The sequence below is a fragment of the Streptomyces sp. 5K101 genome (assembly GCF_046506645.1).
In the GTDB taxonomy this organism is placed as follows: domain Bacteria; phylum Actinomycetota; class Actinomycetes; order Streptomycetales; family Streptomycetaceae; genus Streptomyces.
The window spans coordinates 1-44,391 of record NZ_JBKFFO010000031.1 but is presented as its reverse complement, the minus strand read 5'-3'; the positions used below and the strand labels follow the sequence as shown (position 1 = coordinate 44,391).

Annotated in this window: 39 protein-coding genes and 1 riboswitch; of the genes, 12 read left to right on the top strand and 27 right to left on the bottom strand. The window is 71.8% G+C overall.

The window, feature by feature from the left end; translation table 11 throughout:
• Nucleotides 1–61: 61 nt before the first annotated feature.
• From ACLB9X_RS32175 to ACLB9X_RS32140, 8 genes are all read right to left on the bottom strand, one after another.
• Nucleotides 62–817, bottom strand: a complete 756-nt coding sequence (locus tag ACLB9X_RS32175; protein ID WP_410363967.1) for a DUF3159 domain-containing protein — start codon at nucleotides 815–817, stop codon at nucleotides 62–64.
• A 3-nt stretch (nucleotides 818–820) separates the two neighbouring features.
• Complete coding sequence (locus tag ACLB9X_RS32170) at nucleotides 821–1,246, bottom strand: OB-fold nucleic acid binding domain-containing protein (RefSeq protein ID WP_410363966.1); 426 nt, start codon at nucleotides 1,244–1,246, stop codon at nucleotides 821–823.
• Between the two features lie 33 nt (nucleotides 1,247–1,279).
• Nucleotides 1,280–1,963: a response regulator gene (locus tag ACLB9X_RS32165; RefSeq protein ID WP_410363965.1), complete on the bottom strand. Its 684-nt coding sequence runs from the start codon at nucleotides 1,961–1,963 to the stop codon at nucleotides 1,280–1,282.
• A gap of 83 nt (nucleotides 1,964–2,046) precedes the next feature.
• On the bottom strand, nucleotides 2,047–4,593 hold the full coding sequence (locus tag ACLB9X_RS32160) for an ATP-binding protein (RefSeq protein ID WP_410363964.1): 2,547 nt from the start codon (nucleotides 4,591–4,593) through the stop codon (nucleotides 2,047–2,049).
• A 162-nt stretch (nucleotides 4,594–4,755) separates the two neighbouring features.
• Nucleotides 4,756–5,487 carry an ABC transporter ATP-binding protein gene (locus tag ACLB9X_RS32155; protein WP_410363963.1) on the bottom strand — a complete coding sequence of 244 codons (732 nt, stop codon included), beginning with the start codon at nucleotides 5,485–5,487 and terminating at the stop codon, nucleotides 4,756–4,758.
• 133 nt (nucleotides 5,488–5,620) lie between these two features.
• Nucleotides 5,621–6,400: a DUF3710 domain-containing protein gene (locus ACLB9X_RS32150; protein ID WP_410363962.1), complete on the bottom strand. Its 780-nt coding sequence runs from the start codon at nucleotides 6,398–6,400 to the stop codon at nucleotides 5,621–5,623.
• Between the two features lies 1 nt (nucleotide 6,401).
• A complete protein-coding gene (gene dut / locus ACLB9X_RS32145; RefSeq protein ID WP_410363961.1) occupies nucleotides 6,402–6,914 on the bottom strand; it encodes a dUTP diphosphatase in 513 nt (170 codons plus the stop codon).
• Entirely contained in the window at nucleotides 6,914–7,534 is a 621-nt protein-coding gene (locus tag ACLB9X_RS32140; protein WP_410363960.1) for a PaaI family thioesterase, read from the bottom strand. Before ACLB9X_RS32140 ends, dut begins: the two co-directional genes overlap by 1 nt.
• Before the next feature lie 58 nt (nucleotides 7,535–7,592).
• Here ACLB9X_RS32140 and ACLB9X_RS32135 point away from each other — a divergent pair, with 58 nt between their 5' ends.
• On the top strand, nucleotides 7,593–8,051 hold the full coding sequence (locus ACLB9X_RS32135) for a DUF3093 domain-containing protein (protein WP_410363959.1): 459 nt from the start codon (nucleotides 7,593–7,595) through the stop codon (nucleotides 8,049–8,051).
• Between the two features lie 267 nt (nucleotides 8,052–8,318).
• Here ACLB9X_RS32135 and ACLB9X_RS32130 read toward each other — a convergent pair whose 3' ends face one another.
• From ACLB9X_RS32130 to ACLB9X_RS32115, 4 genes are all read right to left on the bottom strand, one after another.
• Nucleotides 8,319–9,287, bottom strand: coding sequence for a hypothetical protein (locus ACLB9X_RS32130; protein ID WP_410363958.1), 969 nt, complete (start codon nucleotides 9,285–9,287; stop codon nucleotides 8,319–8,321).
• Nucleotides 9,288–9,300: 13 nt separating this feature from the next.
• Nucleotides 9,301–9,597 carry a DUF4193 domain-containing protein gene (locus ACLB9X_RS32125; protein WP_018848140.1) on the bottom strand — a complete coding sequence of 99 codons (297 nt, stop codon included), beginning with the start codon at nucleotides 9,595–9,597 and terminating at the stop codon, nucleotides 9,301–9,303.
• Nucleotides 9,598–9,979: 382 nt separating this feature from the next.
• Nucleotides 9,980–11,218 carry a sensor histidine kinase gene (locus tag ACLB9X_RS32120; protein WP_410363957.1) on the bottom strand — a complete coding sequence of 413 codons (1,239 nt, stop codon included), beginning with the start codon at nucleotides 11,216–11,218 and terminating at the stop codon, nucleotides 9,980–9,982.
• Nucleotides 11,219–11,223: 5 nt separating this feature from the next.
• On the bottom strand, nucleotides 11,224–11,877 hold the full coding sequence (locus ACLB9X_RS32115; protein WP_177151625.1) for a response regulator transcription factor: 654 nt from the start codon (nucleotides 11,875–11,877) through the stop codon (nucleotides 11,224–11,226).
• A gap of 338 nt (nucleotides 11,878–12,215) precedes the next feature.
• On the opposite strand from ACLB9X_RS32115, the gene ACLB9X_RS32110 reads away from it, so the two are divergent.
• Nucleotides 12,216–12,383, top strand: a complete 168-nt coding sequence (locus ACLB9X_RS32110) for a hypothetical protein (RefSeq protein ID WP_365992128.1) — start codon at nucleotides 12,216–12,218, stop codon at nucleotides 12,381–12,383.
• A 108-nt stretch (nucleotides 12,384–12,491) separates the two neighbouring features.
• Here ACLB9X_RS32110 and ACLB9X_RS32105 read toward each other — a convergent pair whose 3' ends face one another.
• Nucleotides 12,492–13,292 carry an inositol monophosphatase family protein gene (locus tag ACLB9X_RS32105; protein WP_410363956.1) on the bottom strand — a complete coding sequence of 267 codons (801 nt, stop codon included), beginning with the start codon at nucleotides 13,290–13,292 and terminating at the stop codon, nucleotides 12,492–12,494.
• Nucleotides 13,293–13,302: 10 nt separating this feature from the next.
• Nucleotides 13,303–14,430, bottom strand: coding sequence for a ferrochelatase (locus ACLB9X_RS32100; protein WP_410363955.1), 1,128 nt, complete (start codon nucleotides 14,428–14,430; stop codon nucleotides 13,303–13,305).
• A 137-nt stretch (nucleotides 14,431–14,567) separates the two neighbouring features.
• Between ACLB9X_RS32100 and ACLB9X_RS32095 the strand changes: the two genes are divergently transcribed.
• From ACLB9X_RS32095 to sepH, 3 genes are all read left to right on the top strand, one after another.
• On the top strand, nucleotides 14,568–15,818 hold the full coding sequence (locus ACLB9X_RS32095; protein ID WP_410363954.1) for an MFS transporter: 1,251 nt from the start codon (nucleotides 14,568–14,570) through the stop codon (nucleotides 15,816–15,818).
• Nucleotides 15,799–17,097, top strand: coding sequence for a D-arabinono-1,4-lactone oxidase (locus ACLB9X_RS32090; protein ID WP_410363953.1), 1,299 nt, complete (start codon nucleotides 15,799–15,801; stop codon nucleotides 17,095–17,097). The genes ACLB9X_RS32095 and ACLB9X_RS32090 overlap by 20 nt, the downstream gene beginning before the upstream one ends.
• A 679-nt stretch (nucleotides 17,098–17,776) precedes the next feature.
• Complete coding sequence (gene sepH / locus ACLB9X_RS32085; RefSeq protein ID WP_410363952.1) at nucleotides 17,777–18,823, top strand: septation protein SepH; 1,047 nt, start codon at nucleotides 17,777–17,779, stop codon at nucleotides 18,821–18,823.
• 80 nt (nucleotides 18,824–18,903) lie between these two features.
• Here the strand turns inward: sepH and ACLB9X_RS32080 are convergent, their stop codons facing one another.
• Nucleotides 18,904–19,734: a sulfurtransferase gene (locus ACLB9X_RS32080; protein ID WP_410363951.1), complete on the bottom strand. Its 831-nt coding sequence runs from the start codon at nucleotides 19,732–19,734 to the stop codon at nucleotides 18,904–18,906.
• 223 nt (nucleotides 19,735–19,957) lie between these two features.
• Here ACLB9X_RS32080 and ACLB9X_RS32075 point away from each other — a divergent pair, with 223 nt between their 5' ends.
• Nucleotides 19,958–20,746, top strand: a complete 789-nt coding sequence (locus ACLB9X_RS32075) for a VOC family protein (protein ID WP_410363950.1) — start codon at nucleotides 19,958–19,960, stop codon at nucleotides 20,744–20,746.
• Between the two features lie 68 nt (nucleotides 20,747–20,814).
• On the opposite strand, the gene ACLB9X_RS32070 is transcribed toward ACLB9X_RS32075, so the two are convergent.
• Genes ACLB9X_RS32070 through ACLB9X_RS32055 form a run of 4 tightly spaced genes read right to left on the bottom strand, consistent with a single transcriptional unit; the run spans nucleotide 20,815 to nucleotide 26,866 of the window.
• On the bottom strand, nucleotides 20,815–21,465 hold the full coding sequence (locus tag ACLB9X_RS32070) for a thymidine kinase (RefSeq protein WP_410363949.1): 651 nt from the start codon (nucleotides 21,463–21,465) through the stop codon (nucleotides 20,815–20,817).
• Nucleotides 21,466–21,518: 53 nt separating this feature from the next.
• The gene (locus ACLB9X_RS32065) at nucleotides 21,519–22,721 is read right to left on the bottom strand and encodes an alkaline phosphatase family protein (RefSeq protein ID WP_410363948.1); all 1,203 of its coding nucleotides are present in this window, start codon (nucleotides 22,719–22,721) and stop codon (nucleotides 21,519–21,521) included.
• Nucleotides 22,721–23,305, bottom strand: coding sequence for a DUF5998 family protein (locus ACLB9X_RS32060; RefSeq protein WP_177151636.1), 585 nt, complete (start codon nucleotides 23,303–23,305; stop codon nucleotides 22,721–22,723). The genes ACLB9X_RS32065 and ACLB9X_RS32060 overlap by 1 nt, the downstream gene beginning before the upstream one ends.
• 36 nt (nucleotides 23,306–23,341) lie before the next feature.
• The gene (locus ACLB9X_RS32055; RefSeq protein ID WP_410363947.1) at nucleotides 23,342–26,866 is read right to left on the bottom strand and encodes a GNAT family N-acetyltransferase; all 3,525 of its coding nucleotides are present in this window, start codon (nucleotides 26,864–26,866) and stop codon (nucleotides 23,342–23,344) included.
• A gap of 164 nt (nucleotides 26,867–27,030) precedes the next feature.
• On the opposite strand from ACLB9X_RS32055, the gene ACLB9X_RS32050 reads away from it, so the two are divergent.
• Complete coding sequence (locus ACLB9X_RS32050) at nucleotides 27,031–27,312, top strand: HPr family phosphocarrier protein (protein ID WP_410363946.1); 282 nt, start codon at nucleotides 27,031–27,033, stop codon at nucleotides 27,310–27,312.
• 193 nt (nucleotides 27,313–27,505) lie between these two features.
• On the opposite strand, the gene ACLB9X_RS32045 is transcribed toward ACLB9X_RS32050, so the two are convergent.
• From ACLB9X_RS32045 to ACLB9X_RS32030, 4 genes are all read right to left on the bottom strand, one after another.
• The gene (locus ACLB9X_RS32045; protein WP_410363945.1) at nucleotides 27,506–28,183 is read right to left on the bottom strand and encodes a GntR family transcriptional regulator; all 678 of its coding nucleotides are present in this window, start codon (nucleotides 28,181–28,183) and stop codon (nucleotides 27,506–27,508) included.
• Between the two features lie 254 nt (nucleotides 28,184–28,437).
• A complete protein-coding gene (locus tag ACLB9X_RS32040) occupies nucleotides 28,438–29,205 on the bottom strand; it encodes a M23 family metallopeptidase (RefSeq protein ID WP_410363944.1) in 768 nt (255 codons plus the stop codon).
• A gap of 13 nt (nucleotides 29,206–29,218) precedes the next feature.
• Nucleotides 29,219–29,377, bottom strand: a riboswitch (cyclic di-AMP (ydaO/yuaA leader).
• A 233-nt stretch (nucleotides 29,378–29,610) separates the two neighbouring features.
• Nucleotides 29,611–30,999: a M16 family metallopeptidase gene (locus tag ACLB9X_RS32035; RefSeq protein ID WP_410363943.1), complete on the bottom strand. Its 1,389-nt coding sequence runs from the start codon at nucleotides 30,997–30,999 to the stop codon at nucleotides 29,611–29,613.
• The gene (locus tag ACLB9X_RS32030) at nucleotides 30,996–32,372 is read right to left on the bottom strand and encodes a M16 family metallopeptidase (RefSeq protein ID WP_410363942.1); all 1,377 of its coding nucleotides are present in this window, start codon (nucleotides 32,370–32,372) and stop codon (nucleotides 30,996–30,998) included. Before ACLB9X_RS32030 ends, ACLB9X_RS32035 begins: the two co-directional genes overlap by 4 nt.
• A 236-nt stretch (nucleotides 32,373–32,608) precedes the next feature.
• Between ACLB9X_RS32030 and ACLB9X_RS32025 the strand changes: the two genes are divergently transcribed.
• Nucleotides 32,609–35,059 (top strand): DNA topoisomerase (ATP-hydrolyzing) subunit A, encoded by a 2,451-nt coding sequence (locus ACLB9X_RS32025; protein WP_410363941.1) that lies wholly within the window; start codon nucleotides 32,609–32,611, stop codon nucleotides 35,057–35,059.
• Here the strand turns inward: ACLB9X_RS32025 and ACLB9X_RS32020 are convergent.
• The gene (locus ACLB9X_RS32020; protein ID WP_410363940.1) at nucleotides 35,056–36,189 is read right to left on the bottom strand and encodes a CobW family GTP-binding protein; all 1,134 of its coding nucleotides are present in this window, start codon (nucleotides 36,187–36,189) and stop codon (nucleotides 35,056–35,058) included. The two genes, ACLB9X_RS32025 and ACLB9X_RS32020, sit on opposite strands and share 4 nt — an antisense overlap.
• Nucleotides 36,190–36,338: 149 nt before the next feature.
• Between ACLB9X_RS32020 and ACLB9X_RS32015 the strand changes: the two genes are divergently transcribed.
• The 3 genes from ACLB9X_RS32015 (at nucleotide 36,339) to ACLB9X_RS32005 (ending at nucleotide 39,133) form a co-directional block, all read left to right on the top strand.
• The gene (locus ACLB9X_RS32015) at nucleotides 36,339–36,575 is read left to right on the top strand and encodes a hypothetical protein (protein WP_410363939.1); all 237 of its coding nucleotides are present in this window, start codon (nucleotides 36,339–36,341) and stop codon (nucleotides 36,573–36,575) included.
• A 195-nt stretch (nucleotides 36,576–36,770) separates the two neighbouring features.
• Complete coding sequence (locus ACLB9X_RS32010; protein ID WP_410363938.1) at nucleotides 36,771–38,456, top strand: ATP-binding protein; 1,686 nt, start codon at nucleotides 36,771–36,773, stop codon at nucleotides 38,454–38,456.
• Nucleotides 38,453–39,133: a response regulator gene (locus ACLB9X_RS32005; RefSeq protein ID WP_410363937.1), complete on the top strand. Its 681-nt coding sequence runs from the start codon at nucleotides 38,453–38,455 to the stop codon at nucleotides 39,131–39,133. The genes ACLB9X_RS32010 and ACLB9X_RS32005 overlap by 4 nt, the downstream gene beginning before the upstream one ends.
• 72 nt (nucleotides 39,134–39,205) lie before the next feature.
• On the opposite strand, the gene ACLB9X_RS32000 is transcribed toward ACLB9X_RS32005, so the two are convergent.
• The 3 genes from ACLB9X_RS32000 to ACLB9X_RS31990 all read right to left on the bottom strand — a co-directional run bounded on the left by ACLB9X_RS32000 (nucleotide 39,206) and on the right by ACLB9X_RS31990 (nucleotide 43,645).
• Nucleotides 39,206–40,807: a cation acetate symporter gene (locus ACLB9X_RS32000; protein WP_410363936.1), complete on the bottom strand. Its 1,602-nt coding sequence runs from the start codon at nucleotides 40,805–40,807 to the stop codon at nucleotides 39,206–39,208.
• The gene (locus ACLB9X_RS31995) at nucleotides 40,804–41,280 is read right to left on the bottom strand and encodes a DUF485 domain-containing protein (RefSeq protein ID WP_410363935.1); all 477 of its coding nucleotides are present in this window, start codon (nucleotides 41,278–41,280) and stop codon (nucleotides 40,804–40,806) included. The genes ACLB9X_RS32000 and ACLB9X_RS31995 overlap by 4 nt, the downstream gene beginning before the upstream one ends.
• 238 nt (nucleotides 41,281–41,518) lie before the next feature.
• Complete coding sequence (locus tag ACLB9X_RS31990) at nucleotides 41,519–43,645, bottom strand: type IIA DNA topoisomerase subunit B (RefSeq protein ID WP_410363934.1); 2,127 nt, start codon at nucleotides 43,643–43,645, stop codon at nucleotides 41,519–41,521.
• A 433-nt stretch (nucleotides 43,646–44,078) separates the two neighbouring features.
• Here ACLB9X_RS31990 and ACLB9X_RS31985 point away from each other — a divergent pair, with 433 nt between their 5' ends.
• Nucleotides 44,079–44,309: a hypothetical protein gene (locus ACLB9X_RS31985; protein WP_410363933.1), complete on the top strand. Its 231-nt coding sequence runs from the start codon at nucleotides 44,079–44,081 to the stop codon at nucleotides 44,307–44,309.
• Nucleotides 44,310–44,391: the final 82 nt, after the last annotated feature.

Genomic DNA, 44,391 nt, shown 5'->3' with positions numbered 1-44,391 from the left:
GTGGGTGCGGGGCCGTCCGCTGCTCAGGGGTGCCGGGCCACGCCTCTGTGCTGAAGGAGCGCTACGCCTCGCCCCCGTGGGTCTGCGATGCGGCCTTGCGGGCCTTCTCCGCCCGTTCCTCCGCCTCCATCTCCGCGAAGACGTCGATCGGCGGCGGGGCCTTCGCCAGGAACAGCCAGGTCAGATACACGGCCAGCAGGAACGGCGGGATCTTGAGAGTCACCAGGACCCAGCCGAGCTGCGTCGTGTCCGCCCACCAGTACAGCGGAAACAGGATCGCGCACTTGGCGAGCAGGATCAGGCCCCAGGCCCAGCTGGCCTTGGCGTACGCCTTCTTGCGGCCGGGGTTGCGGGTGCGCCAGGAGAGGTTCTCCTTGAACACCGGGCCGAGGATCAGGCCGATCAGCGGCACGCCCGCCAGGGTCGTGATGATGTACGCCAGCGCGAGCCCGAGCGTGTAGAGCATGCCCGGGAGGTAGAAGTCCTTCGCGTTGCCGGTCATCATCGCGAAGATGACGCCGAAGGCCACGCCGAAGACGCCGCTGAAGGCGTGCTTGACGGTGTCCTTGCGCACCAGCCGGACGGCCACGAGCACCAGCGAGACCGCGAGCGCGGCGATCGCCGAGAGGTGCAGGTCCTTGTTGACCGTGTAGATCGTGACGAAGAGCAGGCCCGGCAGGACCGTCTCCACCATGCCGCGCACGCCGCCGAACGCCTCGAACAGCGCCGCCTCGGTGACCGCCTTCGTGTCGGCGGGACCCTGTGCGCTGTCCTGCTGGTCGTTCGTCGTGGGGGTCGGCTTGTCGACAGACGTCACCGGCTACTCCTGTCCGAGCGGTCGGAGTTCGTATTTGGGATTGAACAGCACCCGGCGGCCGTGGCTCATCGATATGCGGCCGGAGGCGATCAGCCTGCGGCCCGGCTCGATGCCCACGATGGACCGGCGGCCGAGCCAGACCACGTCGAGCGGGGCCGTGCCGTCGAAGAGCTCAGCCTCCAGCGCGGGCACACCGGCCCGCGGACGAAGGGTGACCGTGCGCAAGGTACCAGTGACCCGGACGATCTGACGGTCGCCGCAGTCGCCGATGGGGGTGCACCCCGACGCCTGGGCGTCCTCCTGGAGCTCCTCCGACTCGAGATCCAGCTGTGAGCTGGAGAGCCGGTCGAGCATGCGGCGGAAGCGACCGGCCGGTTTCGACTCCCTGTCGTCCTTCGCCGCCTTCTCGGGACGGGGTACAGCACTCATACAGAAAGCCTACCGGCCCCCCGAGGGGCCGGATCAACGTTCGAAGCGGTACCCCATGCCGGGCTCGGTGACGAAGTGCTTCGGGTGCGAGGGGTCGGCCTCCAGCTTGCGGCGCAGCTGCGCCATGTAGACCCGCAGATAGTTGGTCTCCGTCCCGTAGGAGGGGCCCCAGACCTCCTGGAGCAGCTGCTTCTGGCTGACCAGGCGGCCGGTGTTGCGTACGAGGACCTCCAGCAGATGCCACTCGGTGGGAGTGAGACGTACGTCGCGTCCGTCGCGGTTCACCTTCTTCGCGGCGAGGTCGACGGCGAAGGTCTCGGTCTCGACGGTGACCACGTCCCCCTCGCCGGCGACGGGTTCGGCCCTGCGGACGGCGGCGCGCAGCCGGGCCAGCAGTTCGTCCATGCCGAAGGGCTTGGTGACGTAGTCGTCGGCGCCGGCGTCGAGGGCCTCGACCTTCTCGTCCGAGGAGTGGCGGGCGGAGAGCACCAGGATCGGCACCCTGGTCCAGCCGCGCAGCCCCTTGATGACCTCGACGCCGTCCATGTCGGGCAGGCCGAGGTCGAGCACGACGACGTCGGGGTGACGCGCGGCGGCGAGTTCGAGCGCGGTCGCGCCGTCGCCGGCCGAGTCCACCTCGTACGTGCGCGCCTTCAGGTTGATCACGAGGGCGCGGACGATCTGCGGCTCGTCGTCGACCACGAGCACCCGGGTCATGCCGGTCCGCCTTTCTGCTGGGTTGGCTGGGTGGGCTGCGACTGCGGTGCGGGGCGGGCCGGCGCCGGGAGCGCCGCGCGGGGTCATGCCGTCACCCGCGCGGGCGGTCGGGCGGTGCCCTCGCGGCCGGGTCCCGGCGCGGCACACAGGGTGAGCACCATGGTCATGCCGCCTCCGGGGGTGTCCTCGGCACTGAGCGTGCCGCCCATGGACTCGACGAAGCCGCGGGCGACGGCGAGGCCGAGGCCGACTCCGGTGCCGCGCGGGGCGTCGCCGGAGCGCTGGAACGGCTCGAAGATGCGTTCCTTCTCCTCGTCGGGCACTCCGCTGCCGCGGTCGACGACGCGCAGTTCGACCCGTTCCGCGAGGGCGCTGGCCGCGACGGTGACGCGGACGCCGGCGGGGCCGTACTTGACGGCGTTCTCGACGATGTTGGCGACCGCCCGCTCCAGCAGCCCGCGGTCGACGGCCACCATGGGCAGCGACTCGGGGATGTCGAGGACCACGCTCTGCGGCGGCACGCCGGCCAGCGCGAGCGGGATCACCTCGTCGAGGCTCGTCTCACGGATCAGCGGGGCGATGGTGCCGGTCTGCAGGCGGGACATGTCGAGGAGGTTGCCGACCAGGTGGTGTAGCCGGTCCGCGCCGTCCTCGATGCCGGCGAGCAGCTCGGCCTCGTCCTCCTCGGACCAGGCGACGTCGTCGGACCGGAGCGAGGAGACCGCGGCCTTGATCCCCGCGAGCGGGGTGCGCAGGTCGTGGCTGACGGCGGCGAGCAGGGCGGTGCGGATGCGGTTGCCCTCGGCGAGCGCCCGGGCCGCCTCCGCCTCCCCCACCAGGCGCCGGCGGTCCAGAACGACCGCCGCCTGGGTGGCGAACGCGGCGAGCACCCTACGGTCCTCGGCGGGCAGTACGCGGCCGGAGAGGGCCAGCGCCATGTGGTCGCCGACGGGCATGTCCACGTCGGCGTCGTCGGGGCGGGCCGCGGGAGCGGGTCCGACGCTCGCCGTGCACGTCCACGGTGCGCTGCCGTCGGCGCGCTCCAGGAGCGCCACGGACTCCATCGCGAAGGTCTCCCGGACCCGTTCCAGGAGCGCGTCGAGCGCGGTCTCGCCGCGCAGCACGCTGCCGGCGAGGAAGGAGAGTATCTCCGACTCGGCCCGCAGCCGGGCCGCCTGGTGGGTGCGGCGGGCGGCGACGTCCACGACGGAGGCGACCGCCACGGCCACCGCGAAGAAGATCACGATGGCGACGAGGTTGTGCGGCTCGGCGATGTCGAGGGTGTGGGTGGGCGGCGTGAAGTAGTAGTTCAGCAGCAGTGATCCGACGGCGGCGGAGGCGAGCGCGGGCAGCAGCCCGCCCATCAGGGCCGCCGCGACCGTGAGGAAGAGGAACAGCATGACGTCGTTGGCGAGGCCGGGGCCGTTCTCCATGCCCGTCAGCATCAGCGTCAGCAGCACGGGCGCGACGACGCCGACGGCCCAGCCCGCCGCGATCCGGGAGCGGCCGAGCCGGGCGCCGCGGGTCCCGGGCAGGCCGCGCCCCTTGCCGGCCTCGTCGTGGGTGACGATGTGGACGTCGAGATCGGGCCCGGCATGGCGGGCCACGGTCGCCCCGACGCCGGGGCCGAAGAGGTACTGCCAGGACGTGCGGCGGCTGGAGCCGAGGACGATCTGGGTGGCGTTGACCCCGCGTGCGAACTCCAGCAGCGCGGCGGGCACGTCGTCGCCGATCACGTGGTGGAAGGTGCCGCCGAGGTCCTCGACGAGGGTGCGCTGGACGGCGAGTTCCTTGGGGGACGCGGAGGTCAGCCCGTCGCTGCGGGCAATGTAGACGGCCAGGATCCCGCCGCCCGAGCCCTTGGCCGCCATCCGGGACGCGCGCCGGATCAGGGTGCGGCCCTCGGGGCCGCCGGTGAGACCGACGACGATGCGTTCGCGGGCCTGCCAGGTGGAGCGGATGTTGTGCTCGCCCCGGTACTGCTGGAGGTACTCGTCGACCCGGTCGGCCAGCCACAGCAGCGCCAGTTCGCGCAGTGCGGTGAGGTTGCCGGGGCGGAAGTACTTGGCCAGGGCCGCGTCCACCCGGTCCGGCTGGTAGATGTTGCCGTGCGCCATCCTGCGGCGCAGCGCCTGAGGTGCCATGTCGACGAGTTCGATCTGGTCGGCTCTGCGGACCACCTCGTCGGGCACCGTCTCCCGCTGCCGTACGCCGGTGATCGAGTCGACGACGTCCCCGAGTGACTCGAGGTGCTGGATGTTGACGGTCGATATGACGTCCGTGCCGGCGGCGAGCAGTTCCTCGACGTCCTGCCAGCGCTTGCCGTTGCGGGAGCCCGGCGCGTTGGTGTGGGCGAGGTCGTCGACGAGGGCGACCGCGGGGCGGCGCTCCAGCACGGCGTCGACGTCCATCTCCGCGAAGGCGGCGCCGCAGTGGACGGTCTCGCGGCGCGGCACCTGCTCCAGCCCGTCGAGCAGCGCCTCGGTGCGCGGCCGGTCGTGGTGCTCGACGAACGCGACGACGCAGTCCGTGCCGCGTTCCACACGGCGGTGCGCCTCGGAGAGCATCGCGTAGGTCTTGCCGACTCCCGGCGCCGCACCCAGGTAGATCCGAAGCTTGCCGCGTCCCATGGCCCCATTGTCGTCTCTGTGCCGCGTCGCGCAGCGGCGTCGGCCGCTGCCGCGCAGCGTCGACCTTACGTCGAACCGACGGGGTGAAACCGACGCCGGAGGACTCCGCGGTGCGTATTGACGCGATTCTGACGCACCCCGGACCGTGGCCGCGACGGCCCGTCAGTGCTCGACGATCTCGCCGTCGCGCAGTTCCAGGACGCGGTCCGCGAGGTCGAGCAGCTGGGCGTCGTGCGTGGCGACCAGGGCGGTGACGCCCTCGCTGCGCACGACGGCACGCAGGAGCTCCATCACCGCGAGCCCGGTCTCGGCGTCCAGCTGGCCCGTCGGTTCATCGGCGATGAGGAGCGCCGGGCGGTTGGCGAGGGCTCGCGCGATGGCGACGCGCTGCTGCTGGCCGCCGGAGAGCTCGCCGGGACGCTGCGCCGCGTGGTCGGCGAGGCCGACGAGGGCGAGCATCAGCCGCACCCGCTCCTCCCGCTCAAGCGGGTCCGCCTTGCGCAGGCGCAGGGGCACGCCCACGTTCTCGGCCGCGCTCAGGATCGGGATCAGGCCGAAGGACTGGAAGATGAAGCCGATCCGGTCCCGGCGCAGCTCCAGAAGGCCGTTCTCGCCGAGCCCCGACAAATCGATGCCGTCGACGGTGATCCGGCCCTCGTCCGGGGAGTCGAGACCGCCGACGAGGTTGAGGAGCGTGGTCTTGCCCGAGCCGGAGCGCCCTTTGAGGGCGACGAGTTCGCCGCGGGGGATCTCGAAGAAGACGCCGCGCAGCGCGTGCACGGCCCCGGCCCCGGTGCCGTACGACCGGCGCAGGTTCTCCACCCGCACCATCGGTGCGCTGCCCCGGTCGCCGATGACGGCGGTGCGGCCGTGCGCGCCGCTGCTCTCGGTCATGCGTCCCCCCGTACGTGCTGATCGTCCGGCCACAGTATGTGCAGGGGCCATGCTCCCGGGCAACGGCCGTGCGCGGAAAGACGGGTGGGCCGCGGCTCCCTCGGAGGGAATCGCGGCCCACCCGCCCTCCGTGTCAGCGGACCTCGGTGATCTCCGGTCCGCGCTGGAGCCGGCCCATGCCTCCGGAGAAGCGGGATCCCTCCTGCTCCTCCTGCTGGACGCCCTCGGGCACCATCTGGGCGTCGTCGGGCAGCTTGAGCACGATCGGGTCGCGGGGCGCCATCGGGCCCTCGCCGCGCACGACGACGGTGTCCCGGAAGATCTGCTCCAGCAGACCGGCGGCCTGCGGCTGCACCGCGCCCTGCCCGGAGATCACGCCGCGCAGGAACCAGCGGGGACCGTCGACGCCGACGAAGCGGACGAGCTGCACGCCGCCCGTGCCGTCGGGAAGCTGCACGGGCACCTGCGCCCGCAGCTCCCAGCCGAGCGGGCCCTCGACCTCGTCGACGACCCCGCCCTGCTGCGTGATGCCGGAGGCGATCTCCTCGCGGACCTCGCCCCAGATGCCTTCCTTCTTGGGCGCCGCGAAGGCCTGCAGCTGGATGGCGCTGTCGCGCAGCACGACCGTGGCGGCGACGATCGCGTCACCGGCGACCTCGACGCGCAGCTCCATTCCCTCGACGCCGGGCACGAAAAGTCCGCCCAGGTCGACGCGGCCGTCGCCGGGCCTGGAGACCTCGGAGACGTCCCAGGGGCCGTCGGGCCGGGGCGCCGGCGGGAGGTTCACCCTGCGGGGCGCGCCCTCGTCGGCGTCGGTGCCGAGCTCGTCGGACTGGTCGGCGACTCGCTCGGCCTCGCCCGTTGCGTCCGCCACGTCCCCGGCGGAACCACTCTTCTTGCGACGTCCGAACACGTCACTGTCCTTCCCGGTCGGATACGACCGAAGCGTATCGATTCCCACCCGTAGAGCCGTCCACGGCGGCGTGACCGCCGGTGGACCCGAAGCCCCCCTCGGCCCGCGCGGAGCCGGGAAGCTCCGCCACCTCGTGGAAGCGCACCTTCTCGACCTGCTGGACGACCAGTTGGGCAATCCGGTCGAACCGTTCGAACCGCACACTCTCGCGCGGATCCAGATTGACCACGATCACCTTGATCTCCCCACGGTACCCGGCATCCACCGTCCCTGGGGCATTCACGAGAGCCACTCCGCAGCGCGCTGCGAGTCCCGAGCGCGGATGCACGAAGGCCGCGTACCCGTCGGGCAGGGCGATCGACACTCCCGTGGGCAGGACGGCGCGTTCGCCGGGGGCCAGTTCGATCGCCTCGCAGGTCACGAGATCGGCGCCGGCGTCGCCGGGGTGTCCGTACGCGGGGAGCGGGACGTCGGGGTCCACACGTCGGATCAGTACGTCGACGGGTTCACGCATCAGGGGTTCACCTCGAAGGCGCGGGCGCGCCTGATCTGGTCGGGGTCGGCCATGGCGGCCCGGATCTCCTCGGCACGGCCGTGGTCGATGAAGTGGTCGACCTTGACCTCGATGAACAGCGCACCCGCGCGGAGGGCCACCGGTCCGTCCGGGCCGCCGATCCTGCCGGTGGCACGGGAGTAGATCTTGCGCCCGGCGACGGCGGTGACCTCGGCGTCGAGGTGCAGCACGGTGCCGACGGGCACGGGGCGCACGAAGTCGGTCTCCAGCTTGCCGGTCACGGCGATCACGCGCAGCAGCCAGTTCAGCGAGCCCAGCGTCTCGTCCAGCGCGGTGGCGAGGACGCCGCCGTGGGCGAGGCCCGGTGCGCCCTGGTGGGCGGGCTTGACGGTGAACTCTGCGGTGACGCGTACGCCCTCCTCGGCACGGGCGGCCAGGTGCAGCCCGTGGGGCTGGGCGCCGCCGCAGCCGAAGCACTGGTCGTAGTGGGCGCCGAGGAGCTCGCCGGGGGCCGGGGCGTCGGGGTGCCGGACCGGTGCGGTGGCGCCGGCGGGCGGGGTCAGCGCCGTGGAGCCGGCCGGGGGGCCGGGCGTCGCCGCCTGGGGGTTCGCGTTACTCACAGGCGCAGACCTTACCCGCGCGGCTGTTCGCCGGTCGCGCCGTGCCAAGCTTGGATTCATGCAGCCTTCCGCCCCGCAGTACTCAGAACGTCTGACCGCGCCCCGTTCCTGGTGGGCCGTCACCGCTCTCGCCGCCGTCAGCGGCGGTCTGGTCGCGCTGCCGCTGGGGACGCTGCCGATGCTCGGCGGCTTGATCGGGGCGGCGGCACTGGCGGGGGCACTGGTCAGTTCCTACGGCACGGCCCGCATCCGCGTGGTGGCCGGCTCGCTGGTCGCCGGTGACGCCCGTATCCCGGTGTCGGCGCTGGGCACGCCGGAGGTGCTCGACCCGCAGGAGGCACGTGCCTGGCGGTCGCACAAGGCGGATCCGCGGGCGTTCATGCTGCTGCGCAGCTACGTGCCGACGGCGGTCCGCATCGAGGTCACCGACCCGGCGGACCCGACGCCGTACGTCTACCTGTCGACGCGACACCCGCAGGAACTGGCGGCGGCGGTGACGGCCGTCCGTGCGTCCTGAAGGGAGCGTCGGACGAGCGCGCCGACGGTGGCGGTGGCGGCCGGCGGTGCGTCTGAGCGCGGCTCTGCCGAGCGGGGCGGCGGCGGCCCTGGTGCCGGTCCTGCACCCTGAGCGGGCGCAGCGGCCCCGGTGGCCGTACGCGCATCCTGAGCGGCGCTGTGCCGAGCCGGCCGGTGACGGCCTCCGCGCTATGAGCGCGGCTGTGCCGAGCGAGGTGGCGGCGGCCTGGGCCGTCCTTGCGTCCTGGACTCTGCCGAGCGCGGGCGGTCAGTGCTCCGGCGTGGGCGGGGGCTGCCGGGTCTCGCCCAGTAGCTTGCCGGGCAGCGCGTCCTTCGGCCGCTCGAGCGGCGGGAGCTGCGGCAGGGCGTCCCAGGGGACCTGCCGCCTGCGCAGGTCCGCGCGGATGTGGTCGGCGAGCTTGCGGGTGTCGCGGCGGTTCATCACCGCGCCGACGGCCGCCCCGACCATGAACGGCGCGAGGCTGGGCAGATTGCGCACCATGCGCTTCATGATCTGCTGGCGCAGCTGGCGCTTGAGCTGCCCGCCCATCGCCGCGTTGTACGTCGACGGCTTGGTCACGTCGATACCGCGCTCGGACGACCACGAGTTCAGATACGCGGTGCTGCGTGCCGTGAGCCCGCCCGGCGGGCGCAGCCCGTAGACCTCGTGGAGCTCGGCGACGAGCTTGAGCTCGATCGCCCCGACGGCCAGGACCTCCGCGGCCAGCTCGGTCGGCATGGCGGGCGGCACGGGCATCATCGCGGCGGCGCCGACACCGGCGCCGACGGCGGACGTCGCGTTGGCCGCGCCCGAGACGAGCTTGTCGGCGAGCTGCTCGGGACCGAGCCCGGGAAACTGCCTGCGCAGCGTGTCGAGGTCACGGACCGGGACGCGCGGCGCGTTCTCGATGAGGCGGTCGGCGAGGTAGCCCAGGGTCGCTTTGGCGCCCTGCCGGGTCTTCACCAGCGAGGCCCTGGCGCTCGCACTGCCCCTGGCGACGCCGTGCCGCACCGCGGCCAGGCGTCGGCCCCTGGTCGGCGGCCCGGCCCGGCCCGCTGCTTCGAGCGAGGCCGAGCGGCCTCGCTCCACGTCATGACCTGCGCCGTGCGGCAGCAGGGCGGCATCGCGCTCGGTGGACGCCGTGGCGTCCGGTGTCGGGCCCGAACCGCCCTGGTGCGCCTCCGACGGCTTCAGACGCCGGAAGCGCCGCTTCCTGGACGGTGTCTCGCCTGCCACTGGCGACCTGTCCTCAGTCGCAGTCGCGGCAGATCGGCTGGCCGTTCTTCTCGCGCGCCAGCTGGCTGCGGTGGTGCACGAGGAAGCAGCTCATGCAGGTGAACTCGTCGGCCTGCTTCGGCAGGACCCGGACGGCCAGCTCCTCGTTGGACAGGTCGGCTCCGGGGAGCTCCATGCCCTCCGCGGCGTCGAACTCGTCGACGTCGACGGTGGAGGTGGACTTGTCGTTCCGCCGGGCCTTCAGCTCTTCAAGGCTGTCCGAATCGACGTCGTCGTCGGTCTTGCGTGGGGTGTCGTAATCCGTTGCCATGTCGCTCTCCCCCTCTGGGTGTCTGCGGTGTCTCCAGCGCACGTAACGCGTGAGAGGCCGGACTTGTGCCCGACCTGAGGCGGAGATTTTGCCTCACATCAAGGTCTGTTACTCAATCGACACCCAACCGGACCCCTCAAGAGTGATCGGGTTGGACGGCGATGGGGACCGTACACGGTCCGCGGGGCGCGCTATACGGGCACCACCCCGTGTACTTCCCGTGATGCCACCCCCCGGAAACTCGGACTTTTTCCGGCTTTCCGGCGCGATATGCGTTCACGGAGAGTAGACGGCCTGAATTCCACCTCTGTGACCGATCGCACACGATACCTCCGGGAGCGGGTCCCGAAAATTCCGCTTAAAGCGAACGTCCTTCAGCATGTCAAACCGGCAGGGTGACACGCATCACAAGCCCGCCACCCTCGCGGGGCTCCGCGATGATACGGCCCCCGTGGGCACGCGCGACGGACCGGGCGATGGAAAGTCCCAGGCCGACGCCCTTGTCGCTGCCCGTCCGCTCCTGCCGCAGTCTTCTGAACGGCTCGAAGAGGTTGTCGATCTCGTATCCGGGGACGACCGGGCCCGTGTTCGACACGACCAGGACGGCCTGGCCCTGCTGGACCTCCGTCGAGACCTCCACCCAGCCGCCGTCCCCCACGTTGTAGCGAACGCCGTTCTGCACGAGGTTCAGCGCGATCCGCTCCAGCAGCACGCCGTTGCCCTGTATGACGGCGGGGGCGCGCTCCCCGCGGATCTCGACGCCCTGCGCATCGGCCTCGGCACGCACCTGGTCGATGGCGCGGGCGGCGACCTCCGCCAGGTCGACCGGCTTGCGCTCGACGATCTGGTTGTCGCTGCGGGCGAGCAGCAGCAGGCCCTCCACGAGCTGCTCGCTGCGCTCGTTGGTGGCCAGCAGCGTCTTGCCCAGCTGCTGGAGCTCGACGGGCGCTCCCGGATCCGAGAGATGGACCTCCAGGAGCGTGCGGTTGATCGCCAGCGGGGTGCGCAGCTCGTGCGAGGCGTTGGCGACGAACCGCTGCTGGGCGGTGAACGCCCGCTCCAGGCGGTCCAGCATCTCGTCGAAGGTGTCGGCGAGTTCCTTCAGCTCGTCGTCCGGGCCGTCCAGCTCGATCCGGCGGGTCAGGTCCGAGCCGGCCACCTGGCGGGCGGTGCGGGTGATGCGGCCGAGCGGCGACAGGACCCGCCCGGCCATGGCGTAGCCGAAGGCGAAGGCGATGATGCTCAGCCCGAGCAGGGCGAACAGCGAGCGGCGCAGCAAGTCGTCCAGGGCCAGCTCGCGCTGGTGGGCGAAGCACGACTTCAGGGCGGCGTTGGCCTCGTCCGCCGACAGGCCCGTGGTCAGCGCCTCGCAGGAGTTGTCGGTCAACTGGATCTTGCTCTCCGGCAGCAGCTTGAACGGGAGCCCGCTCCCGTCGTGCAGCGCCTGCGCGGTGAACAGGTAGATGATCGACAGCAGCAGGATGCCCGCGATCAGGAACATCCCGCCGTACAGCAGGGTGAGCCGTATCCGGATGGTCGGGCGCAGCCACGGCCGCACCGGCTCCCTGGGGTCCCAGGTCGGTTTCGGCGGCGCCTCGGGGGGCGCGGGGACGGGGGTCATGCGGATCAGATCCGGTAGCCGGAGCCGGGCACCGTGACGATCACCGGCGGTTCGCCGAGCTTGCGGCGCAAAGTCATCACGGTTACGCGCACGACGTTGGTGAACGGGTCGGTGTTCTCGTCCCAGGCCTTCTCCAGCAGCTGCTCGGCCGAGACGACCGCGCCCTCGCTGCGCATCAGAACCTCCAGGACGGCGAACTCCTTGGGTGCGAGCTGGATCTCCTTCCCGTCCCGGAACACCTCGCGGCGGTTCGGGTCGAGCTTGATCCCGGCGCGCTCCAGCACCGGCGGCAGGGGCACGGTCGTCCGCCGGCCGAGCGCGCGGACGCGCGCGGTGAGCTCGGTGAACGCGAACGGCTTGGGCAGGTAGTCGTCGGCACCCAGCTCCAGGCCCTCCACACGGTCGCTGACGTCCCCCGACGCGGTGAGCATCAGCACCCGGGTCGGCATGCCCAGCTCGACGATCTTGCGGCAGACGTCGTCGCCGTGCACGAGCGGGAGGTCACGGTCGAGGACCACCACGTCGTAGTCGTTGACCTCGATGCGTTCCAGGGCCGCCGCGCCGTCGTACACGACGTCGACGGCCATGGCCTCCCGGCGCAGCCCGGTGGCCACCGCATCGGCGAGCAGTTGCTCGTCCTCGACGACGAGTACGCGCACGTCGCTGTTCCTTCCTCCGAGCCCGTCCGGCGACGGGCAGGCCTTTGCACTGGCTGTGCGCATACATCCTGCCCGTTACGCGCGTAAACCGGCCGTAAGGCGGAATCTTTCGTTGCAGGAGCATCGGGGCGCGAGCGTCGGGGAATGAACCGGATTCCCGGGACAGTTGAGGTTTCCCTGAGGGAACGCGTGGGGAAGACGTCTGCACACCCACGATCACGCCTTGTTAGTGGCGCAGCACGACCTGTTCCAGGGTTGATCACCCGCCTCTCGCCCCGGCGAGGGGGACCCCAGCCAGGCACACCCCGTGCCACCGACCTAGCCGAGGGGGCGCAATCATGGACGCTTTCACCGCGGGACTTCTGCAGCGCATAAAGGCTGCGGAGACCGACCTGACGATGGCTCGCGAGACGGGCGACGACTTCCTCGCCGACGTCGAGATGGCCGAGCTGGAGGACCTGCGCCGGCTCGCCGCCGAGCACGGGGTCGAGGTCAGCGCGGCGTAGCACCGCTCAGAGCAGCACGAAGACCCCGGCGCCGCGTTCGGCGCCGGGGTCTTCTTGCAGCTCGGCCTCCTCAGGGCTTCGCCGGCTCGTGGGCGGCCCGGAGGAACGTCAGTCGTGCCAGGCGCCCAGGTCCTCCAGGAGGGTCTGGAGCGGCTCGAAGATCCCCGGCGAGGCCGCGACCGTCAGGTCGCCGGAGGGGAGCTCGCCGGGGCGGCCACCCGTCCGCGCGCCCGCCTCTCGGGCGATGAGGTCGCCCGCGGCCATGTCCCAGGGGCTGAGCCCGCGCTCGTAGTAGCCGTCGAGACGGCCCGCGGCCACGTCGCACAGGTCGATGGCCGCCGAGCCGCTGCGCCGGATGTCACGCAGCTGCGGGATCAGCCGGTGCGCCACCTGCGCCTGGTGCGCGCGGACGGTCTGGACGTAGTTGAAGCCCGTGGACACCAGCGCCTGGTCCAGCGGCGGCGCCGGACGGCAGCTCAGCCGCCGCTCGCCCAGGTACGCCCCGTTCCCCAGGACCGCCCGGAACGTCTCCCCGCGCATCGGTGCCTCGACGACTCCCACGACCGTCTCGCCGTTGCGTTCGGCGGCGATCGACACGGCCCAGGTGGGCAGCCCGTACAGGTAGTTGACGGTGCCGTCGAGCGGGTCGATCACCCAGCGCACGCCGCTGGTGCCGCTGCTGGACGCGCCCTCCTCGCCGAGGAAGCCGTCGTCGGGACGGTGCTCCGACAGATAGCCGGTGATCAGCTTCTCCGCGGCGATGTCCATCTCGGTGACCACGTCGATGGGGCTGGACTTGGTCCGGGCGACCGCCAGGTCGTCCGGCCTGCCGTCCCGCAGCAGCGCGCCCGCGCGGCGGGCGGCCTCGAGGGCGAGGGTGAGCAGCTCGGACGTCAGGGCGTCGGTCACAGGGGTCTCCTTATGCGTAGGGGCTGTCGGCGCCGGCGGCCGCGGGCTTCGGCGTCCGCGCCGGGCAGCAGCCGACCGGGCAGAGGTCGTGGCTCGCGCCGAGCGCCCCGAGGGCGCAGCGCTCGGCGTCGACGCCGCGCTCGGTCGCGGCGCGCTCCAGCACGAGGTCGCGCACGGCGGCGGCGAACCGCGGGTCGGCGCCCACGGTGGCGGACCGGCGCACGGGCAGCCCCAGCTCGGCGGCCTTGGCGGTGGCCTCGGTGTCGAGGTCGTAGAGGACCTCCATGTGGTCGGAGACGAAGCCGATCGGGACCATGACGGCCGCGGGCGCCCCGGACGCGTGCAGGGCTTCCAGGTGGTCGCAGATGTCCGGCTCCAGCCACGGGATGTGCGGGGCGCCGCTGCGGGACTGGTAGACGAGCCGCCAGGGGTGCTCGATGCCCGTCTCGTCCCGTACGGCGCCGGCGATCAGGGCCGCCACGTCCAGGTGCTGGGCCACGTACGCGCCGCCGTCGCCGTGCTCCGGCTCGGGGCCCGAGGTGTCCGCGGCCGACGTGGGGATGGAGTGGGTGGTGAAGGCGAGGTGGGCGCCGGCCCTGACGTCCTCGGGCAGGTCGGCCAGCGAGGCGAGGACGCCGTCGATCATGGGGCGGACGAAGCCCGGGTGGTTGAAGTAGTGGCGCAGCTTGTCCACCCGGGGCACGTCCAGGCCCTCGGCGCGGAGGGTGTCGAGCGCGTCGGCCAGGTTCTCGCGGTACTGGCGGCAGCCGGAGTAGGAGGCGTACGCGCTGGTCGCGAGCACCACGATCCTGCGGTGGCCGGCGGTCGTCATCTCGCGCAGGGTGTCGGTGAGGTACGGCGCCCAGTTGCGGTTGCCCCAGTACACCGGCAGGTCGAGGCCGTGTTCGGCGAAGTCCTTGCGCAGGGCGTCGAGCAGCGCGCGGTTCTGGTCGTTGATGGGGCTGACGCCGCCGAACCGGAAGTAGTGCTGACCCACCTCCTTGAGGCGCTCTTTGGGGATGCCCCGGCCGCGGGTGACGTTCTCGAGGAACGGAACCACGTCGTCCGGGCCTTCGGGGCCGCCGAAGGAGAGCAGCAGCAGGGCGTCGTAAGGAGCTGGATCACGCAGATCGGACATGGGATCGATCCTGCCACCCTCTCCCCGTCTCCGGCGGGGAGCCCCTGGCAGGCGGGGCGGAGGAAAAACCACGGTGCGGGGACACCCGTTCGGCCGTAATCTGTGAAGGCTGCCCATACGCCTTACCGGAGTCCTCCTTGCCCAGTCCCTACCGCGCGATCTTCGCCGCTCCCGGCAGCCTGGCGTTCTCCACGGCCGGCCTCCTCGGCCGGATGCCGCTGTCCATGATGGGCATCGGCATCGTCACGATGATTTCGCAGATCACCGGCCGTTACGGACTGGCCGGTGCGCTCTCGGCGACGCTCGCGATGTCCGCCGCCGTGCTCGGGCCGCAGATCTCGCGCCTCGTCGACCGGCACGGCCAGCGCCGGGTGCTGCGCCCGGCCACGCTGGCCTCCGTAGCGGCCGTCGCGGGTCTGCTGGTCTGCGCGCAGCAGGGCATGCCGGACTGGACGCTGTTCGTGTTCTCGGCCGCGGCCGGCTGCGTGCCGAGCGTGGGGGCCATGACGCGGGCGCGCTGGGCCGCGATCTACCAGGGCTCGGGACGCGAACTGCACACCGCGTACTCCTTCGAGTCGATCGTCGACGAGGTCTGCTTCATCTTCGGACCGATCGTCTCGATCGGTCTGTCGACGGTGTGGTTCCCGGAGGCGGGCCCGCTGCTCGCCGCGCTCTTCCTGTTCGTCGGCGTCTGGTGGCTCACCGCCCAGCGCGCCACGGAGCCCAAGCCGCATCCGGTCGAGCAGCACACGGGCGGCAGCGCCCTGCGTTCGCCCGGGCTGCAGGTGCTGGTGGCCGCGTTCGTCGCCACGGGTGCGATCTTCGGCGCGGTGGACGTGGTGACCGTGGCGTTCGCCGAGGAGGAGGGCCACAAAGCGGCCGCGAGCCTGGTGCTGGCCGTCTACGCGCTGGGCTCCTGCCTCGCCGGCGCCGTGTTCGGGCTGCTGCACCTCAAGGGCGAGCCGTCGCGCAGGTGGGTGCTCGGCGTGTGCGCGATGGCCGTGAGTATGATCCCCCTCCAACTGGCCGGGAACCTGCCGTTCCTGGCCGTGGCGCTCTTTGTCGCGGGCCTTGCCATCGCACCGACGATGGTGACCACTATGGCCCTCGTCGAGGCGCACGTACCGCGCAGCAAGCTCACCGAGGGCATGTCCTGGACCAGTACGGGGCTCGCGGTCGGTGTGGCACTCGGTTCGTCGGCCGCCGGCTGGGTGGTCGACGCGCACGGAGCCGCCGCGGGGTACGCGGTGCCCGGCATTGCGGGAGTGCTCGCGGCCGTGGTGGCGTTCCTGGGGTACCGCCGGCTGCGCAGGCCGGTGCCGACGCGGGAGGGACAGCGTGAGCGGGACTGGCAACAGTCCGAAGAGCGTGAAGAGCACGTGGCGTAACTGGGCGGGGACCGTCGCCTCGACTCCGCAGCGCGAGGCCCGCCCGGCCTCGGCGGACGAGCTGGCCGACGCGGTGCGTCGCGCGGCCGAGGACGGACTGCGCGTCAAGACCGTGGGCAGCGGCCACTCGTTCACCGCGATCGCCGCCACCGACGGGCTGCTGATCCGTCCCGACCTGCTGACCGGGATCCGGCGGATCGACCGGTCGGAGATGACCGTGACGGTGGAGTCGGGCACTCCGCTCAAGCGGCTGAACGCCGCCCTGGCGCGGGAGGGCCTGTCGCTCACCAACATGGGCGACATCATGGAGCAGACCGTGGCCGGCGCCACCTCGACCGGCACCCACGGCACCGGCCGGGATTCGGCCTCCATCGCCGCGCAGATCAAGGGCCTGGAACTGGTGACGGCGGACGGCTCGCTGCTCACGTGCTCCGAGAAGGAGAATCCGGAGGTGTTCGCGGCGGCCCGCATCGGGCTCGGCGCCCTGGGTGTGGTCACGGCGATCACGTTCGCCGTGGAGCCGGTCTTCCTGCTGACCGCGCGCGAGGAACCGATGCCCCTGAACCGGGTGCTCGCGGACTTCGACGCGCTGCACGCGGAGAACGAGCACTTCGAGTTCTACTGGTTCCCGCACACCGGCAACTGCAACACCAAGCGCAACAACCGCAGTGCCGGACCGGCGGCCCCGGCGGGTGCCGTGCGCGGCTGGATCGACGACGAGCTGCTGTCCAACGGGGCGTTCCAGGTCGCCTGTTCGGTCGGCCGGCTGTTCCCCGCGGCGGTCCCCGCCATCGCCCGTGTCTCCAGCAGAGCCCTGTCCGCCCGCACGTACACGGACATTCCCTACAAGGTCTTCACATCTCCGCGCCGGGTGCGGTTCGTGGAGATGGAGTACGCGGTGCCGCGCGAGGCGGTGGTCGACGTGCTGCGGGAGGTGCGGGCCATGGTGGACCGTTCGCCGCTGCGCATCAGCTTCCCCGTGGAGGTGCGCACCGCGCCGGCGGACGACATCACGCTCTCGACGGCGTCGGGGCGGGAGAGCGCGTACGTCGCCGTCCACATGTACCGCGGGACGCCGTACCGCTCCTACTTCACCGCGGTCGAGCGCATCATGACCGCGCACGCAGGGCGGCCGCACTGGGGCAAGATCCACACGCGGGACGCCGCGTGCTTCGCCGAGGTGTACCCGCGATTCGGCGAGTTCACGGCGCTCAGGGACCGGCTGGATCCGGACCGGATGTTCCAGAACCCGTATCTGCGGCGGGTCTTGGGCGACTGACCCGGCGGGCGCCGGGCCGCCCCGGTCACTCCGGTTGACGGGTCGTCGCACCGTCGGGTGACCGGGACGGCGTGTCGTTCGATGGACGCGGGTGCCGTACGTGCTCGCCTCCCGCCTCCTCGACAGGGGCGCGGCGGCCCTTCGGCCTTGCCTGGACGGCGGATTCATGTCGCTGCTCGCCGGTTCTGCCGCATCTCCCGCCCCTGTCCACCTACTTGTCCGTCGTGCACCAAGGAGTGACAGTTGAGCGAAGTGGATAGTTCCGTTTCCGCCGTCCCTGTGAAGCACAACACCTGGTCACCCGCGGTTCGGTGACCCGACTCCCACCCCCGGCGTGAACTTCGGCGGCGCGGCAGTCCACCCCGATGGCCCGAATGGAGTACTGTGGCGAGCCCTGGGCCCAAGCACCTTCACAGTGTTCGGACACCAGGTAGGGGGCCGAAAGCGGCGCTCGATACCGGCGGCGCCGCGGCACCGGACGGGAATCTATTGCTCAGAGTGAGCTTCAATCACTCTGAGTGGCAAATAGATAACCGTGCCATAACGGCGATCAAGGGCCCGTGCCCGACACGCCGGGCAACTCGGCAAGGTTGTGGCAGGCTGCACCCGGGCAGGCCACACTCGACTAGCGGAAGCAGCGACGCAGGTGACGTCGGCAGGCACCACCCGGGAGGTCCCCATGCCCGAACTGCGTGTCGTGGCCGTCTCCAACGACGGCACACGACTGGTGCTCAAGGCTGCGGACAGCACGGAATACACGCTTCCGATTGATGAGCGGCTGCGCGCCGCCGTACGCAACGACCGCGCCCGGCTCGGTCAGATCGAGATCGAGGTGGAGAGCCATCTCCGCCCCCGCGACATCCAGGCGCGCATACGTGCGGGCGCCTCGGCCGAAGAGGTCGCGCAGCTCGCCGGCATCCCCGTCGACCGGGTGCGCCGTTTCGAGGGCCCCGTGCTGGCCGAGCGCGCGTTCATGGCGGAACGGGCCCGGAAGACTCCCGTACGCCGCCCCGGCGAGAACACCGGCCCGCAGCTCGGTGAAGCGGTGCAGGAGCGGCTGCTGCTGCGGGGTGCCGAGAAGGACACCGCGCAGTGGGACTCCTGGCGTCGTGACGACGGCACTTGGGAGGTCCTGCTGGTCTACCGGGTGGCGGGCGAGCCCCATTCGGCGAGCTGGACCTACGACCCGCCGCGGCGGCTCGTGCAGGCGGTCGACGACGAGGCGCGCGCGCTGATCGGCGAGACGGACGACACGATCGCGCAGGAGCCGAGCTTCCCGTTCGTGCCGCGCATCGCACGACTGCCGAGGGACCGGCCGCTGGACCGCGCCCTGGACCGCCAGGTCGACCGCCCCGCCGTAGGCCCCGTCGCCGACCCGGAGGAGAACGGCGAACGGGACTCGCTGACCAGCCTGTTGGAGGCCGTGCCGAACTTCCGCGGCGACATGGTCGTCCCGGAGCGCCCGGCACAGCCGGAGCCCGCCGCACTCGAACCGGTGCAGGAGCCCGAGGCCGAGGAGGAGCCGGTGGCTCCGGCGGCGTCGGCCGGCGCGGGCTCCGCGTACGCGGACGTGCTCATGCCGCGCTCGGTGACGGGCCACCGCGACCGGCTGACCGGCACGACGGACCGTCAGGCGGAGGCGGACGGCGTCCGCCCGGGCCGCCGGGCGGCGGTGCCGAGCTGGGACGAGATCGTCTTCGGCACCCGCCGCAAGAAGCAGGAGTGACGACAGCGGTTCGGTGAGGGGCCGGCACCGATACGGTGCCGGCCCCTGACCGCGCGCCCGTCCACGCAAAGGCGGCGGCGTCAGAACGGGTCCGGGCCCGTGGCGACCGGGCGGGAGGGGTCGCGGGACCACTCCGACCAGGAGCCCGCGTACAGCGCCGGGACGAAGCCCGCCAGCTCCAGCGCGACCGCCTGCTGTGCCGCCGAGACGCCCGAGCCGCAGTAGACCCCGACCGTCTGCCGGTCCGCGCCCGCGCCGAGGCCGACGAAGCGCGCGACCAGCTGCTCGCGCGGCAGGAAGCGGCCCGCCTCGTCCACGTTCTCCGTGGTCGGAGCCGAGACCGCGCCGGGGATGTGCCCCGCCACGGCATCGATGGGCTCCACCTCGCCCCGGTACCGCTCCCCCGCCCTGGCGTCCAGCAGGAGCCCCTCGCGGGCGAACTTCGCGGCGCCGTCCGCGTCCAGCAGCGGCAGCGTGCCCGGCGCGGGGACGAAGTCGCCCTCCGCGGGCTTGGGGACCTTGGTCTCCAGCGGCCCCGCCCAGGCGGCGAGTCCGCCGTCGAGGACCCGTACATCGGGATGCCCCGCCCAGCGCAGCAGCCACCAGGCGCGGGCCGCGGCCCAACCCTTGTCGCCGTCGTACGCCACGACCGGCGTCCCGGCGCGCACGCCCGCGCGGTGCATCGCCGCGCCGAAGGCGTCGACGTCGGGCAGCGGGTGGCGCCCGCCCGCTCCGGGCGGCCCCGCCAGTTCCGCGTCGAGGTCGACGAAGACGGCGCCGGGGATGTGCCCGGCCTCGTACGCGGGCCGGCCGTGCGGTCCGCCGAGCTGGTACCGGACGTCGAGCAGCACCGGCGGCGTCGGGCCGGCGAGTTCGGTCGCGAGATCGGCTGCGGAGATGATGGGTGTCATACGGGCCATCCTCGCGCACCGGATCGCCGCACCGTCAACGCCCCGCGACGTGGATGACCGGCAGCAGAACGGGCATGCTCCGGCGGGAACCCGCCACATCCGGCGCGGCCGGGACACACGGGACGCCCGGTGGTGAAAGCATCTGCTCGGGCGCACGGCCTTTCCGCACAACGGCGCGCCCGTCCCCGCACGGCCACCACGATGGTCCGAGGAGAGAGTGACGATGACCGAGGCGACTCGGCGCGCGCCCGGCACACCCTGCTGGGTCAGCCTGATGGTGCACGACCTTGACGCGACGCGGCAGTTCTACGCGGCGCTGTTCGGATGGGAGTTCGCGCCCGGCCCGCAGCAGTTGGGCCCGTACGTCCGAGGGCTGCTCGACGGCGAGGTGGTGGCGGGGATCGGCCGTCTGCCCGTCGACCGTCACCTGCCGGTGGCGTGGACGCCGTACCTCGCGACGGACGACGCGGACGCCACGGCGGAGGCGATCAGGAGCGCCTGTGGCACCGTGGGCGTGGGCCCGCTGGTCGCCGGGAACGAGGGGCGGATGGTCATCGCCTCCGACCCGGTGGGCGCGGTCTTCGGCGTCTGGCAGGCGGCGGCGCACACCGGCACCGCCGTCCGCGGCACGCACGGCACCCCGGTGTGGAACGAGCTGGTCGCCCGTGACACCACGGTGAGCAAGTTCTATCAGGTGGTCTTCGGCCACGAGGCGCAGGCGAGTGTCCCGTCCGGCGTGGGCGATCCGGTGGAGGAGGACCGTCTGACGCTGCTCGTCGGCGGCCGGCCGGTGGCGTCGGTGCACGGCGTCGGCCAGGGGCTGCCGCGTGACCGCGGCCCGCACTGGATGACGTACTTCGAGGTCGAGGACCCCGACGGGGCGGCGCGGCAGGTCGTCGAGCTGGGCGGGCGGGTGATCCGGCAGCCGGGTTCGGGGCCGGCCGGACGCGAGGCGACCGTCGCGGACCCGGAGGGCGCGGTGTTCACGGTCGTCCGTACGGAGCGGGACTGAGACGGATCGGGGGAGGACCGAGGCGGCGGACGGGCCGCGACCGGGGCGGCGGCCGGCCGGCGGTCTCGTCAGGCGGGCCCGACGGGCAGGACGTCCGGGGACAGGGCGGCCGCGTGGGCCGTGGCCGCCGTCATCCGCCGCCGGTGGTGGCGTCGGCACAGCACCTCGTAACCGATCTCGTCCGGCGACTGGTTGACGTCGCCGACCACGACCTGCGCGCCCTCGACGACCATCTCGCCGCCGACGGTGCGGGCGTTGTGCGTGGCGCGCGCTCCGCACCAGCACAGCGCCTCGACCTGCAACACCTCGACGCGGTCGGCCAGTTCGACGAGCCGCTGCGAGCCGGGGAAGAGCTTGGAGCGGAAGTCGGTGGTGATGCCGAAGGCGAAGACATCCAGCTCCAGGTCGTCGACGAGGCGCGCCAGTTGGTCCACCTGCTCGGGTGCGAGGAACTGCGCCTCGTCGGCGATCACGTAGTCGCAGCGGCCGCCCTTGGAGAGCCGGTCGACGAGGTACGCGTAGAAGTCGAAGCCCTCGGCCGCCTCGACGGCGTCCGTCACCAGCCCCAGGCGCGACGAGAGCTTGCCCTCGCCCGCACGGTCGTCCCGCGTGAAGATCATGCCCTGCAGGCCGCGCGCCGACCGGTTGTGCTCGATCTGAAGAGCGAGGGTGCTCTTTCCGCAGTCCATCGTTCCGGAGAAGAACACCAGCTCGGGCATGGCAGGTCGAGGACCTTTCGGGTCGGTCGTGGGAGGCGGTCGGCGTACGGGGGTTACGAGCGTACTTCGAGGAGGGGGACGAGCTGCTCGACGGGGGTCATGGACCCGTGCATGCCGACCATGGCCGACTCGTTCGGCTCGTTGGCCGACGCGATGACCACCACGTCGTCGTGGGCCGCGGCGACGACGTCGCCGATCCGCCCGTACACCCGCTCCTCGATGCGGTCGCCGAACCAGCCCGCGGCGATCGCCTCGTCGCGCCCGGCCACCCAGAACTGCTCGCCGAGCACCTCCCGCCAGACCGCGAGCACATCGGACTCGGCACCCGGTACGGCGTAGACGTGGCGTGCCCGGCCCTCGCCGCCCAGCAGGGCGACACCGGCGCGCAGTTCCCAGTCCTCGTCGAAGTCGATACGGGACTGGTCGTCGAAGGGGATGTCGATCATGCCGTGGTCGGCGGTGACGTACAGGGCCGTGCGTGGCGGCAGTTGCTCGGCGAGGCGCTGCACCAGCCGGTCCACGTACATCAACTGGCCGCGCCAGGCGTCGGAGTCCACGCCGAAGCGGTGGCCCTTGCCGTCGAGCTCGCTGTAGTACGTGTAGACCAGGGAGCGGTCGCCGGCGGCGAGCTGCTCGGCCGCCAGATCCATGCGCTCCTCGCCGGAGAGGCGCCCGTGAAACGTTCCGCCGCTGAGCGCGATCTTGGTGAGGGGCGTCTGCTCGAATGCCGGCGAGGACACCTGGGACGTGTGCACGCCCGCCTCGTCGGCGAGCTGGAAGACGGTCGGGTACGGCTGCCAGACGCGCGGCGGGGTCCAGGGCTTCCAGCGCAGCTGGTTCATCAGCTCGCCGGTCTCCGGATTGCGCGCGGTGTAGCCGGGCAGACCGTGGACGCCGGGCGGCAGGCCGGTGCCGACGGAGGCGAGCGAGGTCGCGGTCGTCGCGGGGAACCCGGCGGTGATCGGACGCCCGGTGCCGCCGCGCGAGGTGCCCAGCAGAGAGGTCAGGTACGGGGCCTCGTCCGGGTGGGCGAGGAGCTGCTCCCAGCCGAGACCGTCGATGAGGAACACGCAGTTGCGGTCGGCGGGGGTCAGTTCCGCGATGTTCCGGCCGAGGCCGGGGACGCCCTGGCCCGCGGCCAGGGTGGGCAGTAGATCCGCGAGCGAGCCGCTGCCGTATTCGGGAACGGGCGCGGTGTCGGGAGCGAGCGGAGTGGGTTCGTCGGGCCAGACAACACTCTGCGCGGGCTGGGCCATCAGCGGGTGGCCGCCGTGGCTTCGGAGAGGGCCTGGGCGAAGGCCAGCGTCTGGCGCACGGTGTCGGGGCCGTCCCCCGCCTCGCTCACCCGCAGGCTGAGGTCGTCGGCGGTGGAGTTGCCGGTGTAGCCGTGGTCGGCGTCGCAGTTGGGGTCGCCGCAGGCGGCGGGCTCCAGGTCGATGCGGGAGACGGCGCCCCAGCCGATGGTGAGGACGACCTCACGGGGCAGCGTGCCGGGGGTGTACGACTCCGGGTTGGCGACGACCCGGCTGACCACGACGGACGAGATGCGGTCCAGTTTGACCGACTCGGTGGACGTGGTGGCGTACGGCGTCGGGGAGCTGTCGTCGGCGGCCTGCTCGTCGGTGTGGCTGACGATGAAGCGGTTCGCCGTCAGGACGAGGACCGTGACATGGCGGCGGACCTCGTTGGCGTCGAACGTGGTCTCCTGGTGCACGACGTACGACGAGATCGGCTCGCCACCGACGGCGGCCTCCACCGCCTCGGCCACGAGGGCCGGGTAGTAGCCGCTGCGCTCGATCGCCGCGCGCAGCCCCTGGGTCGTCGTACCGGTCTTCGCCATGCGGTCCATCCTACGGGGCCCCGGGGGCCCGGGCGCTCAGTAGCTGGGGAGCCGTCGGGGGCCCAGGTCGGTGCGCGGGGGCGGGGGCGCGAGGCGTACGGAGGCGTCGAGCACGGAGACGCCGTGCGGTGCGACGACGACCGGTTCGAGTCCGATCGAGACCACCTCGGGGTAGTCGTCGACCAGCCGGGAGACCCGCAGCAGCAGCTCCTCCAGCGCGGCCGTGTCGACGGGCGCGGAGCCGCGCCAGCCGAACAGGAGGGGGGCGGTGCGGATGCTGCGGACCAGTTCGGCGGCGTCCCGGTCGGTGGCGGGGACCAGGCGGTGCGCGGTGTCCCCGAGCAGCTCGGAGGGCGGGCCCGCGAGTCCGAAGGAGAGCACGGCGCCGGCGGCGGGGTCGATGGCGGCGCGCACCACGGTGTCGACCCCGCGCGGGACCATCGCCTGGACGACGGGCTGGAGCTCGGCGGGCTTGCCGAGGGAGCCGGTCAACTCCTCGTATGCCTGGCGCAGTTGTGTCTCGTCGGCCAGATCGAGGCGTACGCCGCCGAGGTCGGCGCGGTGGCGCAGGTGCGGGGCGGTGGTCTTGAGGGCGACGGGGTAGCCGAGACGCCTGGCGGCCTCGACGGCGGAATCGGTGTCCGAGGCGGGCAGGGCGGGCCGTACGCGGATGCCGTAGCGGGCCAGCAGCTCATGGGTGTCGGCCTGGCCGAGGGTGAAGCCGCGGGTGTCGGTGTCGTCGCCGAGCAACCGCTCGATCTGGGCGGCGGCACCCGTCTCGTCGATGTCGTCGTACTCGGGCACCTTGCCGGGGTCGGCGGCCTGTCGCCGCCACTGCGCGTACCTGACGGCCTCGGCCAGCGCTCGCACGGCCCGCTCCGCGGCGGGATAGGCCGGGATGCGCCGCGTGTCGTCGCCGTCGCCGGGGGCGGCTGGGCGCTGCTCGCCGGGGGTGGCCGAGCCCGCTGGGCCGTGCATCGCGTCCGCTGCAGGCCCCCGCGCGCCAGGGGTGGCTGAGCCGGCTGCACCGTGCACGACCGAGGCCGCTGCGGGCCCCCGCGCGCCGGGGGCAGCGCGGCCGGATCCGTCGGCCAAGGCCGGTGCCGGGCCGCTGCCGGGGCTGTGAGCGCGGGAGGTGGTGGCCGCAGGGCCGGTGGTGCGCTGGTCACTGCCTGCACCGGGGGCGGGGATGGCGGCCTCGCGGCGGCCCGACCCGTGGGGTGTGGCCTCCGCCCGGCCCCTCTCGGCTCGGTGTCCCGCGTCGGTGGGGCCGGGCTCCGTGGAGGCGGGCGGCCTGCCCGACGCGCGACTTCGCAGGCCGAACCAGGACCTGGCGCCGGAGAGGCGGGACGTCCCTTCTGTCGCCCGTCGGTCATCGGCAGAGGAGGCGCCCTCGTCCTCGTCCACCGGAGCGGAGACCTGCGTCCGGCGCCCCTCCAAAGCCGGTACGGAGCCGTCACCGGCCCCGGTCGCGCCGGCCTCCGCCTGTTCGGAAGCGCCCTCGTCGCCCGGGTCGCTCTCCGCGCGCACGGCCCGGCGGCCCCCGTGCACCGAGGCCGCAGCAGTCGACCCTGCTCCCGGATCGTCCTCCGGCCCCGAGGCGTCCTCGGCCCCGCGGGGCGCGCGCACCGGCACGGCACCGGCGCCGCCCGTCTCGGTGGCGGCGGGGGACGACGCCGCGTCCGCGCGGGCGCGGGGCGCCGTGCTCGACGCCGCCGAGAGCGCGTCCGCCAGCGCGCCCATCTCGACATGGACCACCGCCACCGGCTTCGCCGGGCTCGTGGCCGCCGCGGCGCGGAGGGCGGCGGCCAGCACCTCGCCGTCGCCCGATTCCGTGACGCCGTTCTCCCCCACCCACGGGATCGCCGTGACGATCACGGCGTCGCACGCGTCGTCCTCCAGCGCCTCGGCCAGCGCTGTCCGGAAGTCCGCCGGGGTGGCCTCGGTCGTGAGGTCGAGCGGCGGCAGCGGGCGCAGCCCCTCGGTGAGGCAGGCGTCGTACGCGAGGAGCCCAAGGGACTCAGAGTTGCCGAGGATCGCGACTCTCGGACCGGCCGGCAGCGGCTGGCCCGCCAGCAGCAGCCCCGCGTCGATCAGCTCGGTCACGGTGTCGACGCGGATCACGCCGGCCTGGCGCATCAGCGCGCCGACCGTCGCGTCCGGCATGCGCGTCGCGGGCACCGCGTGCCCGGGCGGCGCACTGCCGCTGTGCCGCGCGCCCTTGACGACGACGACGGGTTTGACCGCCGCCGTGCGCCGGGCGAGCCGGGTGAACTTGCGCGGGTTGCCGATGGACTCGAGGTAGAGCAGGGCGACGTCCGTGCCCGGGTCCTCGTACCAGTACTGGAGGAAGTCGTTGCCCGAGACGTCCGCGCGGTTGCCGGACGAGATGAACGACGACAGCCCCGCGCCGCGCCGGTGCAGACCCGCGAGCAGCGCGATGCCGATCGCCCCGGACTGGGTGAACAGACCGATGCGCCCGGGCGCGGGGGACTCGGGGGCGAGGGAGGCGTTGAGCCGGACGGTGTCCGCGGTGTTGATGATGCCGAAGGCGTTCGGCCCGATGATCCGCATGCCGTACGAGCGGGCCTGGCGCACCAGCTCGCGCTGGCGCTCCCGGCCCGCCGCGCCGCTCTCGGCGTATCCGGCGCTCAGGACCACGAGACCTTGGACGCCGTGCTCGCCGCAGTCGGCGACCACCTCGGTCACCCGCTCGGCGGGGACGGCGACGATCGCGAGGTCGACGGGCTCGCCGATGTCGCCGACCGAGCGGACGGCCGGAACGCCCTCCGCCTCGGTACGGCCTTCGGGGAAGGCGCTGTTCACCGCGTACACCCGCCCGGTGAAGCCGGCGCCCAGGAGGTTGCGCAGGGTGGTGCGGCCGACGCCGCCGGGCCGACGGCCCACGCCGATCACCGCGATCGAGCCCGGCGCGAGGAGACGCTGCACGGAACGGGCCTCGGCCCGCTGCTCGCGGCCGCGCTGCACGGCGAGGGACTCCTCGGTCGGTTCGAGGTCGAGGGTGAGGTGGACCGAGCCGTCCTCGAAGCTGCGCTTCTGGGTGTACCCGGCGTCCCGGAACACCTTGATCATCTTGTTGTTGGCGGGCAGGACCTCGGCCGCGAACCGCCGGATGCCGCGCTCCCGCGCGACGGCGGCGATGTGTTCCAGCAGGGCGGAGGCAATTCCGCGCCCCTGGTGGGCGTCCTGGACGAGGAACGCGACCTCGGCCTCGTCGGCGGGGGCGCCGGCCGGGCGGCCCTGTGCGTCGATCCGGTCGTAGCGGACGGTCGCGACGAACTCGCCGCCGACCGTCATCGCGAGCCCCACCCGGTCCACGTAGTCGTGGTGGGTGAAACGATGGACGTCCTTGTCGGACAGGCGCGGGTAGGGCGCGAAGAAGCGGTAGTACTTCGACTCGTCGGAGACCTGCTCGTAGAAGCTGACGAGCCGGTCGGCGTCCTCGGTGGTGATGGGCCTGATGCGCGCGGTGCCGCCGTCGCGCAGCACCACGTCTGCCTCCCAGTGATCGGGGTAAGCGTGCTCCGACGAGGTCTGCATGGGCCAAGCGTACGGCCCAGTCACGGGTCGCGTGGGTGGTTGTGGACGGGCACGCTGAGAGGGCTCGGCGGCGGTCGTGACCACCATCCGGACGCCGAAGGGAGCACGCCGGAGCGCATGAGAGACTGGTCTAGACAACCCGTTGAGACTTGAAGGGCAACACCATGGCTGAGCGTCGCGTCAATGTCGGCTGGGCCGAGGGCCTGCACGCCCGCCCCGCTTCCATCTTCGTTCGTGCCGCGACGGCCTCCGGCGTCCCGGTGACGATCGCCAAGGCCGACGGCAACCCCGTCAACGCCGCGTCCATGCTGGCCGTGCTGGGCCTCGGTGCACAGGGCGGCGAGGAGATCGTGCTGGCCTCCGACGCGGACGGCGCCGACGTCGCGCTGGACCGCCTGGCCAAGCTCGTGACCGAGGGTCTCGACGAGCTGCCCGAGACAGTCTGACGCTCGACCGCCTGCCGGTGCTCCGGCCCGTACGGGGAAGCACCGGAGAACCACGGCGAAGCCGCGGCGTTCCACGACGGAACCCGCGGCTTTTCCATTCACACCTTCGCCCGATTATTCGGGCGAGCCGAAAACAGGGTCGGCTTCGGACAGGCCTTTCGAATAAGCCCCGCTCTTGTATACGGCTCGATTGTTAATTGCGGACGCTCGCAATGTTTACGGAATGTTGCGAAGTCCTCACCCGGTCCGAGCGTCGCAGCCGGTGCGCGGCCGCCGCCCTTTCCCCGTGGAGGGCCGTGAGCGCCCGGGCCCTTTCCACGTCCCCGCGCGCCACCGCGTCCACGATCGCGCCGTGCTCGGCCCAGCACTCGGCGGGCACGGCGGGCTGGTCGACGGCGTACATCCAGGCGATCTTGTGGCGCAGCTGGGTCAGCAGGGCCGTCAGCCCCGGGCTGCCACAGGCCTGCGCGAGCGTCTCGTGGAACCAGGCGCCCAGGGAGCGCAGGTCCTCGCCCTGACCGCGGCGCGCTCTCTCCTGACCGAGCCTCACCAGCCCGCGCAGCACCTTGAGATGGGCCTCGGTGCGTCGCTGGGCGGCACGGGCGGCGCCGAGCGGCTCCAGCAGCATGCGGATCTCCAGCAGGTCGGCCGCCTCCTGCTCGGTGGGCTCGGCGACATGCGCCCCGGCGTGGCGACGGGTGACGACGAAGCCCTCCGACTCCAAGGTCCGCAGCGCCTCGCGGACCGGGACGCGGGAGACCCCGTAGCGGCGCGCGAGGTTCTCCTCGGTGAGCCGGCTGCCCCGCTCGAATACACCGGAGACGATGTCGTCGCGGATCGCCGTGCATACAGAGTGCGCGGGAATGCGCATGTCCGAACCTCCGCCTTGATCCGCGCGAAACGCAGCCGATTGACTCGTGTCCGGTGACTCTATTCCAGTCCACGGGATTTTCCGATGGCCGACCGGAATTCATGGTTGTCTTTTGGCCGGAAACGACGTCATGCGATCGCCGGGTCGGGGGTAGGACTCTCGGCTCTGCGGCACGGACCCTCTCCGGCCGGGCGGTGCCGTGGACGCGCGGAGGCCCTCGGCGTGTGCCGGGGGCCTCCGCGGGGACGGTGAGGTCAGACGCTCACGCCGCGGGCGCGCAGGTATGCGACCGGGTTGATGTCGGAGCCGTAGTCCGGCGAGGTCCGGGCCTCGAAGTGGAGGTGCGGGCCGGTCGAGTTGCCGGTCGAGCCGGAGAGGCCGATCTGCTGGCCGGGCATCACGCGCTGGCCCACCGAGACGCTGATCGACGACAGGTGGCCGTACTGGGTGTACGTGCCGTCGTTCATGCGCAGCACGATGTTGTTGCCGTACGCGCCGCCCCAGCCCGCCTCGACGACGGTGCCGGCGCCCACGGCCACGACCGACGTGCCGAACGCGGCACGGAAGTCGACGCCGGAGTGGCTGCCGGAGGACCACAGGGATCCACCGGCCTGGTAACCGGTGGTCACGAACGAGCCGGCGACGGGCAGCTGGAAGGAGTTCAGGCGGCGGCGCTCGGCCTCACGGGCGGCGCGCTCCTTGGCCTCACGGGCCTCCTTCGCACGCGCCTCGGCCTTGCGCTTCGCCTCGGCCTTCGCCCGGGCCTCGGCGGCCGCCTCGGCGGCCTCCTGCTTCTGGGCGGCGGCCTGGTCGGCGATCTCGTCGGCGAGGGACCCCATGGAGACGATCTGGGTGAGGCCGGTGTCCTCGACGGAGGGCTCGGCGTCGGCGGCGAACGCCGGGGAGGCGAGGCTTCCGATGACGCCGGTGGTGGCCAGAGTCGCGACGCCGGCGATGTTCCGGCTCCTGCGCGTCAGACGGCTCGGGGCACGGTGCTTCCCGGTGGCACGGGTGAACGCCATGAAAAGGCTGGTCCTTTCCTTCCTTCTCGCCTACCGGGTTAGCTGACGGGTTCGGAGCAGGAAGGTCTCCTACGGGCCCCTCCGCGCGGGCGGAGGCGTCCGATTCACCCCAGGGGACTGGGTCCCCGGCTCCCCCGGCTCGCGCCTGTAGGGGACTCGGCGATGACTGTCCGATGCCGCGGGTGCGACGTGATCCAGGCGGACAGCCGGACCGACGCTAGGCAGGTCATCTGCCAATCACCAAACGGACAGCCGGTTTTGTAGCGCATGCCACAGGGCAGACAGGCCGTCTCTCCAACAAACCGGACATAGCGCGGAACCCCGGCAAACTCCATGAAGCCGGGGTTCCGTTGGGGACGCATCCCACCCGTTGTGCGCGCTCTGACTTGATGTGCGGCTTTCGAATCAGCCCGTGACGACCGTCACTTCACCGATGCCGAGCGCCCTGACCGGCGCCTCGATCTGCGCCGCGTCGCCGACCAGCACCGTGACCAGACGGTCCACGGGGAACGCGCTGACGACCGCGGCGGTCGCCTCCACCGTGCCTGTCGCGGCCAGGCGGGCGTACAACTGCGCCTGGTAGTCGTCCGGGAGGTGCTGCTCGACCTGGTCGGCGAGCGTGGCCGCGACCGACGCCGCGGTCTCGTACTTCAGAGGGGCCACGCCGACCAGGTTCTGCACGGCCACGTCGCGCTCGGCGTCGGTGAGCCCTTCCGCCGCCAGCGTGCGCAGCACCGTCCACAGGTCCTCCAGCGCGGGACCGGTGTTCGGCGTGTCCACGGAGCCGCTGATGGCCAGCATCGAGGCGCCCGAGCCGTCCGGGGCGGACAGCAGGACCTGGCCGAAGGCCCGTACGCCGTAGGTGTAGCCCTTCTCCTCGCGCAGGACGCGGTCGAGCCGGGAGGTCAGCGTGCCGCCCAGGCAGTAGGTGCCGAGCACCTGGGCGGGCCAGACGCTGTCGTGGCGGTCGGGGCCGGTACGGCCGATGAGCAGCTGCGTCTGCACGGCACCGGGGCGGTCGACGATGAACACCCGGCCGGTGTCGTCGGCCGTGATCGCCGGCACGGGGCGGGTGGCCGTCTTGTCGCCCGTCCAGGCACCGAGGGTGTCGGCAAGGACGGCGTCCACGTCGATCCCGGTGAGGTCGCCGACGATCACGACGGTCGACGTGGACGGCCGGACGTGCGCCTCGTAGAAGGCCCGGACGGCCGCGGAGTCGATCCTCGCCACCGTCTCCTCGGTGCCCTGACGCGGGCGGGACACCCGCAGGGCCGACGGGAATAGCTCCTTGGAGAGCTGCTTGGCCGCGCGGCGGGCGGGGTTGGCCGTCTCGTGCGGGATCTCGTCGAGGCGGTTGCGGACCAGCCGGTCGACCTCGCCCGCGGCGAAGGCGGGGGCGCGCAGGGCGTCGGCGAGCAGGCCGAGGCCCTTGGGCAGCCGGGAGGCGGGGATCTCCAGGGAGACGCGGACACCGGGGTGGTCGGCGAGCGAGTCGAGCGTGGCGCCGCAGCGCTCCAGCTCGGCGGCGAACTCCTCGGCACTGTGCTTGTCGGTGCCCTCCGACAGGGCGCGGGCCATGATCGTGGCGACGCCGTCGAAACCCTCGGGCTCCGCCTCCAGGGGCGCGCCGAGGAGGATCTCGACGGCGACGACCTTCTGGCCGGGGCGGTCGCAGCGAAGCACGGTCAGCCCGTTGTCCAGGGTGCCGCGCTCGGGGGCCGGGAAGGCCCAGGGCCGGGCGGTGCCGGGCGTGGGCTGCGGGTGAAAGTCCATGGTCACGGCAGCGTCGCTCACTGGTCCGCCCCCTTGTGCTCGTCGTTCTCGTCGGACGCCGCGGCCTCGTCGCTCACGTCGCTGTCGTCGGCGGAGATGGGCTCGTAGACCAGGACGGCCCTGTTGCGCGGGTGCAGCCTGGCCTTGGCGACCGCCTGCACCTCCTCGGCGGTCACGGCGAGGACGCGCTGCACGGCGGTCAGCGCCAGCTGCGGGTCGCCGAACAGGACGGCGTAACGGCACAGTTCGTCGGCGCGGCCGGCAACGGTGCCGAGCCGGTCGAGCCATTCACGCTCCAGCTGAGCCTGCGCGCGCTCCATCTCCTCGGGCGTCGGGCCCTCGGCCGCGAACCGCGCGAGCTCCTCGTCGACGGCCGCCTCGATCTTCGGGACCTCGACGCCGCCCGACGTCTTCACGTCCAGCCAGCCGAGCGACGGGGCACCGGCCAGGCGCAGCAGCCCGAATCCGGCGGCGACGGCCGTCTGATCGCGGCGCACCAGGCGGTTGTGCAGTCGTGAGGACTCGCCGCCGCCGAGGACGGTGAGCGCCAGGTCGGCCGCGTCGCACTCGCGGGTGCCGTCGTGCGGGAGGCGGTAGGCGGCCATCAGGGCGCGGGCGGGCACCTCCTCGACGATCTCCTCGCGCAGCTGCTCCCCGATGACGTCGGGCAGGGATCCGTCGCGCGGCGGCTGCTTGCCGTCGTGGGACGGGATGGAGCCGAAGTACTTCTCGATCCAGGCGAGCGTCTGCTGGGGATCGATGTCGCCGACGACCGACAGCACCGCGTTGTTCGGTGCGTAGTAGGTGCGGAAGAAGGCGCGGGCGTCCTCGAGGGTCGCCGCGTCGAGATCGGCCATCGAGCCGATCGGCGTGTGGTGGTACGGGTGGCCCTCGGGGTAGGCGAGGGCGGTCAGCCTCTCGAACGCCGTGCCGTACGGCACGTTGTCGTAGCGCTGGCGGCGCTCGTTCTTGACGACGTCGCGCTGGTTCTCCATGGACTCGTCGTCGAGCGCGGCGAGCAGCGAGCCCATGCGGTCGGCCTCCAGCCAGAGCGCCAGCTCCAGCTGGTGGGCGGGCATGGTCTCGAAGTAGTTGGTCCGCTCGAAGCTGGTCGTGCCGTTCAGCGAGCCGCCGGCGCCCTGGACGAGCTCGAAGTGGCCGTTCCCCTTCACCTGGGCCGAGCCCTGGAACATGAGGTGCTCGAAGAGGTGGGCGAGTCCTGTACGGCCCTTGACCTCGTGGCGGGAGCCGACGTCGTACCAGAGGCAGACCGCGGCGACCGGGGTCAGATGGTCCTCCGAGAGCACGACGCGCAGGCCGTTGGCCAGGCGGTGCTCGGTCGCTGTCAGGCCGCCGGAGTCGGCCTGAGCTGTGGCCGTGTGACCCATGGGCATGTACGTCCCTTCGATCGCGATGCTGGATGTGCTGCCAGACCTGCCACTGTATGCAAGCGTGCTGACACCTGGCGAAGTTCCAGGCCGCCGGTCGGCGTTGTTCCCCCGCTCGTGGCGGACGTGGCTGCGGGGCCGCCGCGGGCCCTGTGCCCGGGTCGCGGTCCGCGTTGTCAGTGGAACGGTCCACAATGGTCGGCGTCAGATCCATCCTGGTACGTGAAGGAGCAGCAGCCGCGATGGCCCGCCGCAGCACGAAGACCCCACCGCCGGACGATTTCGAGGAGAGGATCCTCGACATCGACGTCGTGGACGAAATGCAGGGCTCCTTCCTCGAGTACGCGTACTCGGTGATCTACTCCCGCGCCCTGCCCGACGCCCGCGACGGCATGAAGCCGGTGCACCGCCGCATCGTGTACCAGATGAACGAGATGGGCCTGCGCCCCGACCGCGGCTACGTGAAGTGCGCCCGCGTCGTCGGCGAGGTCATGGGCAAGCTGCACCCGCACGGTGACGCGTCGATCTACGACGCCCTGGTGCGCATGGCGCAGCCGTTCTCGATGCGCCTGCCGCTCGTCGACGGCCACGGGAACTTCGGCTCGCTGGGCAACGACGACCCGCCGGCCGCCATGCGGTACACCGAGTGCCGCATGGCGGACGCCACCAGCCTGATGACGGAGTCGATCGACGAGGACACCGTCGACTTCCAGTCGAACTACGACGGCCAGGAGCAGGAGCCGGTCGCCCTCCCCGCCGCCTACCCGAACCTCCTGGTCAACGGGGCGTCCGGCATCGCGGTCGGCATGGCGACCAACATGCCCCCGCACAATCTGGGCGAGGTCGTCGCGGCGGCCCGGCACTTGATCAGATATCCCCACGCCGACCTCGACGCGCTGATGCGCCATGTGCCCGGCCCCGACCTGCCGACCGGCGGCCGTATCGTCGGCCTCAGCGGGATCAGGGACGCCTACGAGACCGGCCGGGGCACGTTCAAGATCCGCGCCACCGTGTCCGTCGAGACGGTCCCCGCCCGCCGCAAGGGTCTGGTCGTCACCGAGCTGCCCTTCTCGGTCGGTCCCGAGAAGGTCGTCTCCAAGATCAAGGATCTGGTCTCGGCGAAGAAGCTGCAGGGCATCGCCGACGTCAAGGACCTCACGGACCGGCAGCACGGCCTGCGCCTGGTCATCGAGGTCAAGAACGGCTTCATTCCGGAGGCCGTCCTGGAGCAGCTGTACAAGCTGACGCCCATGGAGGAGTCCTTCGGCATCAACAACGTGGCGCTGGTGGACGGCCAGCCGCTCACGCTGGGACTGAAGGAGCTGCTGGAGGTCTACCTGGACCACCGGTTCGACGTGGTGCGCCGGCGCAGCGAGTTCCGCCGCACCAAGCGCCGCGACCGGCTCCACCTGGTAGAGGGACTGCTCGTCGCCCTGCTCGACATCGACGAGGTCATCCGCCTCATCCGCTCCAGCGACAACTCCGCCCAGGCCAAGGAGCGCCTGATCGAGCACTTCTCGCTGAGCGAGATCCAGACGCAGTACATCCTCGACACTCCGCTGCGGCGCCTGACCAGGTTCGACCGGATCGAGCTCGAGAGCGAGCGCGACCGGCTCAACAGCGAGATCGAGGAGCTCACCCGGATCCTGGAGTCGGACGCCGAGCTGCGCAAGCTGGTCTCCGCCGAACTGGCCGCGGTGGCCAAGAAGTTCGGCACCCCACGGCGCACGGTGCTGCTGGAGTCCGCGGGCGCGCCCGCGCCCGCCGCGTCGCTCCAGGTCGCGGACGACCCGTGCCGCGTACTGCTGTCCTCCACGGGCCTGCTGGCGCGCACCGCCACCGGTGAGCCGCTGGTGGACCACGGCACCAAGCGCACCAAGCACGACGTGATCGTCTCGGCGGTGCTCACGACGCAGCGCGGCGAGGTGGGTGCGGTGACGTCGGCCGGACGGCTGCTGCGCCTGTCCGTGATCGACCTCCCGCAGCTGCCGGACACGGCGTCCGATCCCAACCTGGCGGGCGGCGCGCCGGTCGCGGAGTTCCTGACCCTGGAGGCGGACGAGCAGATCGTCTGTCTCACCACGATGGACGAGGCCTCGCCGGGCCTCGCGCTGGGCACGGCACAGGGCGTGGTCAAGCGGGTGGTGCCCGACTATCCGTCCAACAAGGACGAGTTGGAGGTCTTCGCGCTCCGGGACGGGGACCGGATCGTGGGCGGCACGGAGCTGCGTACGGGCGAGGAGGACCTGGTCTTCATCACGTCCGACGCGCAGTTGCTGCGCTTCCCCGCATCGCAGGTGCGGCCGCAGGGCCGGGCGGCCGGCGGTATGGCCGGCATCAAGCTGGCGGCGGGTGCCGAGGTGATCTCGTTCACCGCGGTCGATCCGGCCGGGAACGCGGTGGTGTTCACGGTGGCCGGCTCGCAGGGCACGCTGGACGAGGCTCCGACGACGGCGAAGCTCACGCCGTTCGACCAGTACCCGCGCAAGGGGCGCGCGACCGGCGGCGTGCGCTGCCAGCGCTTCCTGAAGGGCGAGGACATGCTGGTGCTGGCCTGGGCCGGCGCGGCCCCGGCGCGCGCGGCGCAGAAGAACGGCGCACCGGCGCAGTTGCCCGAGCTCGACCCGCGCCGTGACGGTTCGGGCACGCCGTTGACGTCCCCGGTGGCGGTCCTTGCGGGGCCCGCGCGTTAGATCTCCTGGTCGGGGGCGCCGGTCCCGCCCGGCTCCCCCGCCCCGTCCACCGCGTAAAACTCCCCCGCCGCGTCCGGCTCATCGGGGACGTAGCGCAGGACGCCCCACATGCTGCGCTCGTCGGGGCGGTCCTCGGGTCCGGCCGGCACGCAGGCCTCGATCTCCTTGCGGAGGCCCGCGGCGTCGATGCCGGAGCCGATGAGCACGAGCTGCGTTATGGGCGGCTCGCCGGCCGGCCAGGGCTGCGGGGAGAAGCGCAGGAAGCGCCCGACGGCGTGGACGGCGTACCGGTTGCGCGGATCGGCCGCACCGAAGTCGACGAAGCCCTTGATCCGGTACAGCCCCGCGGGCCTGGAGTCGAGGAACGCCATGAGCCGTCGCGGGTGCACCGGCACGTCCAGGGAGACGGAGACGCTGTCGTACGCGGCGTGCAGATGCCCCTCGTGGTCGTGGCCGTGCTCGCGGTCGTACGCCTCGGCGTACAGGTCCTCGAAGGAGAGCTGGCGGACCTCCTCCTCTTCGGACCGCACGGCAGGGTCCAGGAGCAGTGCGGGGTCGACCCGCCCGTACTGCGCGGAGACGACGGGCGTGCCCACGGCGAGTTCGGCGAGCGTGTCCCGCAGCCGCTCCTGGGCGGCCCGGTCCACGCGGTCGGTCTTGTTGAGGACGACAAGGTCGGCGACGGCCAGGTGCCGGTCGAGTTCGGGATGCCGGACCCGGGTGTCGTCGAACTCGGCGGCGTCGACGACCTCGACGAGCCCTCCGTACACGATCCAGGGATTGTCGCTGGCGAGAATCATCCGCACAAGCTCCTGCGGCTCGGCCAGCCCGGACGCCTCGACGACGATGACGTCGATCCGCGCCGAGGGACGGGTGAGCTTGTCCAGATAGTCGTCCAGCTCGCTCGCGTCGACAGCGCAGCACAGGCAGCCGTTGCCGAGGGAGACCGTGGAACCGACCTGTCCGGCGACGGTCATGGCGTCGATCTCGATCGACCCGAAGTCGTTGACCACGACGCCGATGCGGGTGCCGCCGTTGCGGCGCAGCAAGTGGTTGAGCAGCGTGGTCTTTCCTGATCCGAGGAAGCCCGCGAGGACGACGACGGGGATCCGGTTCCTGCTCGGGCTCACTGCTGCACCTCGGACGGTTGGGTCTGCTCCGGCGGCCCAGGATAAGGGCGCACGCGAAGTGAACGATTGTTAGCAGCGCGTACCGGGCACACATTCGACACGGCCCCCGGAGACACGCACCGCCGTTCCCTCCGCAAGGATCGGCGCCAGTGAAGATCGTTCGTAGGATCGGAGCGTCCCCTCGTGAGCGCGGACGCCTGTCCGGGCAGACCTGCCCGGACATTTTCGAGCTCAGCGACGGCCGCTTCGCCGTGATCGGCACCGAGGCCACGGAAGACCTCGACAAGGAGCTTCCCGCCGACGCCGCGCGCGCGGACTACGAGCGCATCGTGATCATCAGTCGCGAAACGCTCATCAGAGCCAAGGCCGACATCCCCGACGCGTAACCGGTCGACGGGGACCAGCACGTGCTCGGCACCGACCGGTGCCGGGCACGTCGTCGTTTCCGGCCCACCGTGGAGAGCGGCGACGCGGGCCCGGTGCGACGCGGCGTCGCGAGCCGGTGCGGGAGCGGGCGCGGGCGGGCCCGTGAAGTGGACGCCATTTCGAAAAGCGGGCCGCGCCGTTTACCGTTCATAGACATGAGTCCCGTACCGACCGCCTCCGCCCGGCGACGGCGGCTCGGCTGGCCGAAGCGGGTCTTCTCGCAGGTCCTGCTCATGCAGCTGGCCATCGCCACCGGCGTCACCGCGCTGGCCACCGGCCTGTTCCTCGCGCCGCTCAGTTCCCAGCTCGACGACCAGGCGATGCGGCGCGCCCTCGCCATCGCGCAGACCACCGCCTCCCCCGAGCTTGCCGCCGACGTGACCCGCACTCGCCCGACCGCCGACGGCCCGGTGCAGCGGGAGGCCGAGCGGATCAGGATCGCGACCGGCGCCGAGTACATCGTCGTGATGGACGACAACGGCGTGCGCTGGTCGCACACGTCACCGTCCGAGATCGGGCGCATCGTCTCGACCGACCCGAGCGTCGCCCTCTCCGGCCGCGAGGTGATGGAGATCGACAGCGGCACCCTCGGACGCTCCGCACGGGGCAAGGTGCCGCTCAAGGACGACGAGGGCCGGATCGTCGGAGCCGTGTCGGTCGGCATCGAGTACGACAGCGTCCGCGCCAGGCTGCTCGCCGCCATCCCGGGACTCATCGCCTACGCGGGCGGTGCGCTGGCCGTCGGCGCGCTGGCGGCCTACCTGATCTCCCGCAGGCTCCAGCGGCAGACCCACGACCTGGCCTTCTCCGACATCTCCGCCCTGCTCGCCGAACGCGAGGCCATGCTCCACGGCATCCGTGAAGGTGTCGTCGCCGTCGACCGGACGGGCGGGATCCGGCTGCTCAACGACGAGGCGCAGCGCCTGCTGGGTGTCGGTCCCGACGTCATCGGCCGGCCGCTGGACGAGGTGCTGGGCGCAGGCCGTACGACCGACGTGCTCGCGGGCCGCGTCAGTGGCGAGGACCTGCTGACCGTACGCGGCAGCCGGGTGCTGATCGCGAACCGGATGCCGACCGACGACGGAGGCGCCGTCGTCACTCTGCGCGACCGCACCGAACTGGAACAGCTGGGCCGGGAACTGGACTCGACCCGGGGCCTGATCGACGCCCTGCGTGCCCAGGACCACGAGCACGCGAACCGGATGCACACCCTCCTCGGCCTGCTCGAACTGGAGATGCACGAAGAGGCCGTGGAGTTCGTCACCGAGGTCGTCGGCGTGCATCGGGCCACCGCGGAGCAGGTCACGGAGAAGATCCACGATCCGCTGCTGGCGGCGTTGCTCGTGGGCAAGGCGACCGTGGCGGCCGAACGCGGGGTGTCGCTGGGCATCGCGCCCGCGACGCTGCTGCCCGACCGGCTGGTGGATCCGCGCGGCCTGGTGACCGTCGTGGGCAATCTCGTCGACAACGCGCTGGACGCGGCAGCGGGCACGCCGGACGCGACGGTCGAGGTGGAACTGCATGCGGAGGACCGCACCGTCGTGCTGCGCATCGCGGACAGCGGGCCGGGAGTCCCGCCCGAGCGGCGTGAACTGATCTTCACCGAGGGCTGGTCGACCAAGGAGCTGCCCGCCCACGGCAAGCGCGGACTGGGGCTCGCCCTGGTGCGCAGGTTCGCCGAGCGGCAAGGCGGCACGGCGACGGTGCGGGAAGCGGCCTCGGGCGGCGCCGAGTTCACCGTCGTCCTGCCGGAGGCGCTGACCGAGCAGCCGCTCCTGGCGGCAGGAGCGGCAGAGAAGCCGGCGGCCGTCGCCGCCGAGACGATGCGAGAAGGACGATGATCGACGTACTGGTCGTGGACGACGACGTCCGGGTCGCTGACGTCAACGCAGCCTACGTCGCCAAGGTGCCCGGCTTCCGGGTCGCGGCGGTCGCCCACTCGGCCGCCGAGGCACTGTCCCGTATCGCCGAGACGCCCGCGGATCTGATCCTGCTCGACCACTATCTGCCGGACGAGAACGGCCTCGCCGTGGTCCAGGAGCTGCGCCGTCTCGGCCACCAGACCGATGTGATCATGGTGACGGCGGCCCGTGACGTGGCGACGGTCCAGGCCGCCATGCGTCATGGCGCCCTCCAGTACCTGGTGAAGCCGTTCAACTTCGCCGGGCTGCGCACCAAGCTGGAGGCGTACGCGGCTCTTCGGCGCACCCTCGACGGGGGCGGCGAGGCGGAGCAGGCCGAGGTGGACCGCATGTTCGGCGCGCTGTCGGCCGCGTCCGTCGCCCCCGAACTGCCCAAGGGACACTCCCCCACGACGGCCGAGGTGGTGCGCCAGGTCCTGCTGGCCGCCGAGGGCCCGCTCTCGGCCCAGGAGATCGCGGAACGGGCCGGTATGAGCCGGCAGACCGCACAGCGCTACCTGAAGCTCCTGGAACGGACGAACCGCGTGCGCCTGAGCCTCAAGTACGGCGAGACGGGCCGCCCCGAACACCGCTACTCCTGGACGACCAGCGGCTGAGAACAACCGTCCACGACGGGCAGCGACGGGCGGCGAGGGAGCCGCGCTCCTGTCCTCCGCGCGGGCGACCCGCTACACGGCACCGGCCCCGGTCAGCGCCCGCACCTCGGTCTCGGCATGCCGTGCCGCGTCCGGCGGCTCCGACGACGTGACGGTGCCGACCCAGCCCGCGAGGAAGCCGAGCGGGATCGAGACCAGACCCGGGTTCTCCAGCGGGAAGACGTGGAAGTCCACCGCTGGGAAGAGCGCCTGCGGGCTTCCGGACACCACCGGTGACAGCACCACGAGCAGCACCGAGGGGACGAGACCTCCATACACCGACCACACCGCCCCACGGGTGGTGAACTTCCGCCAGAACAGCGAGTAGAGCAGGACGGGCAGGTTCGCCGACGCGGCCACCGCGAACGCCAGCCCCACCAGGAAGGCCACGTTCAGATCGCGGGCCAGCAGGCCGAGCCCGATGGCGACGGCACCGATCCCCACCGCCGCGATCCTGGCGACCGCCACCTCGCCGTACCGGCTGCCCTCCCGGGACACCGGGCGTCGCAGGGACGCGTACAGATCGTGCGCGACCGAGGCCGAGGACGCCAGCGTGATGCCTGCGACGACCGCCAGGATCGTCGCGAAGGCCACGGCGGCGACCACCGCGAAGAGCACGGTGCCCCCGGTCGAGCCCGCTCCCCCGCCGAGGTCGAGGGCGAGCAGCGGCACGGCGGTGTTCCCGGCGGCGCTCGACGCCCGTACGCCGTCCGTGCCCACCACGGCCGCGGCGCCGAAGCCGAGCACGATCGTCATCAGGTAGAAGCTGCCGATGAGGCCGATGGCCCAGACGATCGAGCGGCGGGCGGCCCGTGCGGTCGGCACGGTGTAGAAGCGCGACAGGATGTGCGGGAGTCCTGCCGTGCCCAGCACCAGCGCCAGACCGAGGCTGATGAAGTCCAGGCGCGCACTCCAGTCGCCCCCGTACCGGAGGCCGGGCGAGAGGAACTCCTTGCCGTGTCCGCTGCGCTCGGCGGCGGAGGTGAGCAACTGGCCGGCGTCACCGCCGAACCGCATCAGCACGAGCACGGTCACCACGATCGCACCCGCCATCAGCAGCACGGCCTTCACGATCTGGATCCAGGTGGTGGCTCGCATCCCTCCCATCGACACATAGATCACCATCAGGGCACCCACACCGACGACGGTCCACGAGCGCGCGGCTTCGCTCGTGCCGCCCAGCAGCAGCGCGACGAGGGACCCGGCTCCCACCATCTGCGCCACCAGATACAGAACGGACACGGTGACCGAGGAAGTTCCCGATGCGATGCGGACGCGTCGCTCGTTCATCCGGGAGGCGACGACGTCTGCGAGGGTGAACCGGCCGCAGTTGCGCACGAGTTCCGCGACGAGGAAGAGGACGACGAGCCAGGCGACCAGGAACCCGACGGAGTAGAGCATTCCGTCGTAGCCGAACAGGGCGATGAGTCCGGAGATACCGAGGAACGATGCGGCCGACATGTAGTCGCCGGCGATCGCGAAACCGTTTTCCATCGGCGAGAAGAGCCGCCCGCCGGCGTAGAACTCCTCGGCCGACCCCTGTCTGTGGCGGCTCACCCACGTCGTGATGCCGAGGGTGACGGCGACGAACGCGCTGAACAGCAGGAGCGCCAGGGCTTGGTGGTCGCCGCTCAATGCCCGGCCCCCCGGGTCATCTCCTGGGTGTCCCAGCGCAGTTCGAGCGCGGCACCGTCGCGGCGCCGACGGGCGTGGCGGGCATAGGCCCAGGTCAGCAGAAACGTGGTGAGGAACTGGGCGAGCCCCGCCGCCATCGCCACGTTGACCGCGCCGGCGACCGGGCGGGCCATCAGCTCCGGCGCGGTGGTCGCGGCCACCACGTAAGCGAGGTACCAGAGGAAGAAAGCGAGGGAGGCGGGCACGACGAACCGCCGGTAGCGGCGGCGTACTTCCCGGAAGGCGGCGCTGCGCTGCACCTCGAGGTAGATCTCGGCAGCGCTGGGGCCTGTCTCGCACTCCGCGGACGCAGGCGGGCCGACACGGACCCGCCCGCCGGTGCCGTCCACATCGACCCAGCCGGAGGCCAGCGCGTCGTACCACGGGTCCTCCATCCGAACCGCCGACGCGTCCTGCCCTTCCTTGTCGTCCACGCTCAACTCTCCTTGCTCAGCGAGCCACTTCGGCCCGTATGCACAAGGATGGACAAAGCGAGAGCATCTCGGACTCTTCTCCCAGGACGCTTCACCCCATCAGGTGACTCCGGTCCCCGGTGGCCGAGCGAGCCCTTCCGGCAGGCCGCCGCGCCGATGCCACGGAGGCGAGGGCCCGCGCCGGATCGGGCCCGGGGAGGAACCGGGGGGTGGAGTCGCCTCCACCCCCGGTGGGGCGTCAGGCGTCGATGCGCGAACGGTCCAGGGTGGCCGCCGAGCTGGTGATGAACTCCTTGCGGGGCGCGACCTCGTTGCCCATCAGCAGGTCGAAGATCTGCTCGGAGGCCTCGAGGTCCCCGATGTTGATGCGGCGCAGGGTGCGGTGGCGCGGGTCCATCGTGGTCTCCGCGAGCTGGTCCGCGTCCATCTCGCCGAGGCCCTTGTAGCGCTGGATGGAGTCCTTGAAGCGAACGCCCTTGCGCTGGAACTCGAGCACCGTCTGCCGCAGCTCATTGTCCGAGTACGTGTAGACGTACTTGTCCTGGCCCTTCTTCGGCTGGATCAGCTCGATCCGGTGCAGCGGCGGAACGGCGGCGAACACGCGGCCCGCCTCCACCATCGGCCGCATGTACCGCTGGAAGAGCGTGAGCAGCAGGGTCCGGATGTGGGAACCGTCGACGTCGGCGTCCGTCATCATGATGACCTTGCCGTAGCGTGCCGCGTCGATGTCGAAGGTGCGGCCCGAGCCGGCCCCTATGACCTGGATGATCGCGCCGCACTCGGCGTTCTTCAGCATGTCGGACACGGACGACTTCTGGACGTTGAGGATCTTGCCGCGGATCGGCAGCAGCGCCTGGAACTCGCTGTTGCGCGCCAGCTTGGCCGTACCGAGTGCGGAGTCTCCCTCGACGATGAAAAGCTCGCTGCGCTCCACGTCGTCGCTGCGGCAGTCGGCGAGCTTGGCCGGCAGCGACGAGGACTCCAGGGCCGTCTTGCGCCGCTGCGCCTCCTTGTGCTGGCGAGCCGCGATGCGCGTACGGGCGGCGGCGACGGCCTTTTCCAGAACGGCGCGGGCCTGGGCCTTGGCGTCCCGCTTGGTGGAGGTCAGGAAGGCCTTGAGCTCCTTGGCGACCACGTTCGCCACGATCCTGTTGGCGGCCGACGTGCCGAGGACCTCCTTGGTCTGGCCCTCGAACTGCGGCTCGGCGAGCCGGACGGTCACGACCGCGGTCAGGCCCTCCAGGGCGTCGTCCTTGACGATGTCGTCCTCGGCCACACGCAGAAGCTTGGCGGAGCGCAGGACCTCGTTGACCGTCCTCGTCACGGAGCGCTCGAAGCCGGTGACATGGGTGCCGCCCTTGGGGGTGGCGATGATGTTGACGAACGACCGGACCGTGGTGTCGTAGCCCGTGCCCCAGCGCAGGGCGACGTCCACGCCGAGCTCACGGGTGACCTCGGTCGGGGTCATGTGTCCGCGGTCGTCGAGGACGGGGACGGTCTCCTTGAAGGTGCCCTGGCCGCTCAGGCGCAGCACGTCGCAGACCGCCTTGTCCTGGGCCAGGTACTCGCAGAACTCGCTGATCCCGCCGTCGAAGCGGAACGTCTCCACGCTCTTGCCTTCGCCGTCGCCGCCCGCCGGGCCGCGCTCGTCGCGCACGACGATGGTGAGGCCGGGGACCAGGAAGGCGGTCTGCCGGGCGCGCTGGTGGAGCGTCTCCAGGGAAAGCCGGGCGTCCTTGAGGAAGATCTGACGGTCGGCCCAGTACCGCACGCGGGTGCCGGTGCGGGCCTTGGGCACGCGCTTGCCCTTCAGGAGCCCGTTGGCCGGGTCGAAGGGGGCGTCGGGACCGGACTCGGTGAAGATGCCGGGCACACCGCGCCGGAAGCTGATCATGTGGGTGGCGCCGCTGCGGTCCACCTCGACGTCGAGGCGCGCGGAGAGCGCGTTGACCACGGAGGCGCCGACGCCGTGTAGACCACCGGAGGCCGCGTACGAACCGCCGCCGAACTTGCCGCCGGCGTGCAGCTTGGTCATCACGACCTCGACGCCCGACAGGCCGGTCTTGGGCTCGACGTCCACCGGGATGCCGCGGCCGTTGTCCCGGACCTCGACGGATCCGTCTTCGTGGAGGATGACCTCGATGTGGTCGCAGTGGCCGCCGAGGGCCTCGTCCACGGAGTTGTCGATGATCTCCCACAGGCAGTGCATGAGGCCGCGGCTGTCCGTGGACCCGATGTACATGCCGGGGCGCTTGCGGACAGCTTCGAGGCCCTCCAGGACGAGCAGGTGCCGCGCGGTGTAGTTGGAACCGTCACGGTCTGCGGTCAGCAGCGCTGTGGACGGCACGGACGTTTCGGCGGTCACGCGGTTCGCTCCTCGCTGAATTTCAGATGTGGCCAAGGTGGGTAAAGGCCCGGGCGTCGGTCGCCGGTCAGAGCGTACCGAGGCCTGGTAGAGCCGATGTAACGCCACCCTCGTGATTTCTCATGCTAGTCCAGCATCGCATGTGTGTTCGATCCCTCGATGGGGTGACGTGCACATCACGTTCCCTTCCAGGCATGAACCATTTAGGCTCCGGGCACGTCCTCATGAACAACCGGCTACCCAGCCGGGAGGGCCAAACGAGACAAGCAACGCGAAATCCGTAGAGCGAAGCAATACGGCTCATTCGCCGCCAACCGGCAGCAGACAGCCACCTCGGAAAAAATTTCGAGGAAAAGCCCCGAGCGGGAACGTTTTCGGGCTGGTTGGATGTTGCACCTGCTACGACAGCTCGTCGAGCTAGAGAAGAGGCGACGTGACTACTGTTCTGACCCCCGCGACCCCGCTGACGGCCGCTGACCGCTGCGACCGCTGCGGCGCCCAGGCGTATCTGCGCGTCGTCCTGCTCAGCGGCGGTGAGCTGCTCTTCTGCGCCCACCACGGACGCAAGTTCGAGCCGGAACTCAAGAAGATCGCCGCGGAGATACAGGATGAGACGGACCGTCTGACGGCCGTGCCGGCCGGTGCCGGCGAAGAGGACCACTGACCTCGCATCCACGACGAGCCATGGGCCGGTCGAGGACCGGCGTCGGGGGGGGGGCCCCGGGGGCCCACGGGCCCCGCCCCCC

What these genes read in the sequence shown, in the direction of transcription:
- ACLB9X_RS32170 (WP_410363966.1), bottom strand. Translation starts at nt 1,246, where the DNA reads ATGAGTGCTGTACCCCGTCCCGAGAAGGCGGCGAAGGACGACAGGGAG.
- ACLB9X_RS32165 (WP_410363965.1), bottom strand. Translation starts at nt 1,963, where the DNA reads ATGACCCGGGTGCTCGTGGTCGACGACGAGCCGCAGATCGTCCGCGCC.
- ACLB9X_RS32160 (WP_410363964.1), bottom strand. Translation starts at nt 4,593, where the DNA reads ATGGGACGCGGCAAGCTTCGGATCTACCTGGGTGCGGCGCCGGGAGTC.
- ACLB9X_RS32155 (WP_410363963.1), bottom strand. Translation starts at nt 5,487, where the DNA reads ATGACCGAGAGCAGCGGCGCGCACGGCCGCACCGCCGTCATCGGCGAC.
- dut (WP_410363961.1), bottom strand. Translation starts at nt 6,914, where the DNA reads ATGCGTGAACCCGTCGACGTACTGATCCGACGTGTGGACCCCGACGTC.
- ACLB9X_RS32135 (WP_410363959.1), top strand. Translation starts at nt 7,593, where the DNA reads ATGCAGCCTTCCGCCCCGCAGTACTCAGAACGTCTGACCGCGCCCCGT.
- ACLB9X_RS32125 (WP_018848140.1), bottom strand. Translation starts at nt 9,597, where the DNA reads ATGGCAACGGATTACGACACCCCACGCAAGACCGACGACGACGTCGAT.
- ACLB9X_RS32120 (WP_410363957.1), bottom strand. Translation starts at nt 11,218, where the DNA reads ATGACCCCCGTCCCCGCGCCCCCCGAGGCGCCGCCGAAACCGACCTGG.
- ACLB9X_RS32110 (WP_365992128.1), top strand. Translation starts at nt 12,216, where the DNA reads ATGGACGCTTTCACCGCGGGACTTCTGCAGCGCATAAAGGCTGCGGAG.
- ACLB9X_RS32100 (WP_410363955.1), bottom strand. Translation starts at nt 14,430, where the DNA reads ATGTCCGATCTGCGTGATCCAGCTCCTTACGACGCCCTGCTGCTGCTC.
- sepH (WP_410363952.1), top strand. Translation starts at nt 17,777, where the DNA reads ATGCCCGAACTGCGTGTCGTGGCCGTCTCCAACGACGGCACACGACTG.
- ACLB9X_RS32080 (WP_410363951.1), bottom strand. Translation starts at nt 19,734, where the DNA reads ATGACACCCATCATCTCCGCAGCCGATCTCGCGACCGAACTCGCCGGC.
- ACLB9X_RS32075 (WP_410363950.1), top strand. Translation starts at nt 19,958, where the DNA reads ATGACCGAGGCGACTCGGCGCGCGCCCGGCACACCCTGCTGGGTCAGC.
- ACLB9X_RS32070 (WP_410363949.1), bottom strand. Translation starts at nt 21,465, where the DNA reads ATGCCCGAGCTGGTGTTCTTCTCCGGAACGATGGACTGCGGAAAGAGC.
- ACLB9X_RS32065 (WP_410363948.1), bottom strand. Translation starts at nt 22,721, where the DNA reads ATGGCCCAGCCCGCGCAGAGTGTTGTCTGGCCCGACGAACCCACTCCG.
- ACLB9X_RS32060 (WP_177151636.1), bottom strand. Translation starts at nt 23,305, where the DNA reads ATGGCGAAGACCGGTACGACGACCCAGGGGCTGCGCGCGGCGATCGAG.
- ACLB9X_RS32055 (WP_410363947.1), bottom strand. Translation starts at nt 26,866, where the DNA reads ATGCAGACCTCGTCGGAGCACGCTTACCCCGATCACTGGGAGGCAGAC.
- ACLB9X_RS32050 (WP_410363946.1), top strand. Translation starts at nt 27,031, where the DNA reads ATGGCTGAGCGTCGCGTCAATGTCGGCTGGGCCGAGGGCCTGCACGCC.
- ACLB9X_RS32045 (WP_410363945.1), bottom strand. Translation starts at nt 28,183, where the DNA reads ATGCGCATTCCCGCGCACTCTGTATGCACGGCGATCCGCGACGACATC.
- ACLB9X_RS32040 (WP_410363944.1), bottom strand. Translation starts at nt 29,205, where the DNA reads ATGGCGTTCACCCGTGCCACCGGGAAGCACCGTGCCCCGAGCCGTCTG.
- ACLB9X_RS32030 (WP_410363942.1), bottom strand. Translation starts at nt 32,372, where the DNA reads ATGCCCATGGGTCACACGGCCACAGCTCAGGCCGACTCCGGCGGCCTG.
- ACLB9X_RS32025 (WP_410363941.1), top strand. Translation starts at nt 32,609, where the DNA reads ATGGCCCGCCGCAGCACGAAGACCCCACCGCCGGACGATTTCGAGGAG.
- ACLB9X_RS32010 (WP_410363938.1), top strand. Translation starts at nt 36,771, where the DNA reads ATGAGTCCCGTACCGACCGCCTCCGCCCGGCGACGGCGGCTCGGCTGG.
- ACLB9X_RS32005 (WP_410363937.1), top strand. Translation starts at nt 38,453, where the DNA reads ATGATCGACGTACTGGTCGTGGACGACGACGTCCGGGTCGCTGACGTC.